Raw genomic sequence first — 56,174 nt, 5'->3', positions numbered from 1 at the left:
CCTGGCCGGCTGCGACATGGGCGCCTGCGCCATCCTGCCGCGCCTGATCGGCCAGGGCCGCGCCAGCGAGCTGCTCTACAGCGGCCGCGCGCTGGGCGGCGAGGAGGGCGAGCGCTGGGGCTGGCTGAATCGCCTGGTGGCCCCCGAGGTGCTGCTGGCCGAGGCCCGGACGCTGGCCGCCAGCCTCTGCGAGGGCCCTACCTTCGCCAACGGCATCACCAAGACCATGCTGCATCAGGAGTGGGCGATGACGGTGGACCAGGCGATCGAGGCCGAGGCCCAGGCGCAGGCGCTGTGCATGCTGACCAACGACTTCCGTCGCGCCTACGAGGCCTTTGCGGCGAAGCAAAAGCCGGTCTTCCAGGGGAACTGAGATGAATCACCTCAGCCACCTCGACTGGCCCTTCTTCGAGGACCATCACCGCGCGCTGGCGAACGAGCTGGATGCCTGGGCCACGGCCCACGTGCCGCACGCGCACGGCCCGGACGTCGACGCCGAATGCCGCGCGCTGGTGAAGTCGCTGGGCGCGGCCGGCTGGCTGCGCCACGCGGTGGGTGGCCGCGCCTGCGGCGGCGCGGCCGACGTGATCGACACCCGCAGCATCTGCCTGATCCGCGAGACCCTGGCGCGCCACAGCGGCCTGGCGGACTTCGCCTTTGCCATGCAGGGCCTGGGCTCGGGCGCGATCAGCCTGGCCGGCACGCCGCAGCAGCGCGCGGATTGGCTGCCGAAGGTGGCGGCGGGCCAGGCGATCAGCGCCTTCGCGCTGTCCGAGCCCGAGGCCGGCTCCGACGTGGCGGCCATGGCCTGCGCCGCGCGGGTGGACGGCGACCACTATGTGCTCGACGGCGAGAAGACCTGGATCAGCAACGGGGGTATCGCCGATGTCTATGTGGTGTTCGCGCGCACGGGTGAAGCGCCTGGCGCACGCGGCATCAGCGTCTTCATCGTGCCGGCCGGCACACCGGGCTTCGAGATCGCCGAGCGCATCGACGTGATCGCGCCGCACCCGCTGGCACGGCTGCGTTTCAGCAGCTGCCGCGTGCCGGCCAGTGCGCGCATCGGCGCGCCCGGCGAGGGTTTCAAGGTGGCCATGCGCACGCTGGATGTCTTTCGCACCTCGGTGGCGGCGGCCGCGCTGGGCTTCTGCCGCCGCGCGCTTCAAGAGGGCCTGACGCGCGCCACCACGCGCCAGATGTTTGGCGGCGTGCTGGCCGACTTTCAGCTGACCCAGGCCAAGCTGGCGCAGATGGCCACCACCCTCGACTCGGCCGCGCTGCTGACCTACCGCGCCGCCTGGCAGCGCGACCAGGGCCGCAACGTCACCAGCGAGGCGGCGATGGCCAAGATGGTGGCCACCGAAGGCGCCCAGCAGGTGATCGACGCCGCAGTGCAGCTGTGGGGCGGCCTGGGTGTGGTCAGTGAGCAGCCGGTGGAGCGCCTCTACCGAGAGGTCCGCGCGCTGCGCATCTATGAAGGCGCGACCGAGGTGCAGCAGCTGATCATCGCCCGCGAACTGCTCAAGGAGGTGTCGGCATGATCCGCAGTGGCCTGATCGACAGCTTCGCGCGCGACCATCTGCCGGCACCCGAGGCGCAGCCCGAGTTCCTGTTCGAGTTGCCCGAGCTGCAGTTTCCCGAGCGCCTGAACTGCGCCACCGAGCTGCTGGATCGCCACGTCGCCGACGGGCGGGGCGATCGGGTGGTGATCCGCGCGCCGGGCGGCCTGGTCTGGACCTATGCCCAACTGCAGGACCAGGCCAACCGCATTGCCCAGGTGCTGGTCCAGGACATGGGCCTGGTCAGTGGCAACCGCGTGCTGCTGCGCGCACCGAACAACCCGATGCTGGCGGCCTGCTGGTTCGGTGTCATCAAGGCCGGTGGCATCGCGGTGGCGACGATGCCACTGCTGCGCGCCAAGGAGCTCAAGGCGATCATCGACAAGGGCCAGGTCACCCACGCGCTGTGCGACGCCGCGCTGGCCGAGGAGCTGGCGCTGGCACGGCCCGAGGTGCCGGTGCTGCGCGCCGTGCGCCACTTCAACGATGCGGGTCCGGATGGATTGGAAGCCGCCATGGCGCGCCACAGCGGCCGCTTCGACAACGTCGACACCGCGGCGGATGACTGCTGCATCTTCGCCTTCACCTCGGGCACCACCGGCGTGCCCAAGGCGACCATGCATTTCCACCGCGACGTGATGGCCACCTGCGCCTGCTTCCCGCGCCACATCCTGCGGCCGCAGCCCGACGATGTGTTCATCGGCAGCCCGCCGCTGGCCTTCACCTTCGGGCTGGGCGGCCTCTTGCTGTTCCCGATGACGGTGGGCGCCAGCACCGTGCTGCTGGACAAGGCCGGTCCGCCCCAACTGCTCGACGGCATCAAGGAGTTCGGCGCCACCACGCTGTTCACCGCCCCCACCTCCTACCGCACGCTGGCCGCACGCGGCACCGAACTGCGCAAGACGCCGCTGCGACAGTGCGTCTCGGCCGGCGAGGCGCTGCCCGCCACCACCCGCGCGCAGTGGAAGGAGGTCACCGGCATCGAGCTGATCGACGGCATCGGCGCCACCGAGCTGCTGCACATCTTCATCTCGGCCGACGAGGCGCACAGCCGCCCCGGCGCCACCGGCCGGGCGATACCCGGCTACCGAGCCAAGGTGATCGACGAGTCCGGCCGCGAGTGCCCGCCGGGTACCGTGGGCAAACTGGCGGTGCAGGGCCCCACCGGCTGCCGCTACCTGGACGACGCGCGTCAGGCCGGCTATGTGAAGGACGGCTGGAACCTGACCGGCGACGCCTACCTGATGGATGCCGACGGCTACTTTGTCTACCAGGCGCGCACCGACGACATGATCATCTCGGCTGGCTACAACATCGCCAGCCCCGAGGTGGAGGAGGCCCTGATGGCCCACCCGGCGGTGGCCGAGTGCGCAGTGATCGGCGTGCCCGACGAGGAGCGCGGCCAGATCGTCAAGGCCTATGTGGTGCTGCGGCCGGGCCAGGCCGAGAGCGCCGCAATGGCGCAGGCGCTGCAGGACCATGTCAAGCAGTCGATCGCCCCCTACAAGTACCCGCGGGCCGTGGAGTTCCGCCCCAGCCTGCCGCGCACCCAGACCGGCAAGCTGCAACGCTTCAAGCTGAAGGACACCGAATGAGCAAACAGGTGCTGCAACCCGCCGGCTGGGCCGCGCCCAAGGGCTATGCCAATGGCGTGGCCGCCAGCGGCCGCATGGTGTTCGTGGCGGGTCAGATCGGCTGGAACAGCGACAGCGTCTTCGAGAGCGACGACCTGGTCGACCAGGTGCGCCAGGCGCTGCTCAACGTGCGCGCCGTGCTGGCTGAGGCCGGTGCCGGCCCCCAGCACATCTGCCGCATGACCTGGTACCTGACCGACAAGCGCGACTACCTGGCCCGCGCCGCCGACATCGGCCGCGCCTACCGCGAGGTGCTGGGTCGAGAATTCGGCATCGCGATGACCGCGGTGCAGGTGGCGGGCCTGATCGAGGACCGGGCGAAGGTGGAAATCGAGGTCAGCGCCGTCATCGCTTAGCTGCGCGGCGGTGCTGCTCGACAGCCGCCACGAAGTCGTCGGGCGGCACGGCCTTGGACCACAGCCAGCCCTGCTGCAGGTGGCCGCCGCGCATCGCCAGCCAGTCGCGCTGCGCCGGGGTTTCCACGCCTTCGGCGATGACCTCGATGTCCAGCGCCCGCGCCATGCCGAACATGGCCTCGATCAGTGCCGCGTCATCGGCGGCGGCCGGCAGGTCGTGCACGAAGCCGCGGTCGATCTTCAGTCGGTCCGGGCGCACCAGCTTCAGCGCCGCCAGGGACGAGTAGCCGGTGCCGAAGTCGTCCACCGCCAGCATCACGCCGCTCTGGCGCAGCGCGGCCACGGCGCGCAGCGCGCCTTCGCTGTCGTCCAGCAGCGTGCTCTCGGTCAGCTCCAGCGTCAGGCTGCCCGGCCGCAGTCCGTAGCGGTCGATCTCGGCGCGCACCGACTCGACGAACTCGGGTTCGCGCAGTTGCAGCGCCGACACATTGATCGAGATCTGCAGGCCGCCCAGGCCCATGGCATGCCAGCGCGCGAGTTGGGCCGCCGCCGCGCGCAGCACCCAGGCGCCCAGCGGGCGCACCAGCCCCGAGCTCTCCGCCACGCCAATGAAGGCGTCGGGCATCAGCAGCCCGCGCTCGGGATGCTGCCAGCGCACCAGCGCCTCGCCACCGACCACCTGAGCGGTGCGCGCGTCGACCACCGGCTGGTAGTGCAGGCGCAGTTGCTGCTCCTCGATCGCGCTGCGCAGCGCGCGCTCCAGGTTCATCCGCTGGCGCAGCAGCGCGTCCATGTCGGCATGGTAGGCGGTGCCGCGGCCGCGGCCCTGCTCCTTGCTGCGGTACATCGCCACATCGGCGGCCCGGCACAGCGCCTCGAAGTCCTCACCATCGTGCGGGAACATTGCATAGCCGATGCTGGCGCCCACCCGCACCGGCTCATCGGCCGCGGGCAGGTGCAGCGGCTGGGCCAGCGCGGCCACCACCCGCTGTGCAGCCAGCTCGGCGGTCTGGCTGTCGCGCTGGGTGTCGAACAGGGCCATGAACTCGTCGCCACTGACCCGGCAGACCAGGTCCGATTCGCGCAGGGCCGAGCGGATGCGAGCGGCGGCGTGCACCAGCAGCTCGTCGCCGGCAGCATGGCCCCAGCGGTCGTTGATCTGCTTGAAATGGTCCAGGTCGATGAACATCAGCCCCAGTTGACCGTCCACCCGGCGCGCCCGCGCCGCCTCGCGGGCAAACAGCTCGCGCATCAGCGTGCGGTTGGGCAGGCCTGTCAGGTGGTCGAACATGGCCATGCGGTGGAGCTGCTCGTTCTTGCCCTCCAGCTCCTCGATCAGGCTGCGGATCTTCGCATGCACCGTGTTCAGGTGCTGGCCAAGCTGGCCCAGTTCGTCGTTGGTGGCCCAGTCCTGCGGTGGCAGCGGTTCGCGCGCGGCCAGTTGCCCGGCCTGTGCCTTGAGGCGGCCGATCGGCCGCAGCAGCCGGGCCGACAGCACCGCCGCCAGCACCGCCATGCCCACCAGCACCTGGATCGCCACCAGCGTGGCCAGCGAGGCACGGCGCTGGGCCAGCTGCCGTTCGATCTCGCTGTCATCGAAACCCACGCGCAGGCGGCCCACGTGCTGGCCCTCGTAGGTCAGCGCGGTGTCCAGCCAGGCGGCGACCGTGTCGGCCTGGCAGCCCTGCTCGCGCACCATCGGTGGCACGCCATGGCCCTCGGTGCCCGAAGGCTGCAGCTCGGAGACCTCGACCACGCACACCGCCGGCAGTCTCAAGAGCTCACCCTGGATCGCATGCAGCCCGGGCACGTCCAGCGACCAGGCCGGCAGCGTCAGCCGGGTGGCGGCCAGCGTCAGGGTGGCCGAGCGGTCACGCTGGGCCTGCTGGCGCAAGGCATCGCGCGACTGCCATTGGTCCAGCGCCAGCAGCAGCAAGGCTGGCAGCAGCACGCCGGCCACGATGCCCAGCAGCACCGTGCCCCGGATCGACTGGATCGGCCACTTCATCGGAGGCTTATCGGCATCTTTGGCTGCCAATCAAGGCTTCGCCGGATCGCCCAGGGCGCTTACATCAACAGGTGTTCCCCGGCGTTCTCACCACCCAGGATCACGTAGTTGACGCGGCGCAGGTCGCCCAGTTGCCGCCCACCCGCGTAGCTGATGCTGCTTTGCAGGTCCTCGCGCATCTCGCGCAGCGTGTCGGCCAGTTGGCCCTTGACCGGCTCGAGGATGCGCTTGCCCTCGACGTGCTTGTACTCGCCCTTGTTGAAGTCTGAAGCCGAGCCGAAGTACTCCTTGTAGAGCTGGCCGTCGACCTCCACCGTCTTGCCCGGTGACTCCTCGTGGCCCGCGAACAGCGAGCCCACCATCACCATGCTGGCGCCGAAGCGCACGCTCTTGGCGATGTCGCCATGGTGGCGGATGCCGCCGTCGGCGATGATCGGCTTGGTGGCCACGCGGGCGCACCACTTCAGCGCCGAGAGCTGCCAGCCGCCGGTGCCGAAGCCGGTCTTCAGCCGGGTGATGCACACCTTGCCCGGGCCGATGCCCACCTTGGTGGCGTCGGCCCCCCAGTTCTCCAGGTCGATCACCGCCTCGGGCGTGCCCACGTTGCCGGCGATGATGAACGTCTGGGGCAGGCGCTGCTTGATGTAGTCAATCATCTGGCGCACGCTCTCGGCGTGGCCATGGGCGATGTCGATCGTGATGTAGTCGGCCCCCACGCCCTCGGCCGCCAGGCGGTCGATCACGTCGCGGTCGGCCTGCTTGACGCCGCTGCTGATCGACACATACAGACCCTTGTCGCGCATCGCCCTGGCATAGGCCACATTGTCCAGGTCGAAGCGGTGCATCACGTAGAAATAGCCGTTGGCGGCCAGGTACTCGGTGATGCGCTCGTCGACCACCGTCTTCATGTTGGCCGGCACCACCGGCAGCTTGAAGCGGCGACCGCCGAAGTCGATGCCGGTGTCGCACTCAGAGCGGCTTTCCACGCGGCATTGGCGCGGCAGCAGCAGGATGTTGTCGTAGTCGAAAATTTCCATCTCGAAGCTCCAGTGAAGGCGCCGACGCGTTGAAGGCAGTGCGTCGGCCAAGGGCTGCGAGCGCTTGACCTGGGGGCCGGTCACCTGGCCGCTGGGGGCCGCGATCAGAAATGACGCGAAGCGGACACAAAAAACCGGGCGCCAGAATTTGGGCCCGGTGGCCGATTCTAGAGGTGCCCGCGCATCCCTACAATCCGGCGATGGTTTTTTCGGACTCTTCCGAGGCGTCTGCACGCCCCGACGCCCAGGGGCTGCTGCGCGGTCTCAACCCCGAGCAACTGGCTGCCGTCACGCTGCCTGACGCGCCTGCGCTGATCCTGGCCGGTGCCGGCTCGGGCAAGACGCGCGTGCTGACCACCCGCATCGCCTGGCTGCTGCAGACCGGGCGGGTCTCGCCGGGTGGGGTGATGGCGGTGACCTTCACCAACAAGGCTGCCAAGGAAATGCTCACGCGGCTGGGCGCGATGCTGCCCGTGAATGTGCGCGGCCTGTGGATCGGCACTTTCCATGGTCTGTGCAACCGCTTCCTGCGCGCCCACTGGAAGGCCGCCGGCCTGCCGCAGAGCTTCCAGATCCTGGACAGCGGTGACCAGCTCAGCGCGGTCAAGCGCGTCGTCAAGGCGATGCAGCTCGATGAAGAGCGCTTCGTGCCCAAGCAAGTGGCCTGGTTCATTGCCGACGCCAAAGAGAACGGCCAGCGCCCCAAGGACGTGCCGGTCCGTGACGGCCAGACGCAGACGCTGGTGCAGGTCTACCAGGCCTACGAGGACCAGTGCCAGCGCGAGGGCGTGGTTGATTTTGCCGAGCTGATGCTGCGCACCTACGAGCTGATGCGCGACGACGCGCTGCTGCGCGAGCACTACCGCCGGCGCTTTCGCCACATCCTGGTCGACGAGTTCCAGGACACCAACCGGTTGCAGTACGCCTGGCTGAAGATGTTCGCCGGCCCTGGCGCCGCGGTGCTGGCGGTGGGCGACGATGACCAGAGCATCTACGCCTTCCGTGGTGCGCAGGTCGGCAACATGGCCGACTTCGAGCGCGAGTTCAAGGTGGAGCACCTGATCAAGCTGGAGACCAACTACCGCTCCAGCGGCCACATCCTGGACGCCGCCAATGCGCTGATTGCCCACAACAGCCGCCGGCTGGGCAAGACCCTGCGCACCGAGGCGGGCCACGGCGAGCCGGTGCGGGTGCAGGAAAACGCCAGCGACTTCAACGAGGCCCAGTGGCTGCTCGAGGAGGCCCAGCAACTGCACCGCCAGGGCCTGGCGCGGCGCGAGATCGCGGTGCTCTACCGCAGCAATGCGCAAAGCCGGGTGATCGAGTCGGCGCTCTTCAATGCCGGCATTCCGTACCGCGTCTATGGCGGCCTGCGCTTCTTCGAGCGCGCCGAGATCAAGCATGCGCTGGCCTACCTGCGCCTGATCGAGAACTGCCACGACGACACCAGCTACCTGCGGGTGGTGAACTTCCCCACGCGCGGCATCGGCGCGCGCACGCTGGAGCAGCTGCAGGACGCCGCCCGCCAGAGTGGCCGCAGCCTGTGGCAGAGCGTGGGCGCGGTGGGCGGCAAGGGCGGCGCCAACCTGATCGCCTTCAATGCGCTGGTCGACAGCATGCGCAACGCCACCCTGGGCCTGACGCTGCGCGAGATCATCGAGCACATGCTGCAGCGCTCGGGCCTGGTTGACTTCTACCGCACCGAGAAGGAAGGCGCCGAGCGCATCGAGAACCTCGAGGAACTGGTCAACGCCGCCGAGGCCTTCGTCACCCAGGAAGGATTTGGCAAGGACGCGGTGGCGCTGCCGGTGGACGAGCACGGCCCCGGGCAGATCGCCGCGCCCAAGCCGGGCGAACCCGAGGCCGTGGCAGCGGTCGATCTGACGCCCGATGCCGAGACCGGCGAAATCATGTCGCCGCTGGCGGCTTTCCTCACCCATGCGGCGCTGGAGGCCGGTGACAACCAGGCCCAGGCGGGTCAGGATGCGGTGCAGCTGATGACCGTGCACTCGGCCAAGGGCCTGGAGTTCGACGCGGTGTTCATCACTGGTCTGGAGGAAGGCCTGTTTCCGCACGAGAACTCGGCCGCCGATGCCGACGGTCTGGAAGAGGAGCGGCGCCTGATGTATGTGGCCATCACCCGGGCGCGTCAGCGCCTGTACATCAGTTACAGCCAGACCCGCATGCTGCATGGCCAGACCCGCTACAACGTCAAGAGCCGCTTCCTCGATGAACTGCCCGAGGAGGCGCTGAAGTGGCTGACGCCGCGCCACCAGGGCTTCGGCTCGGGCTTTGCCCGCGACTACCAGCAGGCCTGGCAGCGCGGCAGCGGCCTGGGCTCGATGGTGGGTGCCGGGCGTGCCGTGCCGGCACCGCCGCCGGTCCCGTTGCCGCGCGCCATGGCCGAGGCCCAGGCCAAGGCCGCCGGGCATGGCCTGAGGGTGGGGCAGGGCGTGTTCCATACCAAGTTCGGCGAAGGCGTGATCGTCACGCTCGAAGGCGCTGGCGACGATGCCCGTGCCCAGGTGCGCTTCGGGCGCCACGGCCTGAAGTGGCTGGCGCTGAGCGTGGCCAAGCTGACGCCCGTCGAATGACCTGCTGGCGGTTCCTGCGCAGCCTGTTGCCCTGGGTGGCGCCGCTGGTCGGCGGCACCGCGTGGGCCGCGCTGGACACCGCCACGCTGCAGCGCTGGGAGCAGCGCGCCTGGGCCGATCCCGAACAAGTGGTGGCCGACCTGCAGCAGGCGCTCGAAGGCCTGCCCACCGAGCGGCCCGAGTGGCTGGAAGGTCAGCGTGTGCTGGCCGAAGCCCATTTGTGGCGCGGTGACCTGCGCGCCACCGACCTGGTGGTCACGCGCATCGACGCGGCGGCGGCCGGCACCCAGGACCCGGCGCTGCTGCGCGATGCCGGCGCACTGAGCATCTGCCTGCGCGCAGCCCGGCAACGCAAGACCGGCACGCTGGGGCGCGCTGACGCGCTGCTGCAGCAGGCCGCACCGGCGCTGGCGGCCTCCCGCGCCCCTGGCCTGCGGCAGAGCTGTGCCCAGTTGCATGCGCTGGTGCTGCAGGGCCAGGGCCGCTACGACGAGGCGGCGCGCACGCTGCAGGTCGCCATCCGCGATGCCGACCAGAGCGGACCGAGCTGGCGGCGCAGCGAGCTACGCACCACCTTGTCCGATGTGCTGTGGCGCGCTGGTCAGCGCGACGCTGCCCGCACCATGCAGGTCCAGGCGCTGCAGCTGGCCCGCCAGCACGGCGACCAGCTGGCGCAGTCGCACGCTCTGACCGTCCAGGCCATGCAGTTGGGAGACCTGGGCCACAGCGACGAGGAACTGCAGGCGATGGAGCAGGCGCTGGCGCTGGCGCGTGACGCCGAGGCCACCAGCGACGAGGCCCACTGCCTGGCCAACCTGAGTGACTACCACCTGCGCCACGACCAGGCCGCCAAGGCCCTGGCCGTGGCCGAGCGCGCGCTGCCCATGGCCCGGCGCACCCGCAACGCCGTGGCCGAGGGTCTGGCCCAGGTCAACGCCGGCCTGGCCCTGATCGCGCTTCAGCGCAAGGAAGAGGGTGTGCGGCGTGTGCGCGCCTCGATCGAGGCTGACCTGCGCGCCGACGACATCGTCAGCGCCGCCGATTCACTGGTTGAGTTGGGCCTGTACCTGGAGCGCAGCGGTCACCTGGCCGATGCCTACGATGCGCTGCGCGAGCACCGTCAATTGGCCGACGAGGTGGCTCGCCGCACCCGCCAGACCCAGTTGGTGGAGTTGCAGGAGGCCTTCGAGGCCGACCGACGGCGCGACGAACGCGCCCGCCTGATCGCCGACAACCAGCTCATGGAGGCCCAGTGGCGTGGCCGCGAGCTGAGCGATCGCTTCTGGCTGCTGATGACCGGCGCTGCCGGCGTGCTGGCCACCCTGGCGGCGCTCATCTACCACCGCCTGCGCAGCACGCAAATCGCCCGGGGTGGTGCTGTGGCGCCGGTGCACCTGGACAGCGCGATTGACCCGCTGACCGGTCTGGGCAACCGGCGCCTGATGCCGCCTCTGGACGCGCCCATCGCGGGCCTGTTGTGCCTGCTCGACCTCGATCACTTCAAGTCGGTCAACGACCGCCTCGGCCCGGCCGCCGGGGACCAGGTGCTGGTCGAGGTGGCACGGCGCCTGCGCGCCGCCACCCGTGAACCCGATCTGGTGCTGCGCTGGGGCGGCGAGGAATTCCTGGTGCTGGCGCCCCCCGGCCCCGACGCCGACCCGGTGGGTCTGGTCACGCGCCTGCTGGGCGTGCTGGCGGCGGTGCCGATGACGGTGGGCGGCGAGTCGGTCACGGTCACGGCGTCGGTGGGCTTTCTGCGCCTGCCCTTGAGCGGTGGCGGGCCGGCGCTGGACGGCTCGCGTGCGATCACGCTGGCCGACGCCATGCTGCGGCGGGCCCGCCAGGGTGGTCGCAACCGGGCCTGCGGCCTGCTGGGGGCGCCGCCCGGCGTCTTCCGTGACGGCGTGCCGGACCTGGAGGCGCTGGACCAGGCCTGCGAGCGCGGCCTGCTTGAGCTGCAGCACCTGACCGGGCCGCGCAAGGCTGCCGGATGAAGCCGCTGCGCGCCGCACAAGGAGCGGGGCCTTCGGTGGTCCTGACCGCACTGCTGCTGCTGTCGGGCTTGCCCGCGCAGGCGCAGCCCGATCCCCACTGGTCGGTCTGGGAGCAGGAAGGCTACGAGGCGCCTGAGCGCGTGCTGGCCCGGCTGGCTGCGCTGCGACCGCCGTCCGCGGCCGATGACTGGCGCCGGCACTGGTGGCGCACCCGGGGCGTGGTGGCGGCGGCCGGGCATGTCGAGCCCACGGCGGACGAGGCGCTGGCCGAATTGCGCGGCTGGAGCGGTCCGCAGGCCTCGCTGGCGCGTGCCGATGCCCGCCTGATCGAGGCCGTACGGGCCGAGCGAGAGGGCCGCGTGCAGGACGTCGAGGCCCCGGCCGGCGAGGCTGAGCAGGCCTACGCCGCCGTGTGTGCGCCGGTGCAACTGGCCGCTTGCGATCTGCCCACCTGGTGGCGCCTGTTGCGCCTGCGCGCCCTGAGGGCCGAGTCCCAGGGCCTGTGGATCGAGGCCCGCAGCCTGCAGTTGCGGGCCGCCGACGTGGCCGACCAGGCGGGCGATGCTTACCTGCAGGCCTGGTCGATGGCGGCGGCGGCCGTGGCCTCGCAGCGCCTGGGCGAGTCGGAGCTGGCGCGTGAGCAGCTGGCGCAGGCCCAGCGACTGGCCGTGCGCGACGACCGCCCCGAAGCCATGGTGCGCGTGCTGCTCAACCGCGCGCGGGTCGAAGACCGTCGTGGTGACGCGGCGGCCGCGCTGCGTGCCCTCGATCTGGCGCTGGAGACGCTGCGCCCCCACGATCTGCCGCGCCTGGGTGCCCTGGTGCAGGCCAACCGGGCCGACCTGCTGGGCCGCGGCGGCCGAACGCGGGAGGCTGTGGCCGCGATCGAGCAGGCCTTGCCGGTGGTGCGCCGCTTCGATGACCGCCGCCTGGACCCGCTGCTGCAGTTCAATTTGGGCCTGGCCCACCTGGCGCAGGGACAGGTCAAGGCGGGGCAATCCGAGCTGAGCGCCGCCGCACAGCTGTGGGAGAGGCAAGGCGCGCAGGGCGCGCTGCGCGAGGCCTTGCGTCAGGGCGGCGACGCGCTGCATGCGGTGGGCGAGCATGCGCAGGCCCTGGCCTGGTTGCACCGTGAGCGCCGCCTGACCGAGGCGCAGGATGAGGCCAACCGTGCTGCGGCGCTGCGTGAGCTGCGCCAGCGCCGCGACCAGGAGGCCGAACACCTCGACCTGGACCGCCTGCGCGCCGAGAACCTGCTGGCCACCGCCCGGCTGGAGAGCCAGCAGTGGTTGCGCCGGGTGCAGTGGCTGATCGGCGGCTCGCTGCTGGCGATGGCGGCGATGCTGGGCTTGCTGGTGGTGCGCCTGCGTGGTGCTCAAGGCACCGAGCCCCGGACCGACCGCACCCCGTGGTGGTCGCGCTGGCGCCGTCGACGCGATCCACACACCGGCTTGCCGCACCGCCGTCAACTGCTGGCCCAGGCCCTGCAGCAGGCCCAGTCACCGTCTGGCCTGCGTGGCAGCCTGGTGATGGTTGACATCGACCACTGGGCACGGCTGTCCGAGCGCCTGGGGACCGCAGCCGCCCAGGCGGCGCTGGCCGGGCTGGCCTGCCGTCTGCGTGATGCCGTGCGCGATGCCGACCGCCTGTGCCGCTGGTCGGATTCCAGTTTCCTGGTGTTGCTGGACGAGACCGCGCCCGAGGCACTCGACCTGCTGGCGCAGCGCCTGCTGGCGGCCGTGGGCGACACCGCACTCGTTCATGGCGGACTGAGCCTGCCCGTGACCGCATCCGTGGGCGTGGTGGCCTTTCCGCTGGACGGAGAGCCCGCGCCGGTCGACTGGGAGCGGGCTCTGGCCCGGGTGGAACTGGCGGTCTATGCCGCACGCGCGGACGGTCGTGACCGGGCGGTGCGGCTGATCAAGCTCAGCGCCCGGGGTGACGAGGAGCGGGCCCTGCTGACCCACGAGTTCGCCCAGGCGCGCCAGCGCGGCCTGGTGCACTGGATCGCGCTGGAGCGTCAGTCCGGCGAGACCGCCGCGAAGCTGTCGACGAAACTGGCGTAGAGCGAGGCGTAGAACGCCGTCGACAGCAGCAGCCAGGCCGGCAGCGTCAGGATGCCCATGGCCGGCACGGCCAGCTGCAGCAGCATCAGGCCCAGGCCGGCCGCCAGCCAGCACAGGTTGTAGACGATGAAGGCGCCCAGCGAGCGCCACAGCGCCATCACGCTGGAGAACAGTGCCTGCGCCACCCCCTGGTCGGCCCACTGCACCAGCGGGGGCGCGTGCCAGTACAGCATCGACAGCAGGCTGCCGCTGACCAGGCGGAACAGCAGGCCATCACGCACCGCGGGATCGGCGGACAGGTTCTCCCACTCGGGGCTGCCGGTCTCGCCCTTGGCCGTCAGCTCCAGCCAGCGGTCGAACTGGCCGCCGTCGACCAGCCCGGCCAGCCACAGCAGCAGGGTCAGCGCCACGGCGTAGCTCAGGCACAGCTGGAACAGGCGGCGGCGCTGCTGCACCGGTCCGCTGCGCCACGGCGCCAGCAGCACCGCCACCCGCACCGGCACACCGCGCCGGGTGCCGGCGGCGGCCATCACGAAGGCCAGGCTCAACAGCGGCATCGACATCATCAGCAGCGGCCCGCCGACCAGCGGCACGACACTGACCAGCAACACCGCCAGCATGAAGGTTGCGAACAAGCCGGCGTAGGCCAGCGGCTGGCGCAGCAGCTCCTGGAAGCCGGCCTTGAACCAGCGCAGGCCGGCCGAGGCCGGTTGGGACGTCAGGGACAGGCGCATCACGTGATCAGGGGTGCCAGGGTTGGTCCACCGCGTGGCGCAGCACGCGCTCGAAGTGGGCCGGGTCCTTTGGGGTCAGCAACTGGGCGTCGCGCGGGCGGTGCCAGTCGTCCAGGCGCGACAACCAGAAGCGCAGCGCGGCGGCGCGGCGCATCGCAGGCAGCAGGCGCTGCTCGGCGCCCTGCAGCGGGCGCACCGCCTGGTAGGCCTGCAGCAGGGCCTGGGCGCGTGCTTCATCCAGCGCGCCGCTGTCCAGGTCGATGCACCAGTCGTTGAGCACCACGGCCAGATCGTAGGCGAAGTGGTCGTGGCCGGCGAAGTAGAAGTCGAACACGCCCGAGAGCCGCTCCTGGCCCCGTGCGCCGTCAAACAGCGCGTTGTCGCGGAACAGGTCGGCATGCACCGCGCCCTGCGGCAAGGCGGCCAGTGCGGGCGAAGCCGCCAGCGCCGCCTGGAAGGCCAGCTCGGCCTGCAGCAGCTCGGCTGGCCCACCCTCCAGCCACGCCTGGGCGCGCGCACCGGTCTGGGCGCGCCAGGCCGGGCCACGCAGGTTGGGCTGGTGCAGCGGAAAGTCGGCCACCGCCTGGTGCAGGCGGGCCAGCAGGGTGCCCAGCAGGGCGACGTGGTGGATGTCCGGCGCGTCCACCGGGGCGCCGGGCAGGCGCTCCACCAGCGCCGCCGGCTTGCCCGCCAGCGTGTGCACCAGCTTGCCATCGGCATCAGGCCGCGGCGCCGGCACCGGCAGGCCCTGCGCCGCCAGGTGGGCCATCAGGCGCAGGTAGTAGGGCAGTTGATCGGCAGACAGCCGCTCGAACACCGTCAGCACCCACTCTCCCTGGTCGGTGCTGACGAAGTAGTTGGTGTTCTCGATGCCGCTGGATATCGGCACCAGCCCGTGCTGCGCGCCCAGGCCCAGTCGGGCCAGCAGCGTGTCGGCCTGAGCGGGGGAGACTTCGGTGTAGACCGCCATGGACGAAGGGGGCGCGCGGCACGCGGCCGCCGCCAAGGGGCATTCAGAAGCTGAGCGAGAACCAGATGCGCTGGCCAGCCTTGGGATCCTGGGCCGGGTCGCGGCCAGGCTCGGGCGGGGTGATCTCGTAGGGACCCAGGCCCTTGACCTTGGGCTGCACCGTCAGGCGGCGGGTCTGGCCGCGCACGCGCAGTTCCTCGATGCGCACCTGCTCGTCCTCGGTGACCCGCTGGATGACCTGCGGCTCACCAGGCAGGGGCGTGCCGGCGGCAGGGTCGGCGTGGGCGGGCAGGGCCAGCAGGCCCGCACCCAGGAGAAGAAAAGCGCGCATCCCCCGATTGTAGGCAGGGCGCCGCCGCCGCCGGCCGGGCGGGCGAGAATCGCCCCATGAACGACGCCCCCTCCCAAGCCCCGATCCTGCTGCTGGTCGACGGCTCCAGCTACCTGTACCGCGCCTACCACGCGATGCCCGACCTGCGCGGCCCCGAGGGCGTGCCCACCGGGGCCATCCACGGCGTGGTCAACATGATGGGCTGGCTGCGCGAGCACATCGGCGCCGAGCATGCGGTGTGCGTCTTCGATGCCAAGGGCCCCACCTTCCGCGACGAGTGGTACCCCGAGTACAAGGCCCACCGCCCGCCGATGCCCGACGACCTGCGCGCCCAGATCGAGCCGATCCACGAGGTGGTGCGGCTGCTGGGCTGGCCGGTGCTGGAGGTGCCTGGCATCGAGGCCGATGACGCGATCGGCACGCTGGCGCGCTTCGGTGAGGCCAGCGGCCACCGGGTGGTGATCTCCACCGGCGACAAGGACCTGGCGCAGCTGGTGACGCCGGCCGTGTCGCTGATCAACACCATGGACAAGCCGCCCAGCGTGTCCGACGAGGCCGGGGTGCTGGCCAAGTTCGGCGTGCCACCGTCGCTGATCATCGATTACCTGACGCTGATCGGCGACGCGGTGGACAACGTGCCCGGCGTTGACAAGGTAGGCCCGAAGACCGCGGTCAAGTGGCTGCAGGAGCATGGCTCGCTGGACGGCATCGTCGCTGCCGCCGACACGATCAAGGGCGTGGCCGGCGACAACCTGCGCAAGGCCCTGGACTGGCTGCCGCTGGGCCGCCGGCTGATCACTGTGAAGACCGACTGCGACCTGACCGCCCAGATCCCCGGCTGGCCGGCGCTGGAGCCGCTGGCGCTGAAGGCGCCGGATGCCGAGGGTCTGGTCGGCTTCTACACCCGCTTCGGCTTCAAGACCGCGCTGCGCAGCCTGGAGCAGCAACTGGGCCGATCGCCCTCAGCGGCGCCGGCAGCCGCGCCCGACCTGTTCGACAGCGCCCCCGCACCGGCGGTGGACTTGCCGCGCGACTACCAGACCGTGCACACGCTGGCGCAGCTGGACGACTGGATCGCCCGGCTGCGCGCCGCGCCGATCAGCGCGCTGGACACCGAGACCGACTCGCTCGACCCGATGCGCGCGCGCATCGTGGGCATCAGCTTCGCCGTCGAGCCCGGCCGCGCCGCCTACGTGCCCACCGGTCATGACTACCCCGGCGCACCCGACCAACTGCCTCTGGACGAGGTACTGCAGCGCCTGCGCCCCTGGCTGGAGGACGACAGCGCCGCCAAACTGGGTCAGAACGTCAAGTACGACCTGCATGTGTTCGCCAACCACGGCATCCGCGTGCGCGGCTACACCCATGACACGCTGCTGCAAAGCTATGTGCTCGAGGCCCACCTGCGCCACAACCTGGAAGAGTTGGCCCAGCGCCACCTGGGCCGCCAGGGTCTGAGCTACGAGGCGCTGTGCGGCAAGGGCGCCAGCCAGATCCCGTTCTCGCAGGTCGACATCGAGCGCGCCAGCACCTACAGCGGCGAGGACAGCGAGATGTGCGTGCAGCTGCACCAGCAGTTGTGGCCGCAGATCGAGGCCGAGCCCGGCCTGCGCCGCGTTTATGCCGACATCGAGATGCCGGCCATGGCCATCCTGCAGCGCATCGAGCGCCATGGCGTGCTGATCGACCCGGCGCGCCTGGCCGCGCAGAGCCAGCAACTCGCCGAGCGCATGGTGGCACTGGAGCAGCAGGCCTACGAGGCCGCCGGCCAGCCCTTCAACATGGCCAGCCCCAAGCAGATCGGCGAGATCCTGTTCGGCAAGCTGGGGCTGCCGGTGAAGAAGAAGACCGCCAGCGGCGCGCCCAGCACCGACGAAGAGGTGCTGCAGGAACTGGCCGCCGACTACCCGCTGCCGGCGCTTCTGCTGGAGCACCGCAGCCTGGCCAAACTCAAGGGCACCTACACCGACAAGCTGCCGCTGATGGTCAACCCCGGCACCGGCCGCGTACACACCAACTACGCGCAGGCGGTGGCCATCACCGGCCGCCTGGCCAGCAACGACCCCAACCTGCAGAACATCCCCATCCGCACGGCCGAGGGCCGACGCGTGCGCGAGGCCTTCATCGCGCCGCCCGGCCATGTGCTGATGAGCGCCGACTACTCGCAGATCGAGCTGCGCATCATGGCCCACATCAGCGGTGACCCCGGCCTGACCCGCGCCTTCGCCGAGGGCCAGGACGTGCACCGCGCCACCGCCGCCGAGGTCTTCGGCATCCCGCTGGCCGAGGTCACATCCGAGCAGCGCCGCTATGCCAAGACGATCAACTTCGGCCTGATCTACGGCATGGGTGCCTTTGGCCTGGCGCAGAGCCTGGGCATCGACCAGAAGGCGGCGAAGAACTACATCGACCGCTACTTCGAACGCTTTGCCGGCGTGCGCGACTACATGGAGGCCACCCGCGCCAGTGCGCGCGAGAAGGGCTATGTCGAAACCCTGTTTGGCCGGCGCATCGTGCTGCCCGAGATCCGCGGCGGCAACGGCCCGCGCAAGGCCGGCGCCGAGCGCCAGGCGATCAACGCGCCGATGCAGGGCACCGCGGCCGACCTGATCAAGCTGGCGATGATCGCCGTGCAGCGCGCGCTGGACGACGAGGGCCGCGCCACCCGCATGGTGATGCAGGTGCACGATGAACTGGTGCTGGAGGTGCCCGAGGCCGAGATCGACTGGGCGCGCGAGGCGATTCCGCGCCTGATGGCCGGTGCGGCGGATCTGAGCGTGCCTTTGCTGGCCGAGGTGGGGCAGGGCGCCAACTGGGACGAAGCCCATTGAGCCCGATCAGGCGGTCTCGCGCTCCCGCAAGGCCGCGATGTCGCGCGCCGGTGGCGCGCCAAAGCGCCGGGCGTACTCGCGGCTGAACTGCGACGGGCTCTCGTAGCCCACGCGGTAGGCGGCCGCTGCAGCGTCCAGGCGGTCAGAGAGCATCAGCCGGCGCGCCTCGGACAGGCGCAATGCCTTCTGGTACTGCAGCGGGCTCATCGCGGTGTGGGCCTTGAAGCGCTGGTGGAAGACCGAGGCGCCCATGCCGGCCTCGCGGGCCAGGTCGTCCACCCGCAGCGGCTGGTCGAAGCGCTGGTTCAGCAGCGCCACCGCGCGGGCGATCTGCTGGCTGGGGCTGCCGGCGGTGGCCATTTGCCGCAGCCGGGCACCGGCGTCACCGGTCAGCAGGCGGTAGTGGATCTCGCGCTGGATCAGCGGCGCCAGCGCGGCGATGTCGGCCGGCTGCTCGAGCAGCGCCAGCAGGCGGTCGAAGGCGTCGAGCAGCGCGGGCGTGACGGCGCCGGTGCCCAGTGCGCGGTCATCGTCCAGGCGCTGCTGGCCGGGCATCGGCGGCGCCTCCAGCATCAGCGAGGCGATCTCTCGGGGGTCCAGCCGCAGCGCCACGGCCAGGTAGGGCCGCTCGGGACTGGCCTCCAGCAGTGCCGCGGTGACCGGCAGGTCCATCGATGCGATCAGGTAGCGCTCGGGGCCGTAGTCGAACACCGCGCCACCCAGGCTCAGCCGCTTGCGGCCCTGCACGATCAGCGCCACGCAGGGCTCGTAGGCGCCGCACAGGTTGCTGTAGGGCTGGTCGTTGCGAATCAGGCGCAAATCGGGCAGGGCCGCGATCGACTGCATGCCCACATTGGGCGCATGGATCAACAGGCGCTGGCGCAGACGGACCAGTGGATAGGAAGGCAACATGGTGGCCCGATGCTATCCGGGTCTTGCCCAACGCTGCGGTCTGGCGCAGGTTTGGGCAAGCATCGCGCAGCATCAGGCTACCGCCAGCGGGCACACCGCCGAGACACTGGCGCCCTCAAGAACCGGGAGACCCCTTCAATGGCTTCACTGAACGTCAACGGACGCGAGCACACGCTCGACGTCGACCCCGCCACACCGGTGCTGTGGGCGCTGCGCGACGAACTGGGCCTGACCGGCACCAAGTTCGGCTGTGGCGTTGCCCAGTGCGGCGCCTGCACCGTGCATCTCAACGGCCAGGCCACCCGCTCCTGCATCACGCCGCTCAGCCTGGCCCAGGGCCAGCGCATCACCACCATCGAGGCCGTGACGGGCGGTGACGACCGAGTCGGCCGCGCGGTGCTGGACGCCTGGGTGCGCCATGACGTGGCCCAGTGCGGCTACTGCCAGAGCGGGCAGGTGATGGCGGCCAGCGCCTTCCTGGCTGCGCTGCCCAAGGGCAAGCAGCCCACGCCCGCCGAGATCGACGCCGCGATGAGCGGCAACATCTGCCGCTGCGGCACCTACGAACGCATCCGCGCCGCGGTGGCCGACGCCGCCCGCGCGCTGGCCTGAAGGAGGGCACCATATGCACTTCGACCTCACCGCCGAGATGCCCCGCGCCCTGCAACACCTGCTGGAGCGCGACGCCGCCGAGCCCGCCGAACTGCCCCGCCGCCAATTCCTGAAGCTGGGCGTGGCCGGTGGCTTCGGCCTGGGCCTGTTTCCGCTGACCGCCGCAGCCCAGACCGCGCCGACACCGGGCCTGAAGCCCCAGCAACAGCCCGCCGCTTTCGTGAAGATCGATGCCGACGGCACAGTGACGATCACCGTCAACCGGCTGGAGTTTGGTCAGGGCATCAACACCGCGCTGCCGATGCTGCTGGCCGAGGAGCTGGACGCCGACTGGTCGCGCGTGCGCAGCCAGCTGGGCACCAACGACGGCGCCTATGCCGACCCCCTCTTTGGCCTGCACCTGACCGGTGGCTCCAACTCGGTCAAGAACAGCTTCATCCAGTACCGCGAGCTGGGCGCACGCACCCGCGCCATGCTGCTGCAGGCGGCAGCCGTACGCTGGCGCGTGGACGCTGCGGTGCTGCGCACCGAGGCCGGCACGGTCCTCGGCCCGGCCGGTCAGAAGGCCGGCTACGGCGAGCTGGCCACCGCCGCGATGGCGCTGCCGGTGCCTGAGAAAGTGGCGCTGAAGGACCCGGCGCAGTTCCGCATCGTCGGCCGCCCCACGCCGCGCCTGGACGCGCGCGCCAAGAGCAGCGGTCGCCAGTCCTTCGGCCTGGATGTGAAGCGCCCGGGCCAACTGACCGCGGTGGTCGCGCGGCCCCCGGTGTTTGGCGCCAAGCCGCGCGCGGTGGACGACAGCGCGGCCAAGGCGGTCAAGGGCGTGCAGGCGGTGCTGCGCGTGCCGCTGGACCGCGGTGCCGAAGGCGTGGTGGTCATCGCCCGTGGCACCTGGCCGGCGATTCAGGGCCGCCAGGCGCTGAAGATCGACTGGGACACCTCGGGTGTCGAGAAGGTCGACAGCGCCCGCCAACTGGCCGAGTACCGCGCGCTGGCCCGCCAGCCCGGCCCGAAGCACTTTGACGCCGACATGGCCCCGCTGGCCAGTGCGCCGCGGCGCATCGAGGCCGAGTTCAGCTTCCCCTACCTGGCCCATGCGCCGATGGAGCCGCTGAACTGCACGGTCGAGCTGCGCGACGACGGCGCCACCCTCTGGGCCGGCTCGCAGATGCCCGGCCTGGACGGCATGGCCGCCGCGCGGGTGCTGGGCCTGAAACCCGAGCAGGTGGCGCTGCAGGTGCAGATGGCCGGCGGCGGCTTCGGCCGCCGGGCCATTCCCAGCAGTGACTACGTGGTCGAAGCCTGCGGCATCGCCAAGGCGGCCCGGGCGGCCGGCCTGAAGGCGCCGATCCAGACCGTCTGGACGCGTGAGGACGACCTGCGCGGCGGCTACTACCGCCCGATGCACCTGCACCGCGCGCAGATCGGCTTCGATGCCCAGGGCCGTGTGCTGGCCTGGGACCACGCGATCGTCGGCCAGTCCATCGTGGCGGGCAGTCCCTTCGAGGCCATGATGGTCAAGAACGGCATCGACAACACCGCGGTCGAAGGCATGCGCGAACCCTACGCCTTGCCGATGCGCCTGACCGTGCACCACCCCAAGCAGAACGTGCCGGTGCTGTGGTGGCGCAGCGTGGGCAGCACCCACACCGCCTTCGTGATGGAGACGCTGATTGACCAGATCGCCCGCGAGACCCAGCAGGACCCGGTCGCCTACCGGCTGTCGCTGATGGGCGACAAGCACCCGCGCCACCGTGCGGCGCTGGACCTGGCCGTGGCGCGCAGCGGCTACGGCAAGACGCCGCTGCCCGCAGGACGTGCCTGGGGCGTGGCGCTGCACGAGTCCTTCAATTCGGTGGTGGCCTATGTGGTCGAGGCCTCGCTGCAGGGCGGCCGGCCGACGCTGCACCGGGTCACCGCGGGCGTGCACTGCAACCTGGCGGTCAACCCGCGCACCGTGGAAGCCCAGGTCCAGGGGGCGGCGCTGATGGGTCTGGGCATGTGCCTGCCTGGCGCGGCGATCACCTTGAAGGACGGCGTGGTGGAGCAGCAGAACTTTGGCGACTACACCGTGGCCCGGATGAGCGACATGCCCAGCTTCTCGGTGCACATCGTGCCCAGCGCCGACGCGCCCACCGGCATGGGCGAGCCGGGCCTGCCGCCGCTGGCACCGGCCTTTGCCAATGCCGTGGCGCGGCTGACGGGCAAGCCGATCCGCCAACTGCCCTTCGATCTGGCCTGAGCCGGGCGGCCGCCGTGTGACAGCGGGCAGGCCATCTGACGGCCTGCTGTCACGGGAGCGTCACGCGACGTTCATACACTGTCCGGCATGACCCGTCCGGACCGTGCCGTGCCCCTGCTCGACCGCGAGCGCTCGCTGCTGGAATTCAACCGCCGCGTGCTCGCCCAGGCGCGCCGCTCCGATGTGCCGCTGCTGGAGCGGCTGCGCTACATCACCATCGTCTCGTCCAACCTGGACGAGTTCTTCGAGGTGCGCTTTGCCGACGTCGTCGAGGCCGCGCGCAGCGGCGCCAGCGAGCCGGGCAGCCTGGCCGATGTGGCGGCCGAGGCGCACGCGCTGATCGACGAGCAGTACGCGCTGTTCAATGACGAGGTGATGCCGGCACTGGCCGGGCAGGGCGTGCTGGTCCTCAACCATGCCCAGCGCGACGCCGCGCAGCGCCGCTGGGTCGAGCGCTTTTTCGAGCGCGAGGTGCGGCCGCTGCTGATGCCGGTGGTGCTGGATCCGGCGCACCCGTTTCCGCTGGTGGCCAACAAGTCGCTGAACTTCATCGTCCAGCTCTCGGGCCAGGACGCCTTCGGCCGCGAGAACGCGATCGCCATCGTCAAGGTGCCGCGCGTGCTGCCGCGGGTGATCCGCCTGCCGGCCGCGGTGTGCGCGCCGGGCCAGCAGGTTTTCGTGATGCTGACCAGCGTGATGCGGGCGCACCTGGAAGCGCTGTTTCCGGGCCGCACGGTGGAGGCCTTCTCGCAGTTCCGTGTCACGCGCGACTCCGACCTGGATGTCGACGAGGAGGACGTGGCCAACCTGCGCCAGGCGCTGCGCTCGGGCCTGAGCACCCGCCACTACGGCCAGGCGATCCGCCTGGAGGTGGTCAACACCTGCCCCGAGGCGCTGTGGCGCCTGCTGCTGGAGCAGTTTGACCTGCCTGATGCCGCCGTCTACCGCGTCAACGGCCCGGTCAACCTGGTGCGCCTGAACCAGCTGATCGACCAGGCCGACGATCCCGGCGGCCTGCGTTTCCCGGGCTTCGAGCCCCGCTGGCCCGAGCGCCGCTGGCCGCGTGGGGCCTCGGTGTTCGAGCTGCTGCGCGAACGCGACCTGCTGCTGCACCACCCCTTCGAGAGTTTCGAGCCGGTCGTCGAATTCCTGCGCCAGGCGGTGCACGACCCCGACGTGCTGGCGATCCGCCAGACCATCTACCGCACCGGCGACAAGTCGGTGCTGGGCGACCTGCTGGTCGAGGCGGCGCGCCGCGGCAAGGAAGTCACCGCGGTGGTTGAGCTCAAGGCGCGCTTCGATGAAGAGGCCAACATCAACTGGGCCGAGCGCCTGGAGGCGGTGGGCGCCCAGGTGGTGTATGGCGTGGTGGGCCTGAAGACCCATGCCAAGCTGCTGCTGGTGACCCGCCGCGAGAGCGACCGCCGCGGCCGCACCCGCCTGCGCGACTACCTGCACCTGTCGACCGGCAACTACAACCCGAAGACAGCGCGCTTCTACACCGACCTGGGCATGCTCAGCGCCGACCCGCAGCTGTGCGCCGACGCCGAGGGCGTGTTCCAGCAGATCGCCAGCCAGGCGCGCGTGCGGCCGCCGCGCCAATTGCTGACCGCGCCCTTCGTGCTGCAGGACCGGCTGCTGGGTCTGCTGCGCCGCGTGGCCGATGCCGCCCGCCACGGCCGCTCGGCGCGGGTGGTGCTCAAGTGCAATGCGCTGACCGACCTGCCGCTGATCGACGCGCTGGTGCGTGCTGCGCAGGCCGGTGCCGAGATCGACCTGATCGTGCGCGGCGCCTGCATGCTGCCGCCGGGCCTGCCGGGCTGGACCGAACGGGTGCGCGTGCGCTCAATCGTTGGTCGCTTCCTGGAGCACTCGCGCATCATCTACCTGCGCTGGGGGGATGCGGATGATGAGGAGGCGCTGTACCTGTCCAGCGCCGACTGGATGAACCGCAACATGACGCGCCGGGTCGAGGTGGCCTGGCCCTTGCGCGACCCGTCGCTGCGCCAGCGCGTGATCGACGAGGCGCTGATGCCCTACCTGCACGATGCGCGTGACGCTTGGCAGTTGCGCGCTGACGGCCGCTACGAACGGATCGCCACCGACGGCCCTGGCGCCCAGGCCGCGCTGTTGGCGCGCTACGGGGGCTGAATGGACCTGATCCTGTGGCGCCATGCCGAGGCCGAGGAACTGGCCCCCGGCATCGACGACCCGCACCGCGGCCTGACGCCGCGCGGCCTGAAGCAGGCCCGGCGCGCGGCCGAGTGGCTCAACCACTTCCTGCCCGCCGGCGCGCGGGTGCTGAGCAGCCCGGCGCTGCGCTGTCAGCAGACCGCTGCCGCGCTGGACCGCCGAGTCAAATTGGTCGACGCCTTGTCGCCCGATGGCAGTGTCGAGGGCCTGCTGGCGGCCGCGCGCTGGCCCGAGGCCCGCGAGCCGGTGCTGGTGGTCGGCCACCAGCCCACGCTGGGTCTGGCGGCGGCCTACCTGATGACCGGCGCCCGCCTGGGGGCCGACGCCAGCGCGCTGCAGCCCTGGGCGGTGAAGAAGGGCAGCGTGTGGTGGCTGCGGCACCGCCCGCGGGAGGAGCGGGGCGAGGTGGTGCTGGTCGCGGTCCGCACGGCCGAGATGATGTGAGTCGCCACTGACGTGACAATGCACTGGATAGGTGCGCACGCGCACCGCCACTGAGCGGCGAGGCGCGCACCTGGTGCGCTGCCGTGGCCGGCTGCCGGTGCATGCATGCACCAACGCGGGCACATCGATTGCTTTCCTGGTGCGGTTTTCGCGCGGCCATGGTGCGCCGCCGCCCACCGGAGAGTCACGATGGATCAGGTCAAGCAGGGCACCGATGCCCTGTTCATTCTGCTCGGCGCCATCATGGTGCTGGCCATGCACGCGGGCTTCGCCTTCCTGGAGCTGGGCACAGTGCGCAAGAAGAACCAGGTCAATGCCCTGGTCAAGATCCTGGTCGACTTCGCGGTGTCGACCATTGCCTACTTCTTCGTCGGCTACACCGTGGCCTATGGCGTGAGCTTCTTCAGTGGCGCGGAAACGCTGGCCGCCAAGAACGGTTACGAGCTGGTCAAGTTCTTCTTCCTGCTGACCTTTGCGGCGGCGATCCCGGCCATCGTGTCGGGCGGCATTGCCGAGCGCGCACGCTTCCAGCCGCAGTTGCTGGCCACTGCGCTGCTGGTGGGCCTGATCTACCCGGTGTTCGAGGGGGTGGTCTGGGGCGGCAAGTTTGAACTGCAGGCCTGGCTCAAGGGCGTGGCCGGCGCCGAGTTCCATGACTTCGCCGGCTCGGTGGTGGTGCATGCGGTGGGCGGCTGGATCGGCCTGGCCGCGGTGCTGTTGCTGGGCGCGCGGCAAAACCGCTATCGCAAGGATGGCGCGATGAGCGCGCACCCGCCGTCGAGCATTCCCTTCCTGGCGCTGGGCGCCTGGATCCTGGCGGTGGGCTGGTTCGGCTTCAACGTGATGAGCGCGCAGACCATCGACAAGATCTCGGGCCTGGTGGCCGTGAACTCGCTGATGGCCATGGTCGGCGGCACGCTGGTGGCCGTGCTCATGGGCAAGAACGACCCGGGCTTTGCCTACAACGGCCCGCTGGCGGGCCTGGTGGCGGTGTGCGCGGGCTCGGACCTGATGCACCCGGTCGGCGCGCTGGTGGTGGGCGGCGTGGCCGGGGCGATCTTCGTCTCGCTGTTCACGCTCACCCAGAACCGCTGGAAGATCGACGATGTGCTGGGCGTCTGGCCGCTGCACGGCCTGTGTGGCGCCTGGGGCGGCATCGCCTGCGGCATCTTCGGACAGAGCGCACTGGGCGGTTTGGGTGGCGTCACGGTGGGCGCGCAGCTGATCGGCACGCTGGCCGGCGTGGCCTGGGCCTTTGCCGGCGGCCTGGTGGTCTACGGCGTGATCAAGGCCATGCTGGGCCTGCGCCTGAGCCAGGAGGAGGAGTACGAAGGCGCGGACCTGTCGATCCACCGCATCGGCGCCACACCCGACCGTGAGGTCAGCTGGTGAGCTCGGCGGCTTCGCGGGGCTGAACCATCGGCGCGTCTGCGGCCGCGCAGACCGGCAGCCACACCGAGAAGTGGCTGCCCACGCCGGCCTGGCTGCGCAGGCTGATGCGGCCGCCGTGGTGCTGCACGATCTCCTGCACGATCGACAGGCCCAACCCGGCCCCGAGCAGGTGGCCTGAGGGGTCGGCGCGGTAGAAGCGCTCGAAGGCGCGCTCTTGCTGCTCTGGCGTCATGCCGATGCCCTGGTCGCTGATGGTGGCCACCGCCCAGTCCTGGCCATCCTGGCGTTCGTGGTGCAGCAGCAATTGCACCGGTGCCGGTGCCACCGAGTATTTCAGGCCGTTGGCCAGCAGGTTGACCAGCGCCTGGCGCAGGCGCAAGGCGTCGCCCATGACCCACAGCGCCTGCTCGCCACTGGCGCATTGCAGCCGGTCGTCCTCATCGGGTGAGCGGGTCGATTCGATGGCCTCGTGAGCGATGTCGCGCAGGTCGCAGGGCTGGCGCTGGAAGTCGGCGTCGCCACGCGCATCCAGGCGCGCCAGGTCCAGCAGCTCGTCCACCAGGTGCTTGAGCACGCCCGCCTGGCGGTGCACGACCGCGCACACCTGCTGGCGGCGTTCGTCGCTCAGGCGGCCACCGGCCAGCAGCTCGGAAAAGCCGTAGACGCTGGCCAGCGGCGTGCGCAGCTCGTGCGCGGCGGTGGTCAGGAACTCGCTCTTGAGCCGCTCCACCGCCGTCTCGTGGGTGATGTCGCGGAAGTAGTAGACGCGCTGACTGCGGTCCTCGCGCGAGGTGCGCAGCAAGGTGCGCAGCGGCGGCCCGGCCAGCTCGATGCGGGCGTCGCCGTCCAGCAGCGGCGGCATCGGGCGCTCGTCGCTGGCCAGACCGGCCAGCCACTCGTCGGTGGCGGCTTCGCTCAGGCCCAGCAACTCCTCGGGACGCAGCCCAAACAAGGCACTGAAGGCCGGGTTGGTGAAGACCAGGCGCAGCAGACCCTCGGTGTCGCGCTCGAACACCAGGACCGCGTCGGGCGACAGGCCGCTGACCGCATCCAGCCAGCGGGTGCGTGCCGCCACCTCGTCACCACGGTCAGCCATCGACCGTTCGGCCCGCCAGCGCAAGGCCGACTGCCGCCACAGCAGCAGCGCCAGGGTCAGCGCGGCCAGTGCGCCGAGGCGATCGCTCAGTCCGGCAACCACCACCAGCGTGATGGCGACCGTGGCGGTCGGCCAGGGGCGGCCCAGCCAGCGGGCCAGCGCGTCAGCCGGCGCACCGGCGGCGCGGGCGCGCCGGCGGCGGTGGTGTTCAATGACTTCCACGCGGGTGCCCCTGGGTGTCGGTGCGTCGGTGGAATCAGAGGCTGCGCCGCACAACCTGCAGCAGTTGCCGCGGGCTGAAGGGCTTGACCAGGTAGTCGTCGGCACCGGCGCGCAGGCCGGCCTGACGGTCCGCAGCGCCACTGCGTGCCGACAGCATCACGATGCGGGTGCGCTTGTGCGAGGCGTCGCCCCTGAGCCGTTGGCACACGCCGATGCCGTCGATCGAGCCGGGCATCATCACGTCCAGCAGCAGCAGGTCGGGCTGCAGCTGGCGGGTCATCTGCAGGGCGGTCTCGCCGTCCTCCGCCTCATGGATCTCGAAGTCGCTGGCTTCCAGGCTCATGCGGATCAGTTCGCGGATGTCGGGCTGGTCTTCGACGATCAGGATGCGCTTCATGGGTGGGGTCCTCGCTGCAGGCGGTGTCCTTGACGGTGCTTCACCGGGGCGCGGCGCGAGCCGGCCACCAGGGTGCCGGATGCGACTCTAGGTCGCCTCGCAGACGCCAAAGCCTGCATATGCGGCGCTGCAGCGGTGCATATCGCCGCACGTCCGACCGATGGATCGCCGTAAGCTGCTCCCAGTTCATCAACCATCACCCATCCACGCCTGCCGTGGCTGGGGCCTTGTTCCGTGATGCCTAGCTCCAACGCTTCCTTCCTGCCCGGGGTCGCCTTCCTGGCGCTGCTGGCGCTGCTGGGCGTTCATGCCACGCCCCACGATGCGGTCTGGCTGGGTGCTGTCGTCAGTGCGTCCGTCGGCATCGTGCTGTGGACCTGGCGTCGCTGGCGCCGCGCGGACACGGTGGCGGTCGGCTTCGCGACACTGCTGCTGGCCATGGGCTGGCAGGGCCTGGCACCCGACACCGCTCAGGGGGCGCTGGTGTCGATGCTGACACTGAGCCTGCTGCCACCGCTGCGCAGCCTGCCCCTGCTGAGCGGCGCCACCGCCGCCTTGCTGGCCACTCCGCTGCTGCTGTCCTTCACCGGCCTGGCCACCTCGCCACTGCAGCCGATGCCGCTGCTGCTGCTGGCCGTTCAAGGCGCGCTGCTGTCGACGCGGACACGGCAGCTGGGCCGACAGTTCGCCGAGAACGCCGACGTCACCTTCCTGATCCGGGCCATGGGCCAGCAGGGGCCGATCCGCCTGAATCTGAGCGCCGTGCGCGCCGAGTCAACGCTGGGCAAGCGCCTGCGCGATCTGCAGGACCGCATGGCCGGTGCGCTGCGCGAGGCCCGGGCGGCCTCGTCCGAGGTGCAGTCGGCCTCGGCCGAGCTGGCCGGCGAGTCCCACCAGCTGACCGCCCGCACCGAGCGCGGTGCGGCCGGCCTGCGCGACACCGTGATGACGCTTGAGCAGATCAGCGTGATCGTCAAGAGCAGCGCCGATGCCGCGATGGAAGCGCGCAGCACCGCCGAGCATGCGTCGCGCCAGGCCGAACACGGCGCCGAGCTGTTCGGGCGCGTGGTCCACACGATGCGCGAGATCGACGGTTCTTCGCGCGAAATCGCCGAGATCATCAGCGTCATCGACGGCATCGCCTTTCAGACCAACATCCTGGCGCTGAATGCCGCGGTCGAGGCCGCGCGCGCGGGCGAGCAGGGCCGCGGCTTCGCGGTGGTGGCGGCCGAGGTGCGCTCGCTGGCGCTGCGCTCGGCGGCCAGTGCCTCACAGATCAAGGCGCTGATCCAGCGCTCCAACGAAACGGTTCACCAGGGCACGCAGCTGGTTGATGAGGCCGGCACGGCGATGGGCGAGATCGTGCGCTCTGTGCGCAACGTGGGCGAGGTCTTCGCCACGCTGTCAGCCGACACCAGCGAACACGCCGGCAGCATCGAAACGGTCACCGGCGCGGTACGCGAGGTGGACGAGCTGACGCGCGACAACGCTGCCATGGCCGCGTCGCTGGCGCGCATTGCCGGTGCGCTGCACAACCGCGGCCAGCAGCTCGAATCGGTGCTGGGCGCCTTCCGGCTGGGCGAGGGCGATGCGCGGCCGTCTGTCGCCGCCGGACCGTCGGTCGAGGTGTCAGCACCCCAGCCGAAGCTCGCTGCGCTGCCACCGACCGCGCTGCCGACCGCAGCGGCCGACAGCACCACCGCGGACGCCGTCGAGTACTTCTGACCGCGCGCCCGGCATGGCGTCAGGCGCCGCCCTGGCGCAGCCTCCGGTACAGCGTATTGCGGCTCACGCCCAGGCGGCGTGCCGCCTCCGACACATTGCCCCGGGCCAGGGCCATCGCGGCCTCGACCTGTTGGCGCTCGAGGTCGCGCAGCGTGCCTTCAGCCGCGGGCCGCGTTGGTTGGGCTCCGCCGAGGTCGCGAAGCAGGCGCAGGTCCTCGGCCAGGTCATCGGGCAGATGCTCCCAGCCGATCTCGTCCTCGCGCTCGTCCATCAGCGCACAGGCGGTGCGCAGCGCATTGGCCAATTGGCGCAGGTTGCCCGGCCAGGCGTAGCGGGCGGCCAGCGTGGTCAGCTCGGGTGACAGTGTGGTGGCCAGCCCGGGGCGGATCTCGCCCAGCAGGCGCTGCACCAGCTCGGCCAGGTCCTGGCGCTCGCGCAAGGGTGGCAACTGCAGCGCCAGGCCGTTGATGCGGTAGTACAGGTCCTCGCGGAAGCGGCCAGCCTTCATGTCCTCGCGCAGCGGTCGGTGGGTGGCGCACACCAGCTGCACATCCACCGGCACCGGCTTGCCGCCACCCAGTGGCGTCACCTGGCGCTCCTGCAGCACGCGCAGCAGGCGGCCCTGCATCGCCAGCGGCATGTCGCCGATTTCGTCCAGGAACAGCGTGCCGCCATCGGCTTCGCGGATGCGACCCGGGGCGCCGTCGCGGTGGGCACCGGTGAAGGCGCCTGGGCGGTAGCCAAACAGTTCAGCCTCGATCAGGGTCTCCGGCAGCGCCGCGCAGTTCACGGCGACGAAGGCCTGCTCGTGCCGCGGGCCGCTGGCATGCACCGCCCGGGCGAAAACCTCCTTGCCCACGCCCGATTCGCCCAGCAGCAGCAGCGCGATCGGCTTGCCCTGCACGCGCCGCGCGCGCTCCAGTGCGGCGCGCAGCGCGCTGTCGCCGGTGTCCAGCGCGGCCAGGGCGTCGGCCGCGGCAGGCAGCACTGGCGCGGGCGGGCGCAGCGAGGCCACGGTCTGCCGGTCGGCCTCGGCGACCCACCACAGGCTGCGGCCATCGCGCGTCTGCGTGGGCTGCGGCTGACGCAGACCGCGGTGGGCGCTGGCCAGCAACTGCGCGGTCTCCAGTGCCAGCAGGTCGGGCAGGCGGCGCGCGGCCACATCGGTCCAGGTCAGGCCCAGCAGCTTCAGCGCGCTGTCATTGGCGCCCACCAGCCAGCCGTCCTCGCTCAGCGCCAGCAGGCCTTCGGTCAGCGAGCCCAGGCCTTCGCGCTGCGCATGCAGGCGCAGGCGCAGGCCCTGGCCATGGCGTGACTGGAACAGACCGTGCTCGATCATGCGCACGGCGGAACGCACCAGCCCCAGCGTGTGGCGGTGGAATCCGCGGTGGTCTCCCGACAGGTCAAGCGCACCCAGCACGCGGCCGGTGGGATCGTGGATGGGGGCGGCCGCGCAGGTGAGAAAGCCGTTGCGCTCCAGGAAGTGCTCGCCGGCATGCACCGACACTGGCTGGGCCTCCTGCAGCGCGGTGCCGATCGCGTTGGTGCCGCGCCAGCGTTCGTGCCAGGTGGCACCGGGGCGCAGCGCCACGCGCTCGGCGCGGTCGATGAACCGGGCATCGCCCAGCGCGTGCAGCAGCATGCCCTGGGCATCGGCCAGGATCACCATGCTGTCGGTGTCGCGGGTCTGTTCGTGCAGGAACTCCATCACCGGGCGGGCGTGCGACAGCAGATCGCGTTGCAGCTCCAGCGCCCGCGCCAGTTGCGCTGCCGACGCATGCGGTGTGCCGGGTGTGCGGCCATCGGGCTGCAAGCCCGCGCTGGCGCAGCGTTGCCAGCTGCGGGCCAGCAGCGGGCCCAGCAGTTCGGTCGAAACCTCGCCGGAGTTGTTCAGTTGGCGCCTGGCCTCGCGCACAGCGGCGGGTGGCAGGACGGGGGTCAGGGCGTGGTGCATGGTTCAGCCTCGGAGCAATCGCATCGTCCTATGCAAACTCTTGCATGAGGGTGTTCACCAGGGTTCGGCGGTCCGGGGACTGGCCTGGCGAGCATTTCAGCGGAATCTGCGGGGACATGTGCGTCGTGTCGGAACAGGTGCACCGATCTTTTGCCGGTGCTGCACAAGGCTGTGCAGGTTCCGGGCCCGATTTGCGCAGCGATCCCGCCGATCCTGGCCGAACTTGCGATGGCACGAACGCTGCAAAGCGGCCGCCGCGCAGCGCGGTGAGCGGTTCACGGCGCCGCAACCAAGCACAGGAGACACACCATGCTGTATGCCTACCCCGGTACCGCCGGCGCCCCGGTCCAGTACAAGACCCGTTACGACAACTTCATCGGCGGCAAGTTTGTCGCGCCGGTGGGCGGTCAGTACTTCGATGTGGTCACGCCGATCAACGGCAAGGTCTACACCCAGGCCGCGCGTTCCACCGAAGCCGACATCGAGCTGGCGCTGGACGCCGCCCACAAGGCCAAGGACGCCTGGGGCAAGACCGCGCCGGCCGAGCGCGCCAACATCCTGCTGAAGATCGCCGACCGCCTGGAAGCCAACCTCGAGAAGCTGGCCTACGCCGAGACGGTGGACAACGGCAAGCCGATCCGCGAGACGCTGGCCGCCGACATCCCGCTGACGGTGGACCATTTCCGCTACTTTGCTGGCTGCGTGCGTGCCCAGGAAGGCGCGATCAGCGAGATCGACGAGAACACGGTGGCCTACCACCTGCATGAGCCGCTGGGCGTGGTCGGCCAGATCATTCCCTGGAACTTCCCGATCCTGATGGCCGCCTGGAAGCTGGCCCCTGCGCTGGGCGCCGGCAACTGCGTGGTGCTCAAGCCTGCCGAGAGCACCCCGATCTCGATCCTGGTGCTGGCCGAGCTGATCGCCGACCTGCTGCCCCCGGGCGTGCTGAACATCGTCAACGGTTTTGGCCGCGAAGCCGGCATGCCGCTGGCCAACAGCAAGCGCATCGCCAAGATCGCCTTCACCGGCTCCACCGCCACCGGCAAGATCATCGGCCAGGCCGCTGCGGCCAACCTGATCCCGGCCACGCTGGAGCTGGGCGGCAAGAGCCCCAACATCTTCTTTGAAGACATCGCCGATGCCGACGACGCCTTCTTCGACAAGGCCGTCGAAGGCCTGGTGCTGTTCGCCTTCAACCAGGGCGAGGTCTGCACCTGCCCGTCGCGCGCGCTGATCCAGGAATCGGTCTACGACAAGTTCATGGCGCGCGTGCTGCCGCGCGTGGCTGCCATCAAGCAGGGCAGCCCGCTGGACACCGACACCATGATCGGCGCCCAGGCCTCGGCCATGCAGATGGACAAGATCCAGTCCTACCTGGAAGTGGGCAAGCAAGAGGGCGCGCAGGTGCTGATCGGTGGCAACGCCGCGCAACTGGGCGGCGACCTGGCCGGTGGCTACTACATCCAGCCGACGCTGTTCAAGGGCCACAACAACATGCGCATCTTCCGCGAGGAGATCTTCGGCCCGGTGCTGGCCGTGACCACCTTCAAGGACGAGGCCGAGGCCCTGGCGATCGCCAACGACACCCCCTACGGTCTGGGCGCCGGCGTGTGGAGCCGTGACGGCAACCGCGCCTACCGCATGGGCCGCGGCATCCAGGCCGGCCGCGTGTGGACCAACTGCTACCACGCCTACCCGGCGCATGCGGCCTTCGGTGGCTACAAGGAATCGGGCATCGGCCGTGAGACGCACAAGGTCATGCTGGACCACTACCAGCAGACCAAGAACCTGCTGGTCAGCTACAGCCCGCACAAGCTGGGCTTCTTCTGATCGCCGAGAGTCTCTTCGTGATCGGGACGCCCACCGGACTGCGGTCCGGGGGCGACCTTTTCAGGGCAGCCCGGCGGGCTGCCCTTTTTTCATTTCCAAGGAGACGACATGGACCCGGTGGAACGCGTGGTCGCCACCGATGCCGCGCGCGCACTGCTGCAGCGCCTGCGCGAGCGCCACGGTGCGATCTTCCTGTACCAGTCGCACGGCTGCTGCGACGGCTCGACGCCGATGGCCTTCAAGCCCGGCGAGATGCACCTGACGCCCGATGACCTGCGCTACGGTGAGGTGGACGGCGTGACGATGTGGGTGGGTCGCACCCAGGCCGACTACATGCAGGGCACGCAACTGATCCTGGATGTCGGCCAGGGCAGCCTGGGCACCTTCTCGCTGGAGGATGGCGAGGGCCTGCATTTCAAGGCCCGCACGCGGCTGTGGAGCGACGACGAATGCGCCTGGCTGGCGGCGCATCCGCTGGCTTGAGACAATCCAGGCTTTCGCCACCGCCCAAGCGCCCCAGCCCATGTTCACCGGCATCGTCCAAGGCATCGCCACCGTCGAGCAGATCACCGACCGCCCCGGCCTGCGCAGCTTCACGCTGCGCTTTCCGCCCGGCTTTGCCCAGGGGCTGGCGATCGGTGCCAGCGTCAGCACCGACGGCGTCTGCCTGACGGTGACCGCGCTGCGCGGCGACGACGCGGCCGATTTTGACGTCATGCTGCAGAGCCTGAACCTCACCTCCCTGGGCAGCCTGGTCGAGGGCAGCCGGGTCAATGTCGAGCGCGCCGCCCGCGACGGTGCCGAGATCGGCGGCCATCCGCTGTCCGGCCACATCGACTTCACCGCGCAGGTGGCCGAGGTGCGTCGCCCCGAGAACAACCAGGTGCTGCGCATCCAGGTGCCGTCGCCGTGGATGCGCTATGTCTTCGCCAAGGGCTACATTGCGGTCAATGGCGCCAGCCTGACCGTGGCCGAGGCTGACCGCCGCGCCGGCTGGTTCGAGGTCTGGTTGATCCCCGAGACGCTGCGCATGACCACCTTCGGTGAGAAGGGGCCGGGCGACCGCCTCAACATTGAAATCGAGCGCCAGACCCAGGTCTTTGTCGATACCGTGCGCGACACGCTGGACGAGCGCCTGGGCCCGCTGATGCCGCTGCTCGAGCAGTTCCTGGCCGAGAAGGGCCTGGGCACCGAGCTGCTGGCCGGCAGTGCGCCGCGCCTGGACGGGCCGATCAGGTCTTGAACGCAGACACCGTCGCCACCAGCGCCGTGGCCTGACGGCTCAGGCTCTCGGAGGCGGCGCTGGTCTGCTCGACCAGCGCGGCGTTCTGCTGGGTGTGGCCGTCCATGCGCGCCACCGCCTGACCCACCTGGCCGACGCCGGTGTTCTGCTCGTCGCTGGCCTGGCTGATCTCGCGGATGATCTGGTCGACGCGGCCGATGGCGGCCACCACCTCCTGCATCGTCGCGCCGGCCTGACCGGCCAGCTCGTTGCCTTGGCCCACGCGCTCGACGCTGGCCTGGATCAGTGACTTGATCTCCCGCGCGGCGTCGGCGCTGCGCTGGGCCAGGCTGCGCACCTCGCCGGCCACCACCGCAAAGCCGCGGCCGGACTCGCCCGCGCGCGCGGCCTCGACCGCTGCATTGAGCGCCAGGATATTGGTCTGGAAAGCAATGCCGTCAATGACGCCGATGATGTCGGCAATGCGCTTGGCGCTGTCGTCGATCGCACGCATCGTGCTGACCATCTCGCCCACCACCTGGCCACCACGCTGGGCGACGTCACTGGCGGTGGCGGCCAGGCCGGCGGCCTGGCGGGCGTTGTCGGCGTTGCGGCGCACGGTATGGCCCAGCTCGCTCATCGAGCTGGCTGCGAGCTGCAGCTCCGAGGCCTGGCGCTCGGTGCGGCTGGCCAGGTCCCCATTGCCCTGCGCTATCTGGCCGCTGGCTGCGGCCACGCTCTCGGCGCCGCCGCGCACCCGGCCCACCAGATCGCGCAGATGCTCCTGCATCTCGGACAGCGCGCGCAGCAGCCGGGCCGCCTCGTCGCTGCCCTGCGCCGAGATGGCCTGGCGCAGGTCGCCTTCGGCCACCCGGCGCGCGGCGGCAATGGCCGCCTGCAGCGAGGCCGACACCTGGCGGCTGATGAGCACCGCAATCGCGATGCCGATCAGCAAGGCCGTCAGCATCAGGCCGACGCTCCAGCCGATCGCCTGCCGCCCGGAGGCCGCCGCCTGCGTCGCCACCGCCGCGCTGTGTTCGGCGATCGAGGTCTGCAACTTGTCCAGCAACTAGCTGGGCTCGCGATCGATGCCGCGCACCGCCAGGTCGCCCACCGAGGACTCCATGCCGCTGGCCTTGAACTTTTCCAGCCCGCTGCGGTAGGCCTCGGCCATCTTGCGGTGCGCCGCCAGGAAAGCGTCGATCAGGGCCTGGTCCGACGCCACCTCAAGGCGCCGGCGCAGGGCCCGGGCGATCTCGTCCACCTGTTTCTCTTCCCTCTGGAAGGCGGCCCAGTGCTTGTCCAGCAGCGCTGCGTCCGAGCCACGCAGCAGCACGTTCTTCCACTCCTGGACCTGGGTCTTGAAGTGGGACTCCATGTCATCGGCGGCGCGCTCGTCGGCCACGCGGCCCTGCACGTCGACCTCGAACACGGTCATGCTGCGCTGGGCTTGCCACAGCCCGCCAGCGCCTGCCAGCAGGGTCAGCACCAGCACGGCGGCGAAGGCCAGCGGGAGTTTGAGGCGGATGTCCATGTCCGTTGTCCTTGATCGACGGAAGCGTTGGGTCAAAGCCGTGATGCTGAGGCGTCGGCTCATGGGCCATCCGGTGGAAACGGTGGTCCTCCGAACCCATCTTCACAAGCGGCACCGAAGCGGGGCGTGCGCCTCCCCCATCAGTGGGTTGTGCGCACAGCGGTGGTGCCATTAAGGTGGCAGGATGGACTTCGACCTGTCCCATGGGTTCTGGCTGGGCGCAGCGGCGCAGGTGGCGCCTGAGGCGCTGCAGCCGCACGTGACGATCGTGACGCAGCCGATCAGGGTACCGGCCATGCTGCTGGCCCGCGATGCGCCCGCGCACCCGGATCCGGCCGGCTGGCTGGTCAGCGAAAAATACGACGGCGTGCGTGCGCTGTGGGATGGCCAACAACTGCGCAGCCGCAGCGGCCGCGTCATCGCCGCGCCGCCGGGCTTCCTCGCCCGCCTGCCGGCCCACGCGCTGGACGGCGAGCTGTGGCTGGGCCGCGGCCGCTTTGAGGCCATGTCGGCACTGGTCCACCGCGTCGATGCCACCGACGCCGATTGGGCGCCGGTGCGCTTCATGGTGTTCGAGCTGCCCGCTGGCCGAGGCGGCTTTGCCGAACGGGTGGCGCAACTGCAGCAGCTCGCGCCATCGGATGGTGTGTGGCAGGTGGTGCCGCAGCGCAGCCTGCCGCATGCCGCGGCCCTGTCCAGCTGGCTGCACGAGGTGGTCGCTGGCGGCGGCGAGGGCCTGATGCTGCACCGCGCCGACAGCCCCTGGCACGCCGGCCGCAGCGATGCGCTGCTCAAGCTCAAGCCCCAAGCCGATGACGAGGCGGTGGTCATCGGCCTGGTGCCTGGCCGCGGCCGGCTGGCAGGTCAGGTCGGCGCCCTGACGGTGCGCGATGCCCAGGGCCGCGTGTTCCGCATCGGCACGGGCCTGTCCGATGCCCAACGGCGCCAACCACCGCCGCTGGGCAGCCGCATCGGTTTCCATTACCGCGGCCGCACGGCGAACGGCCTGCCGCGCCACGCGAGCTTCTGGCGCCTGCTGGGGGCGGGCGATTGAATCGAACCGGACGGGGCGCGGTGGCCGCCTCAGGACGCCGACTGCAGCGCGGCCAGCAGGGTCGTCCAGCGGGCCTGGGGGGCGCCTGCCGCATCGGTCAGCACCGCGTCGGGCCGCCAGCACAGGGCCTGTTCGTCGGCGTCCAGCGGATCGCGGTCCTGCAGCTGGCGCGCCAGCACGGCGGCGTTGGCCTCGGAGGCATCGTGCCCGGCGGCGGCGCGCCGCGCCAGACGCTCGCGCAGCAGCGCCGGATCGGCGTCGAAGGGCAGGATGCCGTAGCGCACGCCGTGGCGCGCGGCCAGCGCGCGCGCGGCCTGGCGGTCGGCGCCGCGCAGGAACGTGGCGTCCAGCAACACCGGGTGGCCGCCCTGCAGTGCGGCGTCGGCCAGCGCCAGCAGGCGCGCCAGCGTGGCGGCATTCGCCGTGTGGTCGTTCAGGCCGCCGTCCAGCGGCGAGTGGCTGGCCTCGCTCGGCGCCAGGCCGTGCAGGCGCTTGCGCTCCACGTCCGAGCGCCAGCGCACCAGATCGCCCTGGTCCAGCAGCGCTTCGGTCAGCGCCGTCTTGCCGCTGCCCGACGGGCCATGGGTGATCAGCAGCATCGGCGGAGCCGGCTGGGCCACGCGCCGGGCCAGCGCCAGCGCGTGGTCGGTGGCATCGCGGTCGGCTGCCTGCCCGGTCTGGGTGTGGCGCAGCGCAGCCACCTTGGCACGCACCAGCGCCCGGGCCACGCGCTCGGCACGCTCGCCCACCAGGGCCTGGCCGTCGCCGTTGCGCTGCAGCCAGGCGTCCAGCAGCCGGCCGGCCAGATCGGGGCGCTGGTGGGCCGCCAGGTCCATGCGCAGAAAGGCCAGGTCGGCCACCACGTCTATCCAGCGCAGCGCGGGGTCAAAGGCCAGGGCGTCGAAGGGCATGGGTTCGCCATCGACCTGGGCGATGTTGGCCAGGTGCAGGTCGCCATGGCCTTCGCGCACACAGCCCTGGGCCGAACGCTGGCGCCGCCAGCCGGCCAGACGCCGGCCTTCGGCCGCTGCCCAGTCCGACCAGCCGTCCAGGGCGTCGGGGCGCAGCCGGCCCAGCGTGGTCAGGGTGTCGCGCAGCGGCTGCTGCACCCGCTCATCGGCATCGGCCCAGGCCGGGGCCACAGGTGCCTGGCGCTGGAAGTCCACCAGGCGGCCGGCCAATCGGTCGATCATCGCCAGCGACAGCGCGCCGCGCTGCAGCAGACGGTCCCATTGCTGGTCCGGTTCGAAGGCCCGCATGTGCACGGCCACATCCAGTGCGCCCTGGGCGGGCCAGGGTGCGAGCCGCACCGGGCCGGGCGGTCCCAGCACCGCCTGCAGGTCTCGGTACAGCGGTGCGGCCAGGCGGCGGTTCAGGCGCAGCTCCTCCTGGGCGTCATGCACCCGCTGCGACAGCCGGCGGAAATCGGCAAAGTCGGTGGCCAGCGCCTTGTGCAGCTTCCAGGCCTGACCGCCGGCCAGCAACACATGCGACAGGTGCGTCTGCAGGTGGTGCACCGGGCCGCCCAGCGTGTCAGTCAGGTGCTGCGACAAGGTCGCCACCAGACACTGCTGCGCCGGCAGGTCGAGTTCCTCGGGGGCCATGCGGCGATTGTGGCCCCCGCTGCTATCGTGGCGGCATGAGCGACCTCAGCTTCTTCTGGCACGACTACGAGACCTTCGGCCGCGTGCCGCGCCGCGACCGCCCTGCGCAATTCGCCGGTGTGCGCACCGATGCCGACCTCAACGAGATCGGCGAGCCGGTCATGATCTACTGCCAGCCCGCGCTGGACAGCCTGCCCGACCCCGAGAGCTGTTTGCTGACCGGCATCCTGCCGCAGCACTGCGCCGAGCTGGGCTTGCCCGAAAACGACTTCGCCAGCCGCATCCACGATGTCCTGGCCGAGCCCGGCACGGTGGGCGTGGGCTACAACTCGATCCGATTCGACGACGAGGTCACCCGCCACCTGTTCTGGCGCAACCTGATCGACCCCTACGCCCGCGAGTACAAGAACGACTGCGGTCGCTGGGACCTGCTGGACACCGTGCGCTGCCTCTACGCGCTGCGCCCGGACGGCCTGCAGTGGCCCACCCACGACGACGGCCGGCCGTCGTTCAAGCTGGAGCACCTCAGCGCCGCCAATGGCCTGGTGCACGAGGCCGCCCACGACGCGCTGTCCGATGTGCGCGCCACCATCGGCCTGGCCCGCCTGGTCCGCCAGGCCAACCCGCGGCTGTGGGATTTTTGCCTGCGCCTGCGCCACAAGCAGGCGGTGTGGGACGAGATCGGTGTCGGCAAGCCCTTTCTGCACGTGTCGGGCATGTATGGGCCCGAGCGCGGCTGCCTGGCCCTGGTCTATCCGCTGGGCCTGCATCCCACCAACCGCAACGAGCTGCTGGTCTGGGACTGCGCGCACGATCCTGCCGTGCTGGCCGACCTGGATGCGGCGGCACTGCGCCTGCGCATGTTCACCCGCAGCGCCGATCTGCCCGACGGCGTCGAGCGGCTGCCGCTCAAGACCATCCACGCCAACAAGTCGCCGGTGGTGATCGGCAAGCTCAAGACCCTGCAGCCCGCCCAGGCCGAGCGCTGGGGCCTGGACATGGCCACCGCGCTGCAGCACGCCGAGCGCGCCAAGGCGCTGGTCGAGCCCCTGTCGGCGCGCTGGCCCGAGGTCTTCGCCCGTCCGGCGCCCGAGCGCGCTGCGGATGTCGACGAAGACCTCTACGGCGGCTTTCTCTCCCCCACCGACCGCAAGCGCCTGGACGGCCTGCGCCGCGCCCCGGAGCCAGCGGCCCTGCGCCGCGCCAGCTTCGATGATCCGCGCCTGGCCGAGCTGGTATTTCGCTGGCGCGCCCGCAACTTCCCGCAGATGCTGGACGAGACCGAGCAGGCCCGCTGGCTGCACTGGCGCGCCGCCGCACTGCACGAGGGGGCGGCCGGCGGACTGACGCTGGCGGCCTACAGCGAGCGCATCGACCACCTGGCCGAGAGCGCCGACGAGCGCGGCCAGGCCCTGCTGGAAGCCCTGGTCGACTGGGCCGAACAGATCGCACCGCCCGCCGACTGACGTTTGCCCGGTGTGGCCGTTCGGCCCGGACGGGCGTATCGTCGGGCCTGTTTCCACCCCACAGGAGCTTCCATGCTGAAATCCGGCATCGACCAGGACGCGTTGATCGAGCAGTTCGCGGGCGCCAGCGCCCGCCAGACCGCGCAGCTGCGCCAGGCGGTCACCGAGGCCACACTCAAGGCCCTGCAGGGCCGCGAGATGACGCTCAAGAACATCCGCAGCGTCGTCAAGTCGGTGGCCGAGGCGGCCAGCGCTGGCGCTGCGCAGAATGTCATGCCCAAGGTCGACATGGAAAAGCTGCTGGCCTCGGCCGTGGCGGGCGTCGATGACGCCCTGCTCAAGGCCGTCGAGGCCAACAAGGTGGCGCTGGCGCGCTTCGTCGACCAGGGTGTCGGCCTGCAGGAAAAGCAGCTGAAAAAGGCGCTGGATGACCTGGAGAAGTTCGAGGACACCATGTTCGCCGCCATGAAGAAGGCCGCTGTCGGTGCCGGCACCACCATGGAAGGCCCCTGGAACCAGGTCCTCGAGAAGTTCCAGGCCCAGGGCTCGCAAGCCGGCGCCCAGGCCAGCGCCACCGCCCAACAGATGGCCACCCAGATGCAGCAGGCGCTGCGTGAGGGCCGCGCGGCCAGCTTCAAGGCCGCCCAGGTGCTGGCGCAGAGCTACACCGCGCTGGTCAGCGGCGTGCTGATTGGTCTGTCCGACGCGCTCAGCGCTGGCGCCACCGCCGCTGAGCCGGCGGCCAAGCCCGCCCGCAAGCGCTGACCTCGCTGGCCAGCCGCCGGACCCGGCCACGAGCGGTGTCCGGCGGCTGGCCGTTCCACCCGATCACTTCCCCGTTTCCCATGACCTCTGTCGTCATCAGCGGTACCGGCTTGTTCCGGCCGCAGCACATCATCACCAACGCCGAGCTGGTGGCCTCGTACAACGCCTATGTCGCGCTGCAGAACGAGCGCCACGCCGAGGCCATCGCCGCCGGCACGCGCGAGCCGCTGGTGCCCTCCAGCGTCGAGTTCATCGAGAAGGCCTCGGGCATCAAGCAGCGCCATGTGCTTGAGAAGGACGGCGTGCTCGACCCCACCCGCATGTTCCCGCGCTTCCAGGAGCGTGCCGACGACCAGCTCTCGCTGATGGCCGAGATCGCGGTGGACGCCGGCCGCCAGGCCCTGGCCGCCGCCGGCAAACGGGCCGACGAGGTGGACATGGTGCTGTGCTCGGCCGCCAACATGCAGCGTGCCTACCCCGCCATGGCGGTCGAAATCCAGCACGCGTTGGGTGCCGGTGGCTTCGGCTTCGACATGAACGTCGCCTGCTCATCGGCCACCTTTGGCATCGAGCAGGCGGTCAACGCCGTCAAGACGGGCACGGCCCGCTGCGTGCTGATGGTCAACCCCGAGATCACCTCGGCCCACCTGGAATGGCGCGACCGCGACTGCCACTTCATCTTCGGCGACGTCTGCACCGCGGTGGTCGTCGAGGCGGCCGACACCGCCACCGCGGCCGCGCAGTGGGAGGTGCTGGGCACCAAGCTGGCCACCAAGTTCTCGAACAACATCCGCAACAACTTCGGCTTCATGAACAGCTGCGAGGACAGCGACCCCGAGGCGCGCGACAAGAAGTTCCGCCAGGAAGGGCGCAAGGTCTTCAAGGAAGTGGTGCCGATGGCCGCCGCCCACATCGAGGCCCACCTGGGCACGCTGGGGTTCACGCCCCAGCAGGTGCGCCGCTACTGGCTGCACCAGGCCAACCTGGGCATGAACCAGCTGGTGCTGAAAAAGCTCGTTGACCGCGAGGTGGGCGACGACATCGCGCCGCTGATCCTGCACGAGTACGCCAACACCGCCTCGGCCGGCTCGGTCATCGCCTTTCACGAGCACCGCGGCGACCTGGCCGCCGGTGACCTGGGTGTGATCTGCTCCTTTGGCGCCGGCTACTCGATCGGCAGTGTCGTCGTGCGCCGGCGCTGAGCCCTTGTGCGCCGATGGCATCATGCCGCCCTTCGTTTCCCTGATTGCCCGAGGAATCCGCCGATGACGCTGACCCGTTCCGCCGCCCTGTGCTTCATGGCCCTGTCCCTGGCCAGCCTGGGGGCCGCTGCCCAGACCAAGCCCGCCGCTGCCCCCGTGCCCAGCAAGACCATCACCGGCAAGGCCGCCGTGGGCAAGCTGATGACCTTCAAGGAGCTGGAGTCCTGCCTCAAGGAGTACGACCAGCTCAAGCCCAAGGCCGACGATCTGAACAACCGCCGTACCGCGCTGAGCGAGGAGCGCAAGCTGATCGAAGCCGAAGCCGAGGGGCTGCGCAACGACAGTCAGGCCGCCGCGCTGCAGGCCAAGGTAAGCGCCTTCAACCAGCGCCAGGTGGCCTTCAAGGACCGCGTCGAGGCCTTCAACAAGCGCTCGACAGAGTTCAACGCCAATCCGCCGTCTGGCTCGGCCGGCGACCGCGAGCGCAAGGCGCTGGATGTCGAGCGCGAACAGCTGCTGGCCATGGAAGGCCCGCTGCGCACCGAAGGTCAGGCCTTGACCACCGAGCGCGAGGCCATCGCCAACAGCCTGAAGCAGCGCACCGACGCCCAAGGCGTCAAGGCGGCTGACTGGAACGCGCGCAGCAAGGCGCTGGACGACGAGGTCGCCACCTTCGAGGAAACCCGCCTGGCCTGGAGCGAGCGCTGCGGCAACCGGCCCTACAACGAGGACCACGAGAAGATCATCCGCTCGGGCAAGTGAGGCCGGGCCCGCGATGAACCTGGCCCACCTGCTGGAGCGCCAGGCGCTGCGCGCGCCCGCGCGGCCGGCGCTGCTGCGCGGCACGCAGGTGGTGGCCAGCCACGGCGACTGGGCCGCCAGTGCTGCCGCGCTGGCGCAGCGGCTGCGGGCTGCCGGCCTGCAAGCTGGCGATCGCGTCGCGCTGTTCAGCCGCAACCATGTGCGCTACGCGCAGTGGATGCTCGGCTGCTGGTGGGCCGGTCTGGTGGTCGTGCCTGTCAATGCCCGGCTGCATGTGCAGGAACTGCGTTGGATCGTGGACAACGCCCAGGCGCGCTGGGTGGTCCACAGCGCCGATGTGCTGCCCGAGGGCGCCGCGGCACTGCCTGGCGTGGCGCGCGTGCTGGAGATCGACAGCGACGAGGGCGGCGCGCTGCTGGCCCCCGGTGAGTCGCTGCCGGTGACACCGCGTGGTCCGGACGACCTGGCCTGGCTGTTCTACACCAGCGGCACCACCGGCCGTCCCAAGGGCGTGATGATCACGCACCGCAACCTGATGACCATGGGTCTGGGCTACCAGGTCGATGTGGACGCGGTGTCGCCCGATGACGCCATGGTCTACGCCGCGCCGATGTCGCACGGCGCCGGCATCTACCTGGTGCCGCACCTGATGGCCGGCGCGCGCCATGTGGTGCCCGACAGCGGCGGCGTCGATCCGGCCGAGCTGTTCGCGCTGGGTGCCGCCGTGGGGCCGCTGTCCACCTTTGCCGCCCCCACCATCGTGCGGCGCCTGGTCGCGCATGCCGAGGCGGCCAGTCTGACACCCGAGGACTGTGCGCGCGCCTTCAAGACCATCGTCTACGGCGGCGCGCCGATGTACGCCGCCGACATCCAGCATGCGCTGCGCGTGATGGGCCCGCGCTTTGTGCAGATCTATGGCCAGGGCGAGACGCCGATGGTGGGCACGGTGCTCAGTCGCCGCGACCTGGCCGACAGCGCCCACCCGCAACATGCGCAGCGCCTGGCCTCGGTGGGCGTGGCGCAGACGCCGGTGCGCGTCCAGGTGGCTGGTACCAACGGCCAGCCGCTGCCCCCCGGCGAGGTGGGCGAGGTGCTGGTGCAGGGCGACTCGGTGATGGCCGGCTACTGGCGCAACGAGACCGCCAGCGCCGAAGCCCTGCGTGGCGGCTGGCTGTGGACCGGCGACATGGGCTGCCTGGACGAGGCCGGTTACCTGACGCTGAAGGACCGCAGCAAGGACCTCGTCATCTGCGGCGGCTCCAACGTCTATCCGCGCGAGATCGAGGAGGTGCTGCTGGAGCACCCCGATGTGGCCGAGGCTGCGGTGGTCGGCGAGCCCGACCCCGAGTGGGGCGAGCGCCTGGTGGCCTTTGTCGTCCCCGCACCCGGCGCCACGCTGGACACCGCCGCGCTTGATGCACTGTGCCTGGCGCGCATCGCCCGCTTCAAGCGGCCCAAGCGCTACCGGGTGGTGCAGGCCCTGCCCAAGAACGCCTATGGCAAGGTGCTGAAGACGGCGCTGCGCGAGCAGCTGCGAGGGCCATGAAGCTGCTGGTCATCGGCGGTGGGCGCTTTGCCGGGCGCGCGATCGTCGAGGCGGCGCTGGCCGAGGGCCACGCCGTCAGCACCTTCAACCGCGGCAGCCAGCCGGCGCTGCCGGGCGTGCAGGCAATCATTGGCGACCGCCGCGGCGACCTGTCCGCATTGCACGCGGGCCGCTGGGACGCGGTGATCGACTGCTGCGGCTACCTGCCGCGCGAGGTGGCTGCCATGGCCGATGCGCTGGCGCACCGGGTGGGCCGCTATGTCTTCCTCTCCAGCGTGTCGGTGTATGCCGACCACTCGCGGCCCTGCGATGAGTCCGCCGCCACCGGCACGCTGGCCGACCCCGCGACCGAGGTGGTCGACGGCGACACCTACGGCCCGCTGAAGGCGGCCTGCGAGGCCGTGCTGGCGGCACGCCTGCCGGGTCGCCACCTGAGCCTGCGACCCACGCTGATCGTCGGTCCGCACGACCCCACCGGCCGCTTCAGCTGGTGGCCGGCGCGCGCCGCCCGTGCCCGCGCCGGTGAGCCGATGCTGTGGCCGGGCGATCCGCTGGGTGCGCTGCAATGGATCGACGCGCGTGATCTGGCGCGCTTCGCGCTGGCCATGGCGGCGCAGGGGCCCTGCGGCGTGCTCAATGTGGGCTCGCCCGCCGGCCGCTGGCGCTGGGGCGATCTGGCCGATGCCTGCGTGGCGGCGGCCGGCACCGGCGCTGTGCCGGTATGGGTGCCCGAGTCAGGGCTGCAGGCCGCCGGCGTGCAGCCGTGGATGGAGCTGCCGCTGTGGATCCCTGCCGATGGTGCCCATGACGGCTTTCTCAAGGTGGACTGCCGCCGCGCCGAGGCCCTGGGCCTGCAGTGCCGCCCGGTGGCCGCCACCGTGGCCGACACGCTGGCCTGGTGGCGTGCACTGCCGCCGCAGGCGCAGGCCTTTCCCAACACCGGCCTGTCGCCCGAGCGCGAGCAGGCCTTGCTGGCGGCCGTGGCATGACCCCGCTGCGCCTGCCGCCCGGCACCGACCTGAAGGCCGGCCTGCTGGCGCTGCTGGCCGATCCGGCCTGGGCGGGTGGCGCCTTCGTCGTGGCCGGCATCGGCAGCCTGCACGACGCCCGCCTGCGCCTGGCGGCGGCCGACGCGGCCACCGAGATCGCCGGCCCCTGTGAGCTGCTGTCGCTGCAGGGCACGCTCAGCGCCGACGGCGCGCACCTGCACATGGCGCTGGCCGATGCGCAGGGCCGCGTCTGGGGCGGCCATGTGCTGGACGGCAACCGCATCCGCACGACGGCCGAGCTGCTGCTGAGCCCGCTGCCCGGCTGGCAACTGGGCCGAGCCCCCGACCCCGCCACCGGCTACGCCGAGCTGGTGGTGCAGCCCCGCCGCTGACAGGGCCGAGCGGGGCAGGGGACAATCAGGCCCCATGTCGATCCGAGCCCCCGAACTGCTGCTGCCCGCCGGCAGCCTGCAGCGCATGCGCGCCGCCTATGACTTTGGCGCCGATGCGGTCTATGCCGGCCAGCCGCGCTACAGCCTGCGGGCGCGCAACAACGAGTTCCGGCTGGAGCAACTGGCCCAGGGCATTGCCGAGGCCCATGAGCGCGGCAAGAAGTTCTTCGTCACCAGCAACCTGATCGCCCACAACGACAAGTTGCGCACCTACCTTCGCGACCTGCAGCCGGTGGTGGAACTGCGCCCCGACGCGCTGATCATGGCCGATGCCGGCCTGATCATGCGGGTGCGCGAGCAGATGGAGAAGGGGTTGTGGCCCGAGGTGCCGATCCACCTCTCGGTGCAGGCCAACACCACCAACAGCGCCGCGGTGGAGTTCTGGCGCCGCCAGGGCGTCAGCCGCATCATCCTCTCGCGCGAGCTGAGCCTGGACGAGGTGGCGCAGATCCGCGACGACTGCCCCGACATCGAGCTCGAGGTCTTCGTGCATGGCGCGCTGTGCATCGCCTACTCGGGCCGCTGCCTGCTGAGTGGCTACTTCAACCGGCGTGATCCCAACCAGGGCACCTGCACCAACGCCTGCCGCTGGGACTACAAGACCCACGCCGGCACCGACGCCACCGACACCGGCGAGGTGCAGCCGATCGAGCTGATCCGCGACTTCAGCTTCTCCAAGGAGCAGTCCGAGGCGGACGCGTCCTTTGCCACCTGTGGTGGCGGCCAGCGCCATCCGCTGGCCGACGGCGTCTACCTGCTGGAGGAGAAGGAGCGCCCCGGCGAGCTGATGCCAGTGATGGAGGACGAGCACGGCACCTACATCATGAACAGCAAGGACCTGCGCGCGGTGGAGCATGTGGCGCGGCTGGCGGCCATCGGCATCGACTCGCTGAAGATCGAGGGCCGCACCAAGAGTCACTACTACGTGGCGCGCACGGCGCAGGTCTACCGCCGGGCCATCGACGACGCCGTGGCCGGTCGTCCCTTCAACCCCGAGCTGCTGCGCGAGTTGGAAGGCCTGTCCAACCGCGGCTACACCGGCGGTCTGCTGGAGCGCCGGCCCAGCCAGGACTACCAGAACTACCTCAGCGGCCACTCCGAGAGCCAGCGCAGCCAGTTTGTCGCCGAGGTGGTGGGCCGGCGTGCCGATGGCTGGGTGGAGGTGGAAACCAAGAACCGCTTCGCGGTGGGGGACCAGCTGGAGATCATCCACCCTCAGGGCAACCGGACCATCACGCTGGGGGAGATGCAGGGCGCCGAGGGCGAGCCGCTGAGCGTGGCGCCGGGCAGCCCGCTGCATGTGTGGCTGCCGCTGGAGGGGCCGGCCGAGGGCGCGCTGATCGCGCGGCTGCTGCCCGCATGAAGCGCGCTGTGCGCGGGCTGCTGGCCCTGCTGGCGCTGGGTCTGGTGGGCTGGCTGGCGGCGGCCGGCCGGGACGAGCCGCCCTACCGCAACCTGCATGGCGGCGACATCGAGAAGCCCTTCATGGAGGTGCTGCGCTGGCGCCTGTCGCGCGAGTCGGCGCCGCTGCCCGACCCGCCGCTGCCGGCCGCCCAGCCGCAACTGGACGCGCCGCTGCCCAACCTCACCTGGATCGGCCACGCGACGATGCTGCTGCGGCTGCCCGGCCTGACACTGATCACCGACCCGCAGTTCTCCGAGCGCGCCTCGCCCTTCAGCTTCGCCGGCCCGAAGCGCGCCTACCCGCCCGGCGTGGCGCTGTCGGCCTTGCCCAAGGTGGATGTGGTGCTCATCTCGCACAACCACTACGACCACCTGGACGTGGCCTCGGTGCAGGCGCTGGCGGCACAGCCGGGCGGCGCGCCGCTGTTCGTCGTGCCGCTCGGCCTGAAGGCCTGGTTTGCCGACCTCGGCATCACGAACGTGGTGGAGCTGGGCTGGTGGCAATCGCGCACCGTGAACGGCGCCGAGATCGTCTTGACCCCCGCCCACCACTGGTCGGCGCGCGGTGTGTTCGACCGCCGCCAGACGCTGTGGGGCGGCTTTGCCGTCTTCAGCGGTGGCCTGCGTCTGCTCTACACCGGCGACACCGGCTACGCCGACGACTTCAAGGACATTCGCGCGGATTTTGCCAACCGCGGCCCGTTCGATCTGGCGCTGATCCCAGTGGGCTGCTACGAGCCGCGCGGCTTCATGCAGGACCAGCACGTCAACCCGGCCGATGCGGTGCGCATCTTCCAGGACCTGGGCGCGCGCCGTGCGGTGGGTGTGCACTGGGGCACGTTTGCCGACCTGTGCGATGAGCCGCTGGACCAGGCGCCCAAGGACCTGGCCGTCGCCCGCCAGGCCGCCGGCCTGCCCGAGGTCGCATTCAGCGTGATGCGCCGCGGTGAGACGCGGGCCATCGAGTGAAGTGGCGGGGCCTCAGCGCCCCATCGCGTAGAACTCGGGGTTGGGCTTCATGCCGGTGACATTGGCCAGGCGGTTGGACAGGCCGAAAAAGGCCGCCACGCCGGCGATGTCCCAGGCGTCCTCGTCGCTGAAGCCGTGGGCGTGCAGCGCGGCGAAGTCGGCATCGTCCACCGCATAGGACTGCTGCGAGACCTTCATCGCGAAGTCCAGCATCGCCTTTTGGCGCGGCGTGATGTCGGCCTTGCGGTAGTTGACCGCCACCTGGTCGGCCACCAGTGCATTCTTGGCGCGGATGCGCAGAATCGCGCCATGGGCGATCACGCAGTACTGGCACTGGTTGGCGTTGCTGGTGGCCACCACGATCATCTCGCGCTCGGCCTTGCTCAGGCCGCCGGGCTTGTCCATCAGCGCATCGTGGTAGGCGAAGAAGGCGCGGAACTCATCCGGCCGGCGGGCCAGCGTGAGGAACACATTGGGCACGAAACCCGACTTCTCCTGCACGGCCAGGATGCGCTGGCGGATGTCGTCGGGCAGGTCGGTCAGGTCCGGCGTGGGAAATCGGCTGGGCGGCGCGGCGGTGCTCATGGGGTGGCGGCGGGGGAGGGCGATGGTCGCTCGATTATCAATCGGCCGCTGCGGAGGCGGCGGCGCGCGCCAGCAATCGGCGGCGGTAGTCGGCCTCGGCGGCAGCGCGATCCTCTGCGGAGATGACCATCGCACCACAACGGCCGTTGTGGTCGACAACGCGCCGGTTCAGATCGTCCTGGCGTGCTTGCAGCACCTGTGCCTGGGCATTGACCTCGGCCACCTCGGCGTTCTGACGCGCGACCGCCCGGTTGTAGGCGTCCGCCTCGGCCTTGTTCTTCGGCGCATGGCGGCGCACCTGCGCCGCCAGGTCGGTGGCGGCAGCCTGGACTGCGGCCACGCGTCGCTGATGGTGCTGGTGCGCGGCGTTCAGCTGCGCTCCATGCCGCGTCAGGTCGTCGTTGGACAGCAGGCAGCTCAGGTACTCGGCACGGGTCGAGACGACCGGCTGAGGGGCGGCGGCGTCCTGGGCCTGGGCGGCAGGGCACCACAAGGCACAGGCGCCGATGAGGGTGCCCAGCGCAGGGCGGGTTCGCAGTGGTTGGCGGTTCAGCATCGGCGTTCCTCCCTGGATCGTCCGGGTCAGGCCCCAAGGGCACGACGGTGAAGCCTCAAGCGTACGCCAGCGATCAGCGGATGCTGTCGTCGCGCACGGCACTTGCCGAGGCCGCCGCCCGGGCCGCCCGTCGCTCGCGCAGCTGATGTTTGACCCAGTCGACGTCGATGGGTCTGAACCACTTGCCCGCACAGGCCCTGTTGTAGGCCTCAGTCCGTTGGTTGTACGCCTGGGCATCGGCCCTCAGCGCGGACGCATCGGCATTCGACCCATCGATGGCGGCATTCAGTGTGGCGGCGGTCTCCATGACCTCGAGGGAGGCGCCAGAGCCGGGCACGGGATGCGTGTTGGCCTGGGTCCAGAGCTGCCGATTGGCCTCCTGGAGCTTGGCCTGCAAGGTGCCCAGGTTGGTTTGCCGCTGCCGCAGGCGAGCGGCCTCGACTGCCAACTCGATCTTGGTTTCCTCGCAGGCCAGCAATTGCTCACGCGTGAGCCGGCTGGGATCGGGCTGGCTTGCGGCACAGGCCGCCAGAGCGGCGCAGATGCCGACCAGGGCCGTGCGTTGCAGACTGAACAATGACACCGGGTGACCTCCCTGGCCTGACCGTGGACCGCGCTGGGCTCGAACGGCCCTCAGCCCCACAAGCGTACTCCAGTGCAGGCGGACGGCGAGGTCGGTCATCCGTCCGATCATGGATCCAGCCCATGCCGTAGCATCCGCTTCCTCGCCCCCGCGCCGCATCCGGAGTCCGTCATGTCCTATCTGCTGCTGATCCATGAACCGATGGGCCAGCGCGCCACCCGCACCGAAGCCGAGGGCCGCGAAGCCTATGCGCGCATGCAGCGCTTTGGTGAGGCGATCGCCGCCGAGGGGCAGTTGGCCGCGGTGGAGTCGCTGGCCGGTCTGGATCAGGCGGTGCGCATCGAGCGCGGCGTGCAGCACGACGGCCCGTTCACCGAGGCCAAGGAGATGGTCGGTGGCTTCTTCCTGCTGAAGAACGTCAGCCGCGAGCAGGCGCTGGCCTGGGCGCGGCGCTGCCCGGCGGCCGAGTGGGCGACGGTGGAGGTGCGCGCGCTGGCGCCGTGCTTCGAGGGCTCGAACCGGGGCTGATCCGGGTTTGTCCCAGGCGCCGCGCGGTCGAAACGCGCGAGCCTTGTGCGTCGAGCTGACATCACCCTGTTTTGGAGGAAAGCGCCATGAGCACACCAATGTGTCCCGTCGTGCATTTCGAGATGCCCTACCGCGATGCCGCCCGTGCCACCCGCTTCTACCGCGAGGCCTTTGGCTGGCAGGTGCAGCAGTTCGGGCCCGAGATGGGCGACTACCTGATGGCCACCACGGCCAGTGAGGACAGCGCCGAGCCGGGCACCAAGCGCGGTGTCATCAATGGCGGCCTGTTTCCGTTCCAGGCGGACAACCCGATGCAGCACCCCAGCGTGGTGATCGCGGTGGATGACATCCGTGCGGCGATGGCCCGCGTCCACGCGGCAGGCGGCGAGGTGATGGGTGAGCCGATGCCCATTCCGGGCGTGGGCGACTACGTCTCCTTCGTCGACACCGAGGGCAACCGCCACAGCATGCTGCAGCCGCAGATGCCCGGTTGAAAGGACGGCGATGCGTTTCATGATCATGGTGAAGTCCTGCGAGGCCTTCGAGGCCGAGCAGACCCCCGAGGCCCCGCCCGAGCTGCTGGCCGAGATGGCCGCCTACCACGAGGAGCTGGCCCGCGCCGGCGTGCTGCTTGAAGGCGCCGGCCTGCACCCCAGCCGCAGCGGCTGGCGCGTGCACTATGGCGCCGACGACAGCCGCCAGGTGGTGGACGGCCCCTTCGCCGAGGCCAAGGAGCTGATCGCCGGCTACACCCTGATCCAGGTGCGCAGCCGCGAGGAGGCCCTGGAGTGGGCGCGGCGCTTTCCCAACCCGGCCGGCCGCGGCCAGGCGGCGGTGATCGAGGTGCGCCAGCTGATCGAGCTGGACGAATTTCCGCCCAGTGCCGAGATCGAGCGCATGAAGGCCATGGACACCGCGCTGCCGCCGCGGTGAGCGGCCCGCTGGATGCCGCGCTGGCGGCGATCTGGCGCATCGAGTCGGCGCGGGTCGTGGCCACCGTCGCGCGGCGCGTGCACGACCTGGGCGTGGCCGAGGAGCTGGCCCAGGACGCCTGGCTGGAAGCGCTGCAGCGCTGGCCCACCGACGGCCTGCCTGACAAGCCCGGTGCCTGGTTGATGACCACCGCGCAGCGCAAGGCGCTGGACTGGCTGCGGCATCGCCAGATGGCTGCCGGCCACGAGGCCGCGCTGGCCGAGGACCTGATCGCGATGCAGGCCGACCGCCACCCCGACCACGCCGACACGCTGGATGCCCGGCGCGCCGCGCGCAGCGTCGGCGATGACGAGTTGCTGCGCCTGCTGTTCACCGCCTGCCACCCGGTGCTGCCGCCGCCGCAGCGTGTGGCGCTGACGCTGAAGGTGCTGGCCGGCCTGTCCACCGCCGAGATCGCCCGCGCCTTCCTGGTCAGCGAGCCGACGATGGCGCAGCGCCTGGTGCGTGCCAAGCGCACGCTGGCCGAGGCACGCATCCCCTGCGAGCTGCCGCGAGGCACGGCGCTGGCGGCGCGCCTGGGCTCGGTGCTGGAGGTGGTCTACCTGGTGTTCAACGAGGGCTACACCGCCACCGCGGGTGAGGACTGGATGCGCCCGGCGCTGTGCGACGAGGCGCTGCGCCTGGGCCGCATGCTGGTGCAACTGGCGCCGGCCGAGCCCGAGGCCTGGGGCCTGCTGGCGCTGATGAGCCTGCAGGCCTCACGGATCGCCGCGCGCACCGAGGCCGATGGCCGGCCGATCCTGCTGGCCGAGCAGGACCGCCGGCGCTGGGACCGGCTGCTGATCCGCCACGGGCTTGAGGCGCTGGCCAGGGCCGATGCGCTGGCACCGGCATCACCCGACAGCTACCAGCTGCAGGCCGCACTGGCGGCCTGCCATGCGCGGGCCGCGCGCGCCGAGGACACCGACTGGGCGCTTGTCTGCGCGCTGTATGAGCGGCTGAGGCAGCGCTCACCGTCGCCGGTGGTGGCACTGAACCACGCCGTGGCGGTGGGCATGCACCAGGGGCCAGCCGCCGCGCTGGTGATGGTCGAGGCCCTGCAGCACGAGCCGGCGCTGGCGGCCTATCCCTGGCTGCCCGCGGTGCAAGGTGATCTGCTGGCGCGTTTGGGCCGGCGCGGCGAGGCACGCCAGGCCTGGCTGCGCGCCGCCGCGCTCAGCACCAACCAGCGCGAGCGGCAGAGCCTGCAGCAGCGCGCCGAGGCGCTGGAACCCCCGAGGAGCACCAGGAGCACCGATGAGCCTGCCTGAATGGGGACCGCTGCTGACCCCGCGCCTGTGCGTGCGCCCGGTGACCGACACCGACCTGCCCGCGCTGCTGGCCGTCAACAGCGACGACGAGGCCACCCGCTTCCTGCCCTACGCCACCTGGCGCAGCCTGGACGATGCCCAGGCCTGGCTGGCCCGCATGCGCGGCCTGGAGGCGGCCGGCGACACGCGGCAGCTGGTGATCGCGCGGCGCGAGGACGATGTGGCGATCGGCACCGCGTTGCTGTTCAAGCACGACGAGCCCAACCGGCGCGTCGACCTGGGCTATGTGCTGGGTCGTACGCACTGGCGCCAGGGCCTGGCCCGCGAGGCGCTGACGGCGCTGATCGGCCACGCCGTCGGCCCGCTGGGCCTGCGCCGCATCGAGGCCGAGGTGCAGCCCGACAACCTGGCCAGCAACGCGCTGCTGCAGCGCCTGGGCTTCACGCTGGAAGGGCGGCTGCGCCAGCGCTACAGCGGCAAGGCGGGCCGCCCGGTCGACATCCACCTGTGGGGGCTGCTGGCACAGGAGTGGCCCGACGGTGGCCCATGAAAAAGGCCCGCACGGGGCGGGCCTGGGGCTGGTTCAGCGCAGGCTGATCAGGCGACCGTCTTGGCCGTCTCGACGTACTCGTCGATCTGGTTGAAGTTCATGTACTTGTAGATCTGCTCGGCCTTGGCGGTGATCACGCCAGTGGCCGCCAGGTACTCCTCCTTGGTGGGCAGCTTGCCCAGCTTGGAGGCCACCGCGGCCAGCTCGGCCGAGCCCAGGAACACGTTGGTGTTCTTGCCCAGGCGGTTCGGGAAGTTGCGGGTGGAGGTGGAGATCACCGTGGCGCCTTCGCGCACCTGGGCCTGGTTGCCCATGCACAGCGAGCAGCCCGGCATCTCGGTGCGCGCACCGGCGCTGCCGAAGGCGGCGTAGTGGCCTTCCTTCATCAGCTCGGCCGCGTCCATCTTGGTCGGCGGGGCGACCCACAGCTTGACCGGGATGTCGCGCGCGCCGCCCAGCACGGTGGCGGCGGCACGGAAGTGGCCGATGTTGGTCATGCACGAGCCGATGAAGGCCTCGTCGATCTGGGTGCCGGCCACTTCGGACAGGGTCTTGGCATCGTCCGGGTCGTTCGGGCAGCAGACGATGGGTTCGGTGATCTCGGCCAGGTCGATCTCGATGACGGCGGCGTACTCGGCGTCAGCGTCGGCCTCCAGCAGCTGCGGGTTGGCCAGCCAGGCTTCGACCTTCTCGATGCGGCGGGCCAGGGTCTTGGCGTCCTGGTAGCCGTCGGCGATCATGTTCTTCATCAGCACGATGTTCGACTGCAGGTACTCGATCACCGGCTCCTTGTTGAGCTTGATCGTGCAACCGGCGGCCGAGCGCTCGGCCGAGGCGTCGCTCAGCTCGAAGGCCTGTTCCACCTTCAGGTCGGGCAGGCCTTCGATCTCCAGCACGCGGCCCGAGAAGATGTTCTTCTTGCCGGCCTTGGCCACGGTCAGCAGACCGGCCTTGATCGCGTACAGCGGGATGGCGTGCACCAGGTCACGCAGCGTGACGCCGGGCTGCATCGTGCCCTTGAAGCGCACCAGCACCGACTCGGGCATGTCCAGCGGCATCACGCCGGTGGCGGCGCCGAAGGCCACCAGACCGGAGCCGGCCGGGAAGGAGATGCCGATCGGGAAGCGGGTGTGGCTGTCGCCGCCGGTGCCCACGGTGTCGGGCAGCAGCAGGCGGTTGAGCCAGCTGTGGATCACGCCGTCGCCCGGGCGCAGGGCCACGCCGCCGCGGCTGCTGATGAAGGGCGGCAGCTCGCGGTGCATCTTGGCGTCCACCGGCTTCGGGTAGGCGGCGGTGTGGCAGAAGGACTGCATCACCATGTCGGCCGAGAAACCCAGGCAGGCCAGGTCCTTCAGCTCGTCGCGAGTCATCGGGCCGGTGGTGTCCTGGCTGCCGACGGTGGTCATGCGGGGCTCGCAGTAGGTGCCCGGGCGCACGCCCTGGCCTTCCGGCAGGCCGCAAGCGCGGCCGACCATCTTCTGGGCCAGCGTGAAGCCGGCCTTGGTCGCGGCGGGGGCCTGCGGCAGGCGGAACACGGTGGAGGCCGGCAGGCCCAGGAACTCGCGCGCCTTGGCGGTCAGGCTGCGGCCGATGATCAGGTTGATGCGGCCGCCAGCGCGCACTTCGTCGAACAGCACCTCGCTCTTGAGCTTGAACTCGGCGACGGTGGCGCCCGCCTTCACGATCTTGCCGTCATAGGGCAGCACGTCGATCACGTCGCCCATTTCCAGCTTGGAGACATCGACCTCGATCGGCAGCGAGCCCGAGTCCTCTTGCGTGTTGAAGAAGATCGGGGCGATCTTGCCGCCCAGCGTGACGCCGCCGAAGCGCTTGTTCGGCACGAACGGGATGTCCTGGCCGGTGGCCCAGATCACGCTGTTGGTGGCCGACTTGCGGCTGGAGCCGGTGCCCACCACGTCGCCCACATAGGCGACCAGGTGGCCCTTCTTCTTCAGGTCCTCGATGAACTGCATCGGGCCGCGCTTGCCGTCTTCCTCGGGCTTGAAGGCCGCGTCAGGACGCGTGTTCTTCAGCATCGCCAGGTAGTGCATCGGGATGTCCGGGCGGCTCCAGGCATCGGGGGCCGGCGAGAGGTCGTCGGTGTTGGTCTCGCCGGGCACCTTGAAGACGGTGACGGTGATGCTCTTGGGCACTTCGGGGCGCGAGGTGAACCACTCGGCGTCGGCCCACGACTGCATGACTTCCTGGGCCTTGGCGTTGCCGGCCTTGGCCTTGGCGGCCACGTCATTGAAGTAGTCGAACATCAGCAGGGTCTTCTTCAGGCCCTCGGCCGCGACACCCGCCACCTCGGCGTCGTCGAGCAGCTCGATCAGCGGATGCACGTTGTAGCCGCCCACCATGGTGCCCAGCAGCTCGGTGGCCTTGGCCTTGGAGATCAGGCCGACCTTCACGTCGCCGTGGGCGACCGCGGCCAGGAAGCTGGCCTTGACCTTGGCGGCATCGTCCACGCCCGGCGGCACGCGGTGGGTCAGCAGATCGAGCAGGAAGGCCTCTTCGCCCGCATTTGCCAAGGACTGCGGGTTCTTGATCAATTCGATCAGCTCGGACACCTGCTTGGCGTCGAGGGCCAGCGGGGGGATGCCGAGCGCGGCGCGTTCGGCGGCATGTTGGCGGTAGGCTTGCAGCATGTCGGGGCTCCTGATGGGGGCGGTCGTCGGTGGTTCTGCGGCGGGACCCGCGTCGGGTGACTGCGGGTAACTACGGTATTTTATATCTTATATAAGACTTGCCAAGCACTGATTCAGGGCCGGGCGTGTGCTGGCCGCGGCGGGCGGCCGGGCAACATGCAATTTTGGCGCCAGAAAGACGCACGCCGGGCGATATTCGACCCGGCGTGCAGGGCAATCGGTGCGCGTCAGCCGCGTGACAGGCCGGCGCGCTGTGGGGCGGACTTCAGCGCTGAGGCGGTGGATCGGCCTGCAACAGGCCCGGCGTGGCGCCGCCGCCCTGGGCTTGCTGGGCCTCGTAGGCGCGTTTGGCCTCCAGCTGCTTCTCGTGCTGGCACTC

The 56,174-nt window shown here is 70.6% G+C and carries 47 protein-coding genes and 1 pseudogene (2 of these 48 cut by a window edge); 32 read left to right on the top strand and 16 right to left on the bottom strand.

Annotated elements, in window-relative coordinates:
• The 4 genes in view from KAK06_RS07930 to KAK06_RS07915 are tightly spaced (at most 1 nt apart) and all read left to right on the top strand, a layout consistent with a single transcriptional unit that may run on beyond the window.
• Window positions 1-373, top strand: partial view of an enoyl-CoA hydratase family protein gene (locus KAK06_RS07930; RefSeq protein ID WP_210801401.1) — the final stretch only. It extends 491 nt beyond the left edge of the window; only the last 373 of its 864 coding nucleotides appear in the window; its start codon lies beyond the left edge, outside the window; its stop codon occupies window positions 371-373.
• Between the two features lies 1 nt (window position 374).
• Window positions 375-1,541, top strand: a complete 1,167-nt coding sequence (locus KAK06_RS07925; RefSeq protein ID WP_210801400.1) for an acyl-CoA dehydrogenase family protein — start codon at window positions 375-377, stop codon at window positions 1,539-1,541.
• On the top strand, window positions 1,538-3,154 hold the full coding sequence (locus KAK06_RS07920; RefSeq protein ID WP_210801399.1) for an AMP-binding protein: 1,617 nt from the start codon (window positions 1,538-1,540) through the stop codon (window positions 3,152-3,154). Before KAK06_RS07925 ends, KAK06_RS07920 begins: the two co-directional genes overlap by 4 nt.
• Entirely contained in the window at window positions 3,151-3,549 is a 399-nt protein-coding gene (locus KAK06_RS07915) for a RidA family protein (protein ID WP_210801398.1), read from the top strand. The genes KAK06_RS07920 and KAK06_RS07915 overlap by 4 nt, the downstream gene beginning before the upstream one ends.
• Here the strand turns inward: KAK06_RS07915 and KAK06_RS07910 are convergent.
• Window positions 3,539-5,557 carry a putative bifunctional diguanylate cyclase/phosphodiesterase gene (locus KAK06_RS07910; RefSeq protein WP_210801397.1) on the bottom strand — a complete coding sequence of 673 codons (2,019 nt, stop codon included), beginning with the start codon at window positions 5,555-5,557 and terminating at the stop codon, window positions 3,539-3,541. The two genes, KAK06_RS07915 and KAK06_RS07910, sit on opposite strands and share 11 nt — an antisense overlap.
• 59 nt (window positions 5,558-5,616) lie before the next feature.
• Complete coding sequence (locus KAK06_RS07905; RefSeq protein ID WP_210801396.1) at window positions 5,617-6,594, bottom strand: GMP reductase; 978 nt, start codon at window positions 6,592-6,594, stop codon at window positions 5,617-5,619.
• A 200-nt stretch (window positions 6,595-6,794) separates the two neighbouring features.
• Between KAK06_RS07905 and KAK06_RS07900 the strand changes: the two genes are divergently transcribed.
• From KAK06_RS07900 to KAK06_RS07890, 3 genes are read left to right on the top strand one after another with little or no spacing between them, the layout of a single operon-like run.
• Complete coding sequence (locus KAK06_RS07900) at window positions 6,795-9,188, top strand: UvrD-helicase domain-containing protein (protein WP_210801395.1); 2,394 nt, start codon at window positions 6,795-6,797, stop codon at window positions 9,186-9,188.
• A complete protein-coding gene (locus tag KAK06_RS24545; protein WP_310741056.1) occupies window positions 9,185-11,182 on the top strand; it encodes a diguanylate cyclase in 1,998 nt (665 codons plus the stop codon). Before KAK06_RS07900 ends, KAK06_RS24545 begins: the two co-directional genes overlap by 4 nt.
• A 35-nt stretch (window positions 11,183-11,217) precedes the next feature.
• Window positions 11,218-13,248 carry a GGDEF domain-containing protein gene (locus KAK06_RS07890; RefSeq protein ID WP_210801394.1) on the top strand — a complete coding sequence of 677 codons (2,031 nt, stop codon included), beginning with the start codon at window positions 11,218-11,220 and terminating at the stop codon, window positions 13,246-13,248.
• Here the strand turns inward: KAK06_RS07890 and KAK06_RS07885 are convergent.
• The 3 genes from KAK06_RS07885 to KAK06_RS07875 are packed head-to-tail and all read right to left on the bottom strand — an operon-like array spanning window position 13,203 to window position 15,283.
• Window positions 13,203-13,982, bottom strand: coding sequence for a BPSS1780 family membrane protein (locus tag KAK06_RS07885; RefSeq protein ID WP_210801393.1), 780 nt, complete (start codon window positions 13,980-13,982; stop codon window positions 13,203-13,205). The genes KAK06_RS07890 and KAK06_RS07885 overlap by 46 nt on opposite strands.
• Before the next feature lie 7 nt (window positions 13,983-13,989).
• Entirely contained in the window at window positions 13,990-14,952 is a 963-nt protein-coding gene (locus KAK06_RS07880) for a homoserine kinase (protein ID WP_210801392.1), read from the bottom strand.
• 43 nt (window positions 14,953-14,995) lie between these two features.
• Window positions 14,996-15,283, bottom strand: a complete 288-nt coding sequence (locus KAK06_RS07875; protein ID WP_210801391.1) for a hypothetical protein — start codon at window positions 15,281-15,283, stop codon at window positions 14,996-14,998.
• A 56-nt stretch (window positions 15,284-15,339) separates the two neighbouring features.
• On the opposite strand from KAK06_RS07875, the gene polA reads away from it, so the two are divergent.
• Window positions 15,340-18,114 carry a DNA polymerase I gene (gene polA, locus KAK06_RS07870; RefSeq protein ID WP_210801390.1) on the top strand — a complete coding sequence of 925 codons (2,775 nt, stop codon included), beginning with the start codon at window positions 15,340-15,342 and terminating at the stop codon, window positions 18,112-18,114.
• 6 nt (window positions 18,115-18,120) lie between these two features.
• Here the strand turns inward: polA and KAK06_RS07865 are convergent, their stop codons facing one another.
• Complete coding sequence (locus KAK06_RS07865; RefSeq protein ID WP_210801389.1) at window positions 18,121-19,026, bottom strand: AraC family transcriptional regulator; 906 nt, start codon at window positions 19,024-19,026, stop codon at window positions 18,121-18,123.
• 138 nt (window positions 19,027-19,164) lie between these two features.
• Between KAK06_RS07865 and KAK06_RS07860 the strand changes: the two genes are divergently transcribed.
• The 5 genes from KAK06_RS07860 to KAK06_RS07840 all read left to right on the top strand — a co-directional run bounded on the left by KAK06_RS07860 (window position 19,165) and on the right by KAK06_RS07840 (window position 25,909).
• Entirely contained in the window at window positions 19,165-19,638 is a 474-nt protein-coding gene (locus tag KAK06_RS07860) for a (2Fe-2S)-binding protein (RefSeq protein WP_210801388.1), read from the top strand.
• A 13-nt stretch (window positions 19,639-19,651) separates the two neighbouring features.
• Window positions 19,652-21,880, top strand: coding sequence for a xanthine dehydrogenase family protein molybdopterin-binding subunit (locus KAK06_RS07855; RefSeq protein ID WP_210801387.1), 2,229 nt, complete (start codon window positions 19,652-19,654; stop codon window positions 21,878-21,880).
• 87 nt (window positions 21,881-21,967) lie between these two features.
• Window positions 21,968-24,031 carry a polyphosphate kinase 1 gene (gene ppk1 / locus KAK06_RS07850; protein ID WP_210801386.1) on the top strand — a complete coding sequence of 688 codons (2,064 nt, stop codon included), beginning with the start codon at window positions 21,968-21,970 and terminating at the stop codon, window positions 24,029-24,031.
• Complete coding sequence (locus KAK06_RS07845; protein WP_210801385.1) at window positions 24,032-24,517, top strand: SixA phosphatase family protein; 486 nt, start codon at window positions 24,032-24,034, stop codon at window positions 24,515-24,517.
• Between the two features lie 189 nt (window positions 24,518-24,706).
• The gene (locus KAK06_RS07840) at window positions 24,707-25,909 is read left to right on the top strand and encodes an ammonium transporter (RefSeq protein WP_210801384.1); all 1,203 of its coding nucleotides are present in this window, start codon (window positions 24,707-24,709) and stop codon (window positions 25,907-25,909) included.
• Here KAK06_RS07840 and KAK06_RS07835 read toward each other — a convergent pair.
• Entirely contained in the window at window positions 25,899-27,227 is a 1,329-nt protein-coding gene (locus KAK06_RS07835) for a sensor histidine kinase (protein ID WP_210801383.1), read from the bottom strand. The two genes, KAK06_RS07840 and KAK06_RS07835, sit on opposite strands and share 11 nt — an antisense overlap.
• A 34-nt stretch (window positions 27,228-27,261) precedes the next feature.
• Window positions 27,262-27,624 carry a response regulator transcription factor gene (locus KAK06_RS07830; RefSeq protein WP_210801382.1) on the bottom strand — a complete coding sequence of 121 codons (363 nt, stop codon included), beginning with the start codon at window positions 27,622-27,624 and terminating at the stop codon, window positions 27,262-27,264.
• A 237-nt stretch (window positions 27,625-27,861) separates the two neighbouring features.
• Between KAK06_RS07830 and KAK06_RS07825 the strand changes: the two genes are divergently transcribed.
• Window positions 27,862-29,349, top strand: coding sequence for a methyl-accepting chemotaxis protein (locus KAK06_RS07825; RefSeq protein WP_210801381.1), 1,488 nt, complete (start codon window positions 27,862-27,864; stop codon window positions 29,347-29,349).
• 19 nt (window positions 29,350-29,368) lie between these two features.
• Here the strand turns inward: KAK06_RS07825 and KAK06_RS07820 are convergent, their stop codons facing one another.
• Window positions 29,369-31,303, bottom strand: coding sequence for a sigma-54-dependent Fis family transcriptional regulator (locus KAK06_RS07820; RefSeq protein ID WP_210801380.1), 1,935 nt, complete (start codon window positions 31,301-31,303; stop codon window positions 29,369-29,371).
• A gap of 309 nt (window positions 31,304-31,612) precedes the next feature.
• Between KAK06_RS07820 and adh the strand changes: the two genes are divergently transcribed.
• The 3 genes from adh to KAK06_RS07805 all read left to right on the top strand — a co-directional run bounded on the left by adh (window position 31,613) and on the right by KAK06_RS07805 (window position 34,376).
• Complete coding sequence (adh, locus tag KAK06_RS07815; protein WP_210801379.1) at window positions 31,613-33,133, top strand: aldehyde dehydrogenase; 1,521 nt, start codon at window positions 31,613-31,615, stop codon at window positions 33,131-33,133.
• A gap of 108 nt (window positions 33,134-33,241) precedes the next feature.
• A complete protein-coding gene (locus tag KAK06_RS07810; RefSeq protein ID WP_210801378.1) occupies window positions 33,242-33,616 on the top strand; it encodes a DUF779 domain-containing protein in 375 nt (124 codons plus the stop codon).
• 40 nt (window positions 33,617-33,656) lie between these two features.
• Window positions 33,657-34,376 (top strand): riboflavin synthase subunit alpha, encoded by a 720-nt coding sequence (locus KAK06_RS07805; protein WP_210801377.1) that lies wholly within the window; start codon window positions 33,657-33,659, stop codon window positions 34,374-34,376.
• Here the strand turns inward: KAK06_RS07805 and KAK06_RS07800 are convergent.
• Window positions 34,372-35,889, bottom strand: a pseudogene (locus KAK06_RS07800) (methyl-accepting chemotaxis protein); the annotation flags it as partial. The gene KAK06_RS07805 and the pseudogene KAK06_RS07800 overlap by 5 nt on opposite strands.
• A gap of 184 nt (window positions 35,890-36,073) precedes the next feature.
• On the opposite strand from KAK06_RS07800, the gene KAK06_RS07795 reads away from it, so the two are divergent.
• The gene (locus tag KAK06_RS07795) at window positions 36,074-36,943 is read left to right on the top strand and encodes a DNA ligase (RefSeq protein ID WP_210801376.1); all 870 of its coding nucleotides are present in this window, start codon (window positions 36,074-36,076) and stop codon (window positions 36,941-36,943) included.
• Between the two features lie 29 nt (window positions 36,944-36,972).
• On the opposite strand, the gene KAK06_RS07790 is transcribed toward KAK06_RS07795, so the two are convergent.
• Window positions 36,973-38,547 (bottom strand): bifunctional aminoglycoside phosphotransferase/ATP-binding protein, encoded by a 1,575-nt coding sequence (locus tag KAK06_RS07790; protein WP_210801375.1) that lies wholly within the window; start codon window positions 38,545-38,547, stop codon window positions 36,973-36,975.
• Between the two features lie 35 nt (window positions 38,548-38,582).
• On the opposite strand from KAK06_RS07790, the gene sbcB reads away from it, so the two are divergent.
• The 9 genes from sbcB (at window position 38,583) to KAK06_RS07745 (ending at window position 48,102) form a co-directional block, all read left to right on the top strand.
• Window positions 38,583-40,013, top strand: coding sequence for an exodeoxyribonuclease I (gene sbcB, locus KAK06_RS07785; protein WP_210801374.1), 1,431 nt, complete (start codon window positions 38,583-38,585; stop codon window positions 40,011-40,013).
• A gap of 72 nt (window positions 40,014-40,085) precedes the next feature.
• A complete protein-coding gene (locus tag KAK06_RS07780; protein WP_210801373.1) occupies window positions 40,086-40,778 on the top strand; it encodes a DUF6781 family protein in 693 nt (230 codons plus the stop codon).
• A gap of 80 nt (window positions 40,779-40,858) precedes the next feature.
• A complete protein-coding gene (locus KAK06_RS07775; protein WP_210801372.1) occupies window positions 40,859-41,980 on the top strand; it encodes a beta-ketoacyl-ACP synthase III in 1,122 nt (373 codons plus the stop codon).
• A gap of 63 nt (window positions 41,981-42,043) precedes the next feature.
• A complete protein-coding gene (locus KAK06_RS07770) occupies window positions 42,044-42,742 on the top strand; it encodes a hypothetical protein (RefSeq protein ID WP_210801371.1) in 699 nt (232 codons plus the stop codon).
• 13 nt (window positions 42,743-42,755) lie between these two features.
• Window positions 42,756-44,288 carry a class I adenylate-forming enzyme family protein gene (locus tag KAK06_RS07765; protein ID WP_210801370.1) on the top strand — a complete coding sequence of 511 codons (1,533 nt, stop codon included), beginning with the start codon at window positions 42,756-42,758 and terminating at the stop codon, window positions 44,286-44,288.
• A complete protein-coding gene (locus KAK06_RS07760; protein ID WP_210801369.1) occupies window positions 44,285-45,277 on the top strand; it encodes an NAD-dependent epimerase/dehydratase family protein in 993 nt (330 codons plus the stop codon). Before KAK06_RS07765 ends, KAK06_RS07760 begins: the two co-directional genes overlap by 4 nt.
• The gene (locus KAK06_RS07755) at window positions 45,274-45,669 is read left to right on the top strand and encodes a PCC domain-containing protein (protein WP_210801368.1); all 396 of its coding nucleotides are present in this window, start codon (window positions 45,274-45,276) and stop codon (window positions 45,667-45,669) included. The genes KAK06_RS07760 and KAK06_RS07755 overlap by 4 nt, the downstream gene beginning before the upstream one ends.
• 34 nt (window positions 45,670-45,703) lie before the next feature.
• A complete protein-coding gene (gene trhP, locus KAK06_RS07750; protein ID WP_210801367.1) occupies window positions 45,704-47,092 on the top strand; it encodes a prephenate-dependent tRNA uridine(34) hydroxylase TrhP in 1,389 nt (462 codons plus the stop codon).
• The gene (locus tag KAK06_RS07745; protein ID WP_247652720.1) at window positions 47,089-48,102 is read left to right on the top strand and encodes an MBL fold metallo-hydrolase; all 1,014 of its coding nucleotides are present in this window, start codon (window positions 47,089-47,091) and stop codon (window positions 48,100-48,102) included. The genes trhP and KAK06_RS07745 overlap by 4 nt, the downstream gene beginning before the upstream one ends.
• A gap of 12 nt (window positions 48,103-48,114) precedes the next feature.
• Here the strand turns inward: KAK06_RS07745 and KAK06_RS07740 are convergent, their stop codons facing one another.
• From KAK06_RS07740 to KAK06_RS07730, 3 genes are all read right to left on the bottom strand, one after another.
• Window positions 48,115-48,687 (bottom strand): peroxidase-related enzyme, encoded by a 573-nt coding sequence (locus KAK06_RS07740; RefSeq protein WP_210801366.1) that lies wholly within the window; start codon window positions 48,685-48,687, stop codon window positions 48,115-48,117.
• A 37-nt stretch (window positions 48,688-48,724) separates the two neighbouring features.
• Window positions 48,725-49,243: a hypothetical protein gene (locus tag KAK06_RS07735; RefSeq protein ID WP_210801365.1), complete on the bottom strand. Its 519-nt coding sequence runs from the start codon at window positions 49,241-49,243 to the stop codon at window positions 48,725-48,727.
• A gap of 73 nt (window positions 49,244-49,316) precedes the next feature.
• Entirely contained in the window at window positions 49,317-49,925 is a 609-nt protein-coding gene (locus KAK06_RS07730; RefSeq protein ID WP_210801364.1) for a hypothetical protein, read from the bottom strand.
• Between the two features lie 72 nt (window positions 49,926-49,997).
• Here KAK06_RS07730 and KAK06_RS07725 point away from each other — a divergent pair, with 72 nt between their 5' ends.
• From KAK06_RS07725 to KAK06_RS07705, 5 genes are all read left to right on the top strand, one after another.
• Complete coding sequence (locus tag KAK06_RS07725; protein WP_210801363.1) at window positions 49,998-50,354, top strand: YciI family protein; 357 nt, start codon at window positions 49,998-50,000, stop codon at window positions 50,352-50,354.
• Between the two features lie 86 nt (window positions 50,355-50,440).
• The gene (locus KAK06_RS07720; RefSeq protein WP_210801362.1) at window positions 50,441-50,848 is read left to right on the top strand and encodes a VOC family protein; all 408 of its coding nucleotides are present in this window, start codon (window positions 50,441-50,443) and stop codon (window positions 50,846-50,848) included.
• A 10-nt stretch (window positions 50,849-50,858) separates the two neighbouring features.
• Window positions 50,859-51,287, top strand: coding sequence for a YciI family protein (locus KAK06_RS07715; protein WP_210801361.1), 429 nt, complete (start codon window positions 50,859-50,861; stop codon window positions 51,285-51,287).
• A complete protein-coding gene (locus KAK06_RS07710; RefSeq protein WP_210801360.1) occupies window positions 51,284-52,597 on the top strand; it encodes an RNA polymerase sigma factor in 1,314 nt (437 codons plus the stop codon). Before KAK06_RS07715 ends, KAK06_RS07710 begins: the two co-directional genes overlap by 4 nt.
• Complete coding sequence (locus tag KAK06_RS07705) at window positions 52,584-53,147, top strand: GNAT family N-acetyltransferase (RefSeq protein WP_210801359.1); 564 nt, start codon at window positions 52,584-52,586, stop codon at window positions 53,145-53,147. Before KAK06_RS07710 ends, KAK06_RS07705 begins: the two co-directional genes overlap by 14 nt.
• A 47-nt stretch (window positions 53,148-53,194) precedes the next feature.
• On the opposite strand, the gene acnB is transcribed toward KAK06_RS07705, so the two are convergent.
• Together acnB and KAK06_RS07695 are read right to left on the bottom strand one after the other, a co-directional pair.
• Window positions 53,195-55,795, bottom strand: a complete 2,601-nt coding sequence (gene acnB, locus KAK06_RS07700) for a bifunctional aconitate hydratase 2/2-methylisocitrate dehydratase (protein ID WP_210801358.1) — start codon at window positions 55,793-55,795, stop codon at window positions 53,195-53,197.
• Between the two features lie 265 nt (window positions 55,796-56,060).
• Window positions 56,061-56,174 carry the final stretch of a hypothetical protein gene (locus KAK06_RS07695; protein ID WP_210801357.1) on the bottom strand. It continues 438 nt past the right edge of the window, so 114 of the gene's 552 nt are visible here — the last part of the coding sequence; its start codon lies beyond the right edge, outside the window; it ends in the stop codon at window positions 56,061-56,063.

The sequence above is a fragment of the Ideonella aquatica genome (assembly GCF_018069755.1).
Taxonomy (GTDB): domain Bacteria; phylum Pseudomonadota; class Gammaproteobacteria; order Burkholderiales; family Burkholderiaceae_C; genus Ideonella; species Ideonella aquatica.
The sequence above is the reverse complement of the archived record's forward strand: the minus strand, read 5'-3'. Positions and strand labels throughout refer to the sequence as shown.

What these genes read in the sequence shown, in the direction of transcription:
- KAK06_RS07705 (WP_210801359.1), top strand. Translation starts at nt 52,584, where the DNA reads ATGAGCCTGCCTGAATGGGGACCGCTGCTGACCCCGCGCCTGTGCGTG.
- KAK06_RS07740 (WP_210801366.1), bottom strand. Translation starts at nt 48,687, where the DNA reads ATGAGCACCGCCGCGCCGCCCAGCCGATTTCCCACGCCGGACCTGACC.
- KAK06_RS07845 (WP_210801385.1), top strand. Translation starts at nt 24,032, where the DNA reads ATGGACCTGATCCTGTGGCGCCATGCCGAGGCCGAGGAACTGGCCCCC.
- KAK06_RS07910 (WP_210801397.1), bottom strand. Translation starts at nt 5,557, where the DNA reads ATGAAGTGGCCGATCCAGTCGATCCGGGGCACGGTGCTGCTGGGCATC.
- adh (WP_210801379.1), top strand. Translation starts at nt 31,613, where the DNA reads ATGCTGTATGCCTACCCCGGTACCGCCGGCGCCCCGGTCCAGTACAAG.
- KAK06_RS07715 (WP_210801361.1), top strand. Translation starts at nt 50,859, where the DNA reads ATGCGTTTCATGATCATGGTGAAGTCCTGCGAGGCCTTCGAGGCCGAG.
- KAK06_RS07770 (WP_210801371.1), top strand. Translation starts at nt 42,044, where the DNA reads ATGACGCTGACCCGTTCCGCCGCCCTGTGCTTCATGGCCCTGTCCCTG.
- KAK06_RS07730 (WP_210801364.1), bottom strand. Translation starts at nt 49,925, where the DNA reads ATGACCGACCTCGCCGTCCGCCTGCACTGGAGTACGCTTGTGGGGCTG.
- KAK06_RS07900 (WP_210801395.1), top strand. Translation starts at nt 6,795, where the DNA reads ATGGTTTTTTCGGACTCTTCCGAGGCGTCTGCACGCCCCGACGCCCAG.
- ppk1 (WP_210801386.1), top strand. Translation starts at nt 21,968, where the DNA reads ATGACCCGTCCGGACCGTGCCGTGCCCCTGCTCGACCGCGAGCGCTCG.
- polA (WP_210801390.1), top strand. Translation starts at nt 15,340, where the DNA reads ATGAACGACGCCCCCTCCCAAGCCCCGATCCTGCTGCTGGTCGACGGC.
- KAK06_RS07865 (WP_210801389.1), bottom strand. Translation starts at nt 19,026, where the DNA reads ATGTTGCCTTCCTATCCACTGGTCCGTCTGCGCCAGCGCCTGTTGATC.
- KAK06_RS07820 (WP_210801380.1), bottom strand. Translation starts at nt 31,303, where the DNA reads ATGCACCACGCCCTGACCCCCGTCCTGCCACCCGCCGCTGTGCGCGAG.
- KAK06_RS07915 (WP_210801398.1), top strand. Translation starts at nt 3,151, where the DNA reads ATGAGCAAACAGGTGCTGCAACCCGCCGGCTGGGCCGCGCCCAAGGGC.
- KAK06_RS07825 (WP_210801381.1), top strand. Translation starts at nt 27,862, where the DNA reads ATGCCTAGCTCCAACGCTTCCTTCCTGCCCGGGGTCGCCTTCCTGGCG.
- KAK06_RS07875 (WP_210801391.1), bottom strand. Translation starts at nt 15,283, where the DNA reads ATGCGCGCTTTTCTTCTCCTGGGTGCGGGCCTGCTGGCCCTGCCCGCC.
- KAK06_RS07780 (WP_210801373.1), top strand. Translation starts at nt 40,086, where the DNA reads ATGCTGAAATCCGGCATCGACCAGGACGCGTTGATCGAGCAGTTCGCG.
- KAK06_RS07905 (WP_210801396.1), bottom strand. Translation starts at nt 6,594, where the DNA reads ATGGAAATTTTCGACTACGACAACATCCTGCTGCTGCCGCGCCAATGC.
- sbcB (WP_210801374.1), top strand. Translation starts at nt 38,583, where the DNA reads ATGAGCGACCTCAGCTTCTTCTGGCACGACTACGAGACCTTCGGCCGC.
- KAK06_RS07920 (WP_210801399.1), top strand. Translation starts at nt 1,538, where the DNA reads ATGATCCGCAGTGGCCTGATCGACAGCTTCGCGCGCGACCATCTGCCG.
- KAK06_RS07795 (WP_210801376.1), top strand. Translation starts at nt 36,074, where the DNA reads ATGGACTTCGACCTGTCCCATGGGTTCTGGCTGGGCGCAGCGGCGCAG.
- KAK06_RS07880 (WP_210801392.1), bottom strand. Translation starts at nt 14,952, where the DNA reads ATGGCGGTCTACACCGAAGTCTCCCCCGCTCAGGCCGACACGCTGCTG.
- acnB (WP_210801358.1), bottom strand. Translation starts at nt 55,795, where the DNA reads ATGCTGCAAGCCTACCGCCAACATGCCGCCGAACGCGCCGCGCTCGGC.
- KAK06_RS07755 (WP_210801368.1), top strand. Translation starts at nt 45,274, where the DNA reads ATGACCCCGCTGCGCCTGCCGCCCGGCACCGACCTGAAGGCCGGCCTG.
- KAK06_RS07720 (WP_210801362.1), top strand. Translation starts at nt 50,441, where the DNA reads ATGAGCACACCAATGTGTCCCGTCGTGCATTTCGAGATGCCCTACCGC.
- KAK06_RS07810 (WP_210801378.1), top strand. Translation starts at nt 33,242, where the DNA reads ATGGACCCGGTGGAACGCGTGGTCGCCACCGATGCCGCGCGCGCACTG.
- KAK06_RS07735 (WP_210801365.1), bottom strand. Translation starts at nt 49,243, where the DNA reads ATGCTGAACCGCCAACCACTGCGAACCCGCCCTGCGCTGGGCACCCTC.
- trhP (WP_210801367.1), top strand. Translation starts at nt 45,704, where the DNA reads ATGTCGATCCGAGCCCCCGAACTGCTGCTGCCCGCCGGCAGCCTGCAG.
- KAK06_RS07775 (WP_210801372.1), top strand. Translation starts at nt 40,859, where the DNA reads ATGACCTCTGTCGTCATCAGCGGTACCGGCTTGTTCCGGCCGCAGCAC.
- KAK06_RS07830 (WP_210801382.1), bottom strand. Translation starts at nt 27,624, where the DNA reads ATGAAGCGCATCCTGATCGTCGAAGACCAGCCCGACATCCGCGAACTG.
- KAK06_RS07840 (WP_210801384.1), top strand. Translation starts at nt 24,707, where the DNA reads ATGGATCAGGTCAAGCAGGGCACCGATGCCCTGTTCATTCTGCTCGGC.
- KAK06_RS07760 (WP_210801369.1), top strand. Translation starts at nt 44,285, where the DNA reads ATGAAGCTGCTGGTCATCGGCGGTGGGCGCTTTGCCGGGCGCGCGATC.
- KAK06_RS07790 (WP_210801375.1), bottom strand. Translation starts at nt 38,547, where the DNA reads ATGGCCCCCGAGGAACTCGACCTGCCGGCGCAGCAGTGTCTGGTGGCG.
- KAK06_RS07725 (WP_210801363.1), top strand. Translation starts at nt 49,998, where the DNA reads ATGTCCTATCTGCTGCTGATCCATGAACCGATGGGCCAGCGCGCCACC.
- KAK06_RS07860 (WP_210801388.1), top strand. Translation starts at nt 19,165, where the DNA reads ATGGCTTCACTGAACGTCAACGGACGCGAGCACACGCTCGACGTCGAC.
- KAK06_RS24545 (WP_310741056.1), top strand. Translation starts at nt 9,185, where the DNA reads ATGACCTGCTGGCGGTTCCTGCGCAGCCTGTTGCCCTGGGTGGCGCCG.
- KAK06_RS07885 (WP_210801393.1), bottom strand. Translation starts at nt 13,982, where the DNA reads ATGCGCCTGTCCCTGACGTCCCAACCGGCCTCGGCCGGCCTGCGCTGG.
- KAK06_RS07855 (WP_210801387.1), top strand. Translation starts at nt 19,652, where the DNA reads ATGCACTTCGACCTCACCGCCGAGATGCCCCGCGCCCTGCAACACCTG.
- KAK06_RS07805 (WP_210801377.1), top strand. Translation starts at nt 33,657, where the DNA reads ATGTTCACCGGCATCGTCCAAGGCATCGCCACCGTCGAGCAGATCACC.
- KAK06_RS07765 (WP_210801370.1), top strand. Translation starts at nt 42,756, where the DNA reads ATGAACCTGGCCCACCTGCTGGAGCGCCAGGCGCTGCGCGCGCCCGCG.
- KAK06_RS07745 (WP_247652720.1), top strand. Translation starts at nt 47,089, where the DNA reads ATGAAGCGCGCTGTGCGCGGGCTGCTGGCCCTGCTGGCGCTGGGTCTG.
- KAK06_RS07925 (WP_210801400.1), top strand. Translation starts at nt 375, where the DNA reads ATGAATCACCTCAGCCACCTCGACTGGCCCTTCTTCGAGGACCATCAC.